58 protein-coding genes and 1 riboswitch (2 of these 59 running past the window's edge) are annotated in these 55,118 nt (G+C 62.3%); of the genes, 28 read left to right on the top strand and 30 right to left on the bottom strand.

Annotated elements, in window-relative coordinates; translation table 11 throughout:
• From AB5Y81_RS15150 to AB5Y81_RS15140, 3 genes are all read right to left on the bottom strand, one after another.
• Positions 1–252, bottom strand: partial view of an ABC transporter permease gene (locus tag AB5Y81_RS15150; RefSeq protein WP_010635297.1) — the start only. It extends 843 nt beyond the left edge of the window; the window shows 252 of its 1,095 coding nt (coding positions 1–252); its start codon is at positions 250–252; its stop codon lies off the left edge, out of view.
• A gap of 177 nt (positions 253–429) precedes the next feature.
• Complete coding sequence (locus AB5Y81_RS15145) at positions 430–1,359, bottom strand: ABC transporter ATP-binding protein (protein WP_279484952.1); 930 nt, start codon at positions 1,357–1,359, stop codon at positions 430–432.
• On the bottom strand, positions 1,352–2,326 hold the full coding sequence (locus AB5Y81_RS15140; protein WP_139726477.1) for an HlyD family secretion protein: 975 nt from the start codon (positions 2,324–2,326) through the stop codon (positions 1,352–1,354). The genes AB5Y81_RS15145 and AB5Y81_RS15140 overlap by 8 nt, the downstream gene beginning before the upstream one ends.
• 249 nt (positions 2,327–2,575) lie before the next feature.
• Here AB5Y81_RS15140 and AB5Y81_RS15135 point away from each other — a divergent pair, with 249 nt between their 5' ends.
• The 3 genes from AB5Y81_RS15135 (at position 2,576) to AB5Y81_RS15125 (ending at position 6,299) form a co-directional block, all read left to right on the top strand.
• Positions 2,576–4,246, top strand: a complete 1,671-nt coding sequence (locus AB5Y81_RS15135; RefSeq protein ID WP_337077308.1) for a FapA family protein — start codon at positions 2,576–2,578, stop codon at positions 4,244–4,246.
• A 111-nt stretch (positions 4,247–4,357) separates the two neighbouring features.
• Positions 4,358–5,167, top strand: a complete 810-nt coding sequence (yidA, locus tag AB5Y81_RS15130; protein ID WP_017779779.1) for a sugar-phosphatase — start codon at positions 4,358–4,360, stop codon at positions 5,165–5,167.
• 361 nt (positions 5,168–5,528) lie between these two features.
• The gene (locus AB5Y81_RS15125) at positions 5,529–6,299 is read left to right on the top strand and encodes a gamma-glutamyl-gamma-aminobutyrate hydrolase family protein (RefSeq protein ID WP_279484953.1); all 771 of its coding nucleotides are present in this window, start codon (positions 5,529–5,531) and stop codon (positions 6,297–6,299) included.
• 9 nt (positions 6,300–6,308) lie between these two features.
• On the opposite strand, the gene AB5Y81_RS15120 is transcribed toward AB5Y81_RS15125, so the two are convergent.
• On the bottom strand, positions 6,309–6,722 hold the full coding sequence (locus tag AB5Y81_RS15120) for a hypothetical protein (RefSeq protein WP_368146719.1): 414 nt from the start codon (positions 6,720–6,722) through the stop codon (positions 6,309–6,311).
• Between the two features lie 115 nt (positions 6,723–6,837).
• Between AB5Y81_RS15120 and AB5Y81_RS15115 the strand changes: the two genes are divergently transcribed.
• Positions 6,838–8,364, top strand: coding sequence for a mechanosensitive ion channel family protein (locus tag AB5Y81_RS15115; RefSeq protein ID WP_279484954.1), 1,527 nt, complete (start codon positions 6,838–6,840; stop codon positions 8,362–8,364).
• A gap of 41 nt (positions 8,365–8,405) precedes the next feature.
• On the top strand, positions 8,406–8,807 hold the full coding sequence (locus tag AB5Y81_RS15110) for an STY0301 family protein (RefSeq protein ID WP_279484955.1): 402 nt from the start codon (positions 8,406–8,408) through the stop codon (positions 8,805–8,807).
• Between the two features lie 98 nt (positions 8,808–8,905).
• On the opposite strand, the gene AB5Y81_RS15105 is transcribed toward AB5Y81_RS15110, so the two are convergent.
• The 6 genes from AB5Y81_RS15105 to AB5Y81_RS15080 form a co-directional block, all read right to left on the bottom strand.
• Entirely contained in the window at positions 8,906–9,616 is a 711-nt protein-coding gene (locus AB5Y81_RS15105; RefSeq protein WP_279484956.1) for an HAD-IA family hydrolase, read from the bottom strand.
• A gap of 38 nt (positions 9,617–9,654) precedes the next feature.
• Positions 9,655–10,632, bottom strand: coding sequence for a tyrosine recombinase XerC (xerC, locus tag AB5Y81_RS15100; protein WP_279484957.1), 978 nt, complete (start codon positions 10,630–10,632; stop codon positions 9,655–9,657).
• Complete coding sequence (locus AB5Y81_RS15095; protein WP_005308258.1) at positions 10,625–11,305, bottom strand: DUF484 family protein; 681 nt, start codon at positions 11,303–11,305, stop codon at positions 10,625–10,627. The genes xerC and AB5Y81_RS15095 overlap by 8 nt, the downstream gene beginning before the upstream one ends.
• A gap of 79 nt (positions 11,306–11,384) precedes the next feature.
• Positions 11,385–12,215, bottom strand: a complete 831-nt coding sequence (dapF, locus tag AB5Y81_RS15090; protein WP_042009001.1) for a diaminopimelate epimerase — start codon at positions 12,213–12,215, stop codon at positions 11,385–11,387.
• A 65-nt stretch (positions 12,216–12,280) separates the two neighbouring features.
• Positions 12,281–13,531, bottom strand: coding sequence for a diaminopimelate decarboxylase (gene lysA / locus AB5Y81_RS15085; protein WP_054543964.1), 1,251 nt, complete (start codon positions 13,529–13,531; stop codon positions 12,281–12,283).
• Between the two features lie 20 nt (positions 13,532–13,551).
• On the bottom strand, positions 13,552–13,728 hold the full coding sequence (locus tag AB5Y81_RS15080) for a lipoprotein (RefSeq protein ID WP_139431278.1): 177 nt from the start codon (positions 13,726–13,728) through the stop codon (positions 13,552–13,554).
• A 73-nt stretch (positions 13,729–13,801) separates the two neighbouring features.
• On the opposite strand from AB5Y81_RS15080, the gene cyaY reads away from it, so the two are divergent.
• Both cyaY and AB5Y81_RS15070 read left to right on the top strand, forming a co-directional pair.
• Positions 13,802–14,116: an iron donor protein CyaY gene (cyaY, locus tag AB5Y81_RS15075; protein WP_005308252.1), complete on the top strand. Its 315-nt coding sequence runs from the start codon at positions 13,802–13,804 to the stop codon at positions 14,114–14,116.
• Positions 14,113–14,766, top strand: a complete 654-nt coding sequence (locus AB5Y81_RS15070; RefSeq protein ID WP_123245765.1) for an alpha/beta hydrolase — start codon at positions 14,113–14,115, stop codon at positions 14,764–14,766. The genes cyaY and AB5Y81_RS15070 overlap by 4 nt, the downstream gene beginning before the upstream one ends.
• Before the next feature lie 123 nt (positions 14,767–14,889).
• On the opposite strand, the gene AB5Y81_RS15065 is transcribed toward AB5Y81_RS15070, so the two are convergent.
• Entirely contained in the window at positions 14,890–17,424 is a 2,535-nt protein-coding gene (locus AB5Y81_RS15065) for a class I adenylate cyclase (protein ID WP_279484958.1), read from the bottom strand.
• 322 nt (positions 17,425–17,746) lie between these two features.
• Here AB5Y81_RS15065 and hemC point away from each other — a divergent pair, with 322 nt between their 5' ends.
• The 4 genes from hemC to AB5Y81_RS15045 are packed head-to-tail and all read left to right on the top strand — an operon-like array spanning position 17,747 to position 21,704.
• Positions 17,747–18,676, top strand: a complete 930-nt coding sequence (gene hemC, locus AB5Y81_RS15060) for a hydroxymethylbilane synthase (protein ID WP_279484959.1) — start codon at positions 17,747–17,749, stop codon at positions 18,674–18,676.
• Positions 18,677–18,722: 46 nt separating this feature from the next.
• Positions 18,723–19,457: a uroporphyrinogen-III synthase gene (locus AB5Y81_RS15055; protein ID WP_279485514.1), complete on the top strand. Its 735-nt coding sequence runs from the start codon at positions 18,723–18,725 to the stop codon at positions 19,455–19,457.
• On the top strand, positions 19,454–20,530 hold the full coding sequence (locus tag AB5Y81_RS15050) for a uroporphyrinogen-III C-methyltransferase (protein ID WP_279484960.1): 1,077 nt from the start codon (positions 19,454–19,456) through the stop codon (positions 20,528–20,530). The genes AB5Y81_RS15055 and AB5Y81_RS15050 overlap by 4 nt, the downstream gene beginning before the upstream one ends.
• A gap of 10 nt (positions 20,531–20,540) precedes the next feature.
• Positions 20,541–21,704 carry a heme biosynthesis HemY N-terminal domain-containing protein gene (locus AB5Y81_RS15045; protein WP_215270187.1) on the top strand — a complete coding sequence of 388 codons (1,164 nt, stop codon included), beginning with the start codon at positions 20,541–20,543 and terminating at the stop codon, positions 21,702–21,704.
• Between the two features lie 155 nt (positions 21,705–21,859).
• On the opposite strand, the gene AB5Y81_RS15040 is transcribed toward AB5Y81_RS15045, so the two are convergent.
• Positions 21,860–22,111: a YkgJ family cysteine cluster protein gene (locus tag AB5Y81_RS15040; RefSeq protein WP_005308237.1), complete on the bottom strand. Its 252-nt coding sequence runs from the start codon at positions 22,109–22,111 to the stop codon at positions 21,860–21,862.
• A 155-nt stretch (positions 22,112–22,266) separates the two neighbouring features.
• Complete coding sequence (gene glpX / locus AB5Y81_RS15035; protein WP_005308234.1) at positions 22,267–23,277, bottom strand: class II fructose-bisphosphatase; 1,011 nt, start codon at positions 23,275–23,277, stop codon at positions 22,267–22,269.
• Positions 23,278–23,497: 220 nt separating this feature from the next.
• Between glpX and AB5Y81_RS15030 the strand changes: the two genes are divergently transcribed.
• The 7 genes from AB5Y81_RS15030 to AB5Y81_RS15000 all read left to right on the top strand — a co-directional run bounded on the left by AB5Y81_RS15030 (position 23,498) and on the right by AB5Y81_RS15000 (position 31,053).
• On the top strand, positions 23,498–24,562 hold the full coding sequence (locus AB5Y81_RS15030; RefSeq protein WP_010635316.1) for a porin: 1,065 nt from the start codon (positions 23,498–23,500) through the stop codon (positions 24,560–24,562).
• A 117-nt stretch (positions 24,563–24,679) separates the two neighbouring features.
• Complete coding sequence (locus AB5Y81_RS15025; RefSeq protein WP_005308231.1) at positions 24,680–25,591, top strand: ABC transporter substrate-binding protein; 912 nt, start codon at positions 24,680–24,682, stop codon at positions 25,589–25,591.
• 259 nt (positions 25,592–25,850) lie between these two features.
• Positions 25,851–27,893 carry a TonB-dependent siderophore receptor gene (locus tag AB5Y81_RS15020; protein ID WP_279484961.1) on the top strand — a complete coding sequence of 681 codons (2,043 nt, stop codon included), beginning with the start codon at positions 25,851–25,853 and terminating at the stop codon, positions 27,891–27,893.
• A gap of 65 nt (positions 27,894–27,958) precedes the next feature.
• Positions 27,959–28,579, top strand: coding sequence for a PepSY-associated TM helix domain-containing protein (locus AB5Y81_RS15015; RefSeq protein ID WP_279484962.1), 621 nt, complete (start codon positions 27,959–27,961; stop codon positions 28,577–28,579).
• A 176-nt stretch (positions 28,580–28,755) separates the two neighbouring features.
• On the top strand, positions 28,756–29,793 hold the full coding sequence (locus AB5Y81_RS15010) for an acyltransferase (protein ID WP_368146717.1): 1,038 nt from the start codon (positions 28,756–28,758) through the stop codon (positions 29,791–29,793).
• 127 nt (positions 29,794–29,920) lie between these two features.
• A complete protein-coding gene (locus AB5Y81_RS15005; RefSeq protein WP_005308223.1) occupies positions 29,921–30,493 on the top strand; it encodes a hypothetical protein in 573 nt (190 codons plus the stop codon).
• 125 nt (positions 30,494–30,618) lie between these two features.
• Positions 30,619–31,053 (top strand): N-acetyltransferase, encoded by a 435-nt coding sequence (locus AB5Y81_RS15000; protein WP_279484963.1) that lies wholly within the window; start codon positions 30,619–30,621, stop codon positions 31,051–31,053.
• Here AB5Y81_RS15000 and AB5Y81_RS14995 read toward each other — a convergent pair.
• Positions 31,050–31,415, bottom strand: coding sequence for a helix-turn-helix domain-containing protein (locus AB5Y81_RS14995; RefSeq protein ID WP_279484964.1), 366 nt, complete (start codon positions 31,413–31,415; stop codon positions 31,050–31,052). The genes AB5Y81_RS15000 and AB5Y81_RS14995 overlap by 4 nt on opposite strands.
• A 121-nt stretch (positions 31,416–31,536) precedes the next feature.
• Between AB5Y81_RS14995 and AB5Y81_RS14990 the strand changes: the two genes are divergently transcribed.
• The gene (locus AB5Y81_RS14990) at positions 31,537–31,842 is read left to right on the top strand and encodes a monooxygenase (RefSeq protein WP_005308216.1); all 306 of its coding nucleotides are present in this window, start codon (positions 31,537–31,539) and stop codon (positions 31,840–31,842) included.
• On the opposite strand, the gene AB5Y81_RS14985 is transcribed toward AB5Y81_RS14990, so the two are convergent.
• On the bottom strand, positions 31,823–32,368 hold the full coding sequence (locus AB5Y81_RS14985) for a GNAT family N-acetyltransferase (protein ID WP_279485515.1): 546 nt from the start codon (positions 32,366–32,368) through the stop codon (positions 31,823–31,825). The genes AB5Y81_RS14990 and AB5Y81_RS14985 overlap by 20 nt on opposite strands.
• A 5-nt stretch (positions 32,369–32,373) precedes the next feature.
• The gene (locus AB5Y81_RS14980; protein WP_279484965.1) at positions 32,374–32,994 is read right to left on the bottom strand and encodes an outer membrane beta-barrel protein; all 621 of its coding nucleotides are present in this window, start codon (positions 32,992–32,994) and stop codon (positions 32,374–32,376) included.
• Positions 32,995–33,207: 213 nt separating this feature from the next.
• Between AB5Y81_RS14980 and AB5Y81_RS14975 the strand changes: the two genes are divergently transcribed.
• Complete coding sequence (locus AB5Y81_RS14975) at positions 33,208–33,846, top strand: exopolysaccharide biosynthesis protein (protein ID WP_005308210.1); 639 nt, start codon at positions 33,208–33,210, stop codon at positions 33,844–33,846.
• 63 nt (positions 33,847–33,909) lie between these two features.
• On the opposite strand, the gene AB5Y81_RS14970 is transcribed toward AB5Y81_RS14975, so the two are convergent.
• Positions 33,910–35,184, bottom strand: coding sequence for an amino acid permease (locus AB5Y81_RS14970; protein ID WP_024942174.1), 1,275 nt, complete (start codon positions 35,182–35,184; stop codon positions 33,910–33,912).
• A 436-nt stretch (positions 35,185–35,620) separates the two neighbouring features.
• Complete coding sequence (locus AB5Y81_RS14965; RefSeq protein ID WP_124250496.1) at positions 35,621–36,550, bottom strand: sensor domain-containing diguanylate cyclase; 930 nt, start codon at positions 36,548–36,550, stop codon at positions 35,621–35,623.
• Positions 36,551–36,880: 330 nt separating this feature from the next.
• Between AB5Y81_RS14965 and AB5Y81_RS14960 the strand changes: the two genes are divergently transcribed.
• The 3 genes from AB5Y81_RS14960 (at position 36,881) to AB5Y81_RS14950 (ending at position 38,226) form a co-directional block, all read left to right on the top strand.
• Positions 36,881–37,198 (top strand): hypothetical protein, encoded by a 318-nt coding sequence (locus tag AB5Y81_RS14960; RefSeq protein WP_005308203.1) that lies wholly within the window; start codon positions 36,881–36,883, stop codon positions 37,196–37,198.
• 96 nt (positions 37,199–37,294) lie between these two features.
• The gene (locus AB5Y81_RS14955) at positions 37,295–37,708 is read left to right on the top strand and encodes an N-acetyltransferase (protein ID WP_095591893.1); all 414 of its coding nucleotides are present in this window, start codon (positions 37,295–37,297) and stop codon (positions 37,706–37,708) included.
• On the top strand, positions 37,705–38,226 hold the full coding sequence (locus AB5Y81_RS14950) for a hypothetical protein (RefSeq protein ID WP_124250494.1): 522 nt from the start codon (positions 37,705–37,707) through the stop codon (positions 38,224–38,226). The genes AB5Y81_RS14955 and AB5Y81_RS14950 overlap by 4 nt, the downstream gene beginning before the upstream one ends.
• A gap of 33 nt (positions 38,227–38,259) precedes the next feature.
• Here the strand turns inward: AB5Y81_RS14950 and AB5Y81_RS14945 are convergent, their stop codons facing one another.
• A complete protein-coding gene (locus tag AB5Y81_RS14945; RefSeq protein ID WP_258118037.1) occupies positions 38,260–38,841 on the bottom strand; it encodes a penicillin-binding protein activator LpoB in 582 nt (193 codons plus the stop codon).
• A gap of 337 nt (positions 38,842–39,178) precedes the next feature.
• Between AB5Y81_RS14945 and AB5Y81_RS14940 the strand changes: the two genes are divergently transcribed.
• Complete coding sequence (locus AB5Y81_RS14940) at positions 39,179–39,715, top strand: GNAT family N-acetyltransferase (protein WP_185450727.1); 537 nt, start codon at positions 39,179–39,181, stop codon at positions 39,713–39,715.
• A gap of 98 nt (positions 39,716–39,813) precedes the next feature.
• Here AB5Y81_RS14940 and AB5Y81_RS14935 read toward each other — a convergent pair whose 3' ends face one another.
• The gene (locus AB5Y81_RS14935) at positions 39,814–40,431 is read right to left on the bottom strand and encodes a LysE family transporter (protein WP_124250491.1); all 618 of its coding nucleotides are present in this window, start codon (positions 40,429–40,431) and stop codon (positions 39,814–39,816) included.
• Positions 40,432–40,507: 76 nt separating this feature from the next.
• Positions 40,508–41,410 (bottom strand): 2OG-Fe dioxygenase family protein, encoded by a 903-nt coding sequence (locus AB5Y81_RS14930; protein ID WP_124250490.1) that lies wholly within the window; start codon positions 41,408–41,410, stop codon positions 40,508–40,510.
• Positions 41,411–41,522: 112 nt separating this feature from the next.
• Here AB5Y81_RS14930 and AB5Y81_RS14925 point away from each other — a divergent pair, with 112 nt between their 5' ends.
• Positions 41,523–42,434 (top strand): LysR family transcriptional regulator, encoded by a 912-nt coding sequence (locus AB5Y81_RS14925; protein WP_185450725.1) that lies wholly within the window; start codon positions 41,523–41,525, stop codon positions 42,432–42,434.
• 149 nt (positions 42,435–42,583) lie between these two features.
• Here AB5Y81_RS14925 and thiH read toward each other — a convergent pair whose 3' ends face one another.
• The 6 genes from thiH to thiC all read right to left on the bottom strand — a co-directional run bounded on the left by thiH (position 42,584) and on the right by thiC (position 49,245).
• Positions 42,584–43,720 carry a 2-iminoacetate synthase ThiH gene (gene thiH, locus AB5Y81_RS14920; protein ID WP_258118035.1) on the bottom strand — a complete coding sequence of 379 codons (1,137 nt, stop codon included), beginning with the start codon at positions 43,718–43,720 and terminating at the stop codon, positions 42,584–42,586.
• A gap of 104 nt (positions 43,721–43,824) precedes the next feature.
• Complete coding sequence (locus AB5Y81_RS14915) at positions 43,825–44,592, bottom strand: thiazole synthase (RefSeq protein WP_258118034.1); 768 nt, start codon at positions 44,590–44,592, stop codon at positions 43,825–43,827.
• Between the two features lie 85 nt (positions 44,593–44,677).
• Positions 44,678–44,884: a sulfur carrier protein ThiS gene (thiS, locus tag AB5Y81_RS14910; protein WP_005357774.1), complete on the bottom strand. Its 207-nt coding sequence runs from the start codon at positions 44,882–44,884 to the stop codon at positions 44,678–44,680.
• Entirely contained in the window at positions 44,881–45,657 is a 777-nt protein-coding gene (locus AB5Y81_RS14905) for a HesA/MoeB/ThiF family protein (RefSeq protein WP_258118033.1), read from the bottom strand. Before AB5Y81_RS14905 ends, thiS begins: the two co-directional genes overlap by 4 nt.
• A complete protein-coding gene (gene thiE / locus AB5Y81_RS14900) occupies positions 45,647–47,257 on the bottom strand; it encodes a thiamine phosphate synthase (RefSeq protein ID WP_258118032.1) in 1,611 nt (536 codons plus the stop codon). The genes AB5Y81_RS14905 and thiE overlap by 11 nt, the downstream gene beginning before the upstream one ends.
• Entirely contained in the window at positions 47,254–49,245 is a 1,992-nt protein-coding gene (thiC, locus tag AB5Y81_RS14895; protein ID WP_279484969.1) for a phosphomethylpyrimidine synthase ThiC, read from the bottom strand. The genes thiE and thiC overlap by 4 nt, the downstream gene beginning before the upstream one ends.
• Positions 49,246–49,509: 264 nt before the next feature.
• Positions 49,510–49,623, bottom strand: a riboswitch (TPP riboswitch).
• A 93-nt stretch (positions 49,624–49,716) separates the two neighbouring features.
• On the opposite strand from thiC, the gene AB5Y81_RS14890 reads away from it, so the two are divergent.
• Positions 49,717–51,240 carry an aryl-sulfate sulfotransferase gene (locus tag AB5Y81_RS14890; RefSeq protein WP_185450723.1) on the top strand — a complete coding sequence of 508 codons (1,524 nt, stop codon included), beginning with the start codon at positions 49,717–49,719 and terminating at the stop codon, positions 51,238–51,240.
• A 258-nt stretch (positions 51,241–51,498) separates the two neighbouring features.
• Here AB5Y81_RS14890 and AB5Y81_RS14885 read toward each other — a convergent pair whose 3' ends face one another.
• The 3 genes from AB5Y81_RS14885 to AB5Y81_RS14875 all read right to left on the bottom strand — a co-directional run bounded on the left by AB5Y81_RS14885 (position 51,499) and on the right by AB5Y81_RS14875 (position 54,198).
• Positions 51,499–52,962, bottom strand: a complete 1,464-nt coding sequence (locus tag AB5Y81_RS14885) for an aerolysin family beta-barrel pore-forming toxin (RefSeq protein ID WP_185450731.1) — start codon at positions 52,960–52,962, stop codon at positions 51,499–51,501.
• Between the two features lie 260 nt (positions 52,963–53,222).
• Positions 53,223–53,696, bottom strand: coding sequence for a hypothetical protein (locus tag AB5Y81_RS14880; RefSeq protein WP_021463480.1), 474 nt, complete (start codon positions 53,694–53,696; stop codon positions 53,223–53,225).
• 85 nt (positions 53,697–53,781) lie between these two features.
• Entirely contained in the window at positions 53,782–54,198 is a 417-nt protein-coding gene (locus AB5Y81_RS14875; protein ID WP_044798981.1) for a hypothetical protein, read from the bottom strand.
• 90 nt (positions 54,199–54,288) lie between these two features.
• Between AB5Y81_RS14875 and AB5Y81_RS14870 the strand changes: the two genes are divergently transcribed.
• Positions 54,289–54,957 (top strand): response regulator transcription factor, encoded by a 669-nt coding sequence (locus tag AB5Y81_RS14870; RefSeq protein WP_010635346.1) that lies wholly within the window; start codon positions 54,289–54,291, stop codon positions 54,955–54,957.
• Between the two features lie 43 nt (positions 54,958–55,000).
• Positions 55,001–55,118 carry the 5' portion of a HAMP domain-containing sensor histidine kinase gene (locus tag AB5Y81_RS14865; RefSeq protein ID WP_124250484.1) on the top strand. 1,118 nt of this gene lie beyond the right edge of the window, so the window shows 118 of its 1,236 coding nt (coding positions 1–118); the start codon lies at positions 55,001–55,003; the stop codon falls past the right edge of the window.

Below are 55,118 nucleotides of genomic sequence, written 5' to 3'. Positions count from 1 at the left end.
CCCGACATATTGCTGCTTGATGTGCACCACCTGGCTCGCCTTCACCGCCTCCACCAACAGCCGGCCCGGCACACTCTGGCTCATGTCTACCAGTCCCACCGGGATCTGGCGTACGTCGGTGTTGATGGCGTAGCCGAACAGCAGCAGCTGGATCAACGGGATCATCACCACCATGCCAAAGGTCAGCCGGTCCCGTGCCAACTGCCTGAGTTCTTTCTGAGTGATAGCCCAGAGCCGTCGCAGACTGTTCATCGATTCCCCCCCACCGGGATCATCACCGCCACCGCACCAAAGGTCAGTCTGTCTCTGGCCAGCTGGCGCAGTTCTTTCTGGGTAATGGCCCAGAGCCGTCGCAGACTGTTCATCGATTCGCTCCTGCAAGCTGGCGAAGTACTTGCCGGGTCATGGCCCAGAGCCCTTGCCAGCCGTTCATGCCCTCGGCTCCTGACCGGTGCAGCTGACGAACACATCCTCGAGGCTCGGCCTGACCAGCGCCAGGCTGGCGCCAGCCAGCGCCGGACAGGCCTGCTGCAGCCAGGCCACCGGCTCCGCCAGCTCCTTGTCCACCAGCACCCGCAGGCGCTGGCCGAGCTGGGCGGCGGAGCGCACCGGCGCCAGTTGCACCAGTTGCTGCTTGAGCAGCCGCAGATCGGCAGCCTGCACCTCCACCACCCGGGTGCTCATGGCATCCATCAGCGTCTGTGGCGCCCCCTGGGCCCGCACCCGGCCCGCCTCCATGATGGCCAGCTGGTGGCAGCGCTCCGCCTCGTCCATGTAGTGGGTGGTGACCAGAATGGTGGTTCCCCCTTCGCTCAAGTCGAACAGCTTCTCCCAGAAATCGCGCCGGTTCTGCGGGTCCACCGCCGAGGTGGGCTCATCGAGCAGCAGCAGCGCCGGCTGGTGGATCACCGCCGCCGCCAGCGCCAGCCGCTGCTTCTGGCCGCCGCTCATGGCACCGGCCCGCTGCCGTGCCAGCGGCGCCAGCTCATAGGTGGCGAGCAGCTCGTGCAGGCGGGCGGCCAGCCCGGCGCCGCCCATGCCGTGGATCCGCCCCATGAACTCCAGGTTCTCCCAGGCGGTCAGCTCGTCATAGAGGGAGAACTTCTGGGTCATGTAGCCGATCCGCCGGCGCAGGGTCTCGGCCTCGCGGGGGATGCTCAGCCCCAGCACTTCCACCTCCCCCGCCGAGGGGGTGAGCAGGCCGGTCAGCATGCGCAGGGTGGTGGACTTGCCGCAGCCGTTGGGGCCGAGAAAGCCGTGGATCTGCCCCTTGGGCACGCAGAGATCCAGCCCGTCCACCGCCAGAAAATTACCGAAGCGGCGGCTCACCCCCAGCGCCCGGATCGCCAGCTCACTCATGACCCTCTCCCTGCGCGGCGGGTTCGGCCTGCAGCGGCAGACCGCTCGGCAGATCCTGCGCCGTCGCTGGCAGATCGATCTCCGCCAGGTAGACCAGCCGGGCCCGATCCCGCTCGTTGAGGGCGTAATAGGGGGTAAAGGCTGGCTCTTTCGAGATCCAGCGCAGCCGGCCGGTGAAGGGCTCGGCCACCCCGTCCACCTGCACCCGCACCGGCTGGCCGACGCCATAGCCGGCGAGGGAGGGCTCGGGCACATAGACCCGGGCATAAGGGGCCTGGTCCGCCTGGATCGCGGCCAGCACGGCACCGACCGCCACCCGCTCGCCGAGGTGATAGGGCAGGCTGTCGAGCCGGCCGCTGCGGGTGGCGACGATGGAGAGATCCGCCAGCTCCCGTTCGGCCAGCGCCACCTCGGCGGTGGCGGCCTGCAGCGCGGCGTGCGCCTCGTCGATATCTTCGCGCCGCACGCCCCGCGTCAGCTTGTCGAGCTGCTGGCGCGCGCCGTCCTGTTCGGCCAGGGCGCTGTCGCGCTGGGCACGGGCCTTGTCGAGATCCGCCGGGCTCACCAGCTTCTGGCGCACCAGCCGGTCGACCCGCTCGAAGTTGCGCTCGCTCTCCCTGACGGCGGCCTGCGCCTTGTCGAGGCTGGCCCTGGCGGCAGCGATGTCTTCCGGCCGCTCGCCATTGGTCAACCGGGCGAGAGCGGCCCGTGCCTGGGCCTCCCGCGCCCGCGCCTGGGCCAGCACCGCCTGCTGGCGCCGATCGTCGAGGCGGGCCAGCAGGGTACCCTCCTGCACCTGGCTGCCCTCCGCCACCGGCAGGGCGCGGATGATCTCGCCGGCGGTGGCGGTGAGCAGCACCCGATCCCGCTCCAGGGTGCCGAGGGCGGTGGCGGGGGCCTGCGGCTGGCAGGCACTGAGCAGGCCCGTCAGGGCCAGAGGCAGCAGACAATGACGCAAGGTTGACACTCCTTTCGCGGTGGGCGACGGCCAGTGGTGGCCTGCGGACGGACTCCCGGTGCCGTCAGCATACTCGCTGTTACTTTTCATTTCCTCGCTCCAGTTCACCCATTTGTGCTTAGCTCATTGACCAAAAAGGAGAAATGTCTGGATACTGCAGACCAGCACTATGTTGATGATTAGCATTTTTAACAAGATGCCGATTAACTGGAAACAGGCAGCCGTCCCGACAGGGATGCCAGCGAGGGAAGGGATCCGGTGTTAAGCACAGAGTGGTTACTGTTGTCAGCCGATATGGAATACGCCTGCCTGCGCATCGCGCCGGGGCTGACCAAACCCATCTCGGAAAACGATATCCAGGCCCTGCTGCTGGCCTCCAACTGCCGCCGCTATCAGCCGCTGGCGGAGGGGATCAAGCAGGCCATCAGCCTGCTCAACACCCTGTTCAATGATCCGGCCGCCCCCCTGCCCGGCAACCCGGTGCCCATCGCCCAGCGCCACGATGCCAGCGTCCTGCTGCTGGTGGAGAAGGACCGGATGAGCGCCACCGCCCAGATCACCGCCGACTGGGGCGGCAAATACCTCACCAGCGAACAGCTGGAGCAGGCGATCCAGGCCAGCGAGATCAAGCAGGGGGTGCAGCCCCAGCTCATCGCCGCCGCCGTGCTGGCGGCCAAGGAGGCGACGCCAGGCACCCTGCTCAGGTTGCCGGTGGCGCAGGGCAAGGCCGCCGTCAACGGTCAGGACACCCGCTTCGAGCGGCTGGTGGAGACCCCGGCCGAACGCATTCTCAAGCCTCAGGAACTGGATCACGGCCGGGTCGACATGCGCGACCTCGGCACCATGCTCACCGTCAAGGCCGGTGCCCAGCTGATGCGCCGCCACCCGGCCACCACCGGCGTGCCGGGCTTCACCGTCACCGGCCAGGAGCTGCCCGCCAAACATGGCAAGGAGAGCCCCATGGTGGCCGGCGAAGGCACCTTCATCTCGCCGGATGATCCCAATCTGCTGCTGGCCAGCCGCCCGGGCCTGCCCCGTCAGGAGAAGAACGGCATGAAGGTGGACGACGTGCTGAGCGTCAAGCAGGTGGATATCCGCCACGGCCACATCATCTTCGAGGGGGCGCTGATCGTGGCGGGGGACGTCACCCCCGGCATGAAGGTCAAGACCAGCGGCGACGTGGTGATCGGCGGCTTCGTGGAGGGGGGCTACATCGAATCGGGCGGCACCATCACGGTGCGCAACGGCGTCATCGGCCGCAAGCTGGAGCAGAGCAACGAGTACCTCTGCCACCTCAACGCCCAGGGGGAGATCCACGCCAGCTATGCCCAGTACGCCAAGCTGGAGGCCGGCGGCGACATCCACGTCCTGACCCAGCTCAGCCACAGCTACAGCCGCAGCGGCCAGGACCTCAAGGTGGGCGACAGCGCCATGCGCAAGGGCCACCTGCTGGGGGGCATCAGCATCGCCAATCGCCTCATCATGGCGCCGATCCTGGGGGCCTCGGCCCACAACCAGACCCGGTTGCAGATCCTCGGCGGCTACTTCACCCACAAGGAGCAGGAGCAGGCGCTGCGCCAGCGCAAGCAGGAGTGCCGGGAGCAGCTGGACAAGCTGCAGGATCTGCTGCTCAAGCTCTTGCAGCTGCCGAGCGACAAGCGCAATCCCCAGACCCTGCAGAAGATCAAACTGATCCGGGTCCAGCGCCTCGAGGAGAGCAAGCAGCTCGACGAGCAGCTGGAGGCGGCGCAGGAGGAGCTGCAGAAACTGATGGCGGAGATGGACATCATCGCCACCCAGCACGCCTTCCCCGGGGTCGAGGTGGAGATGGCCCACCACCACTACCGGGTCGACATAGAGCACGGCCCCATCCACTTCGCCATCCGCGAGGATCAGCTGCAGCTGACCCCTTACGAACCCCACAAGTGAGCGCCGCCGCCGTCGTACACCTCCGGCCGTGATCCGGACGGTGAATTTCGCTACACTCCCTCTCCCATTGGCCCCATAGTGCGGGCCAGCCAGACTGCAGGATAGTGAGAGATGTACAAGCTGATCGCATTGGATATGGATGGCACCCTGTTGAACTCCCAGGGCCAGATTTCCCCCCGCACCCATGCGGCCATCGCCGCCGCCCGCGCCAGGGGAGTCACGGTCGTGCTGGCCTCCGGCCGCCCGTTGGAGGGGATGAGCCGCTATCTGGCCGAGCTCGGCCTCACCGGCCAGGATGACTACGTCATCTGCTACAACGGCGCCCTGGTGCAGCAGGTGGCCGATCAGCGCATCATCCGCAGCCAGCTGCTCAGCGGCAGCGACGCCAGCGCCATCGCCGCCCTGGCCGACGAGCTGGGCGTCAACGTGCACGGCTTCTCGGTCAGCCAGGGGCTCATCAGCCCCAGGGTCAGCCCCTACACCGAGCACGAATCCCGCCTCATCGGCATGCCCATCAAACTGCTGGACTTTGCCACCCTGCCCGCCGACGAGCAGATCCTCAAGGTGATGATGATCGATCCCGAGCCGCTGCTCTCCCCGGCCATCGCCAAGCTGCCGGCCGAGCTTTACCAGCGCTATACCGTGGTGCGCAGCGCCCCCTACTTCCTCGAGTTCATGAACAAGCGGAGCAACAAGGGGACCGGCGTTGCCGCTCTGGCCGAGCACCTGGGGCTGGATGCCTCCCAGGTTATCGCGGTGGGGGATGCGGGCAACGATCACCACATGATCGAGTACGCCGGGCTGGGGGTAGCGATGGGCAATGCCACCGACGACATCAAGGCGCTGGCCCAGCACACCACGGGGCGCAACGATGAAGACGGGGTCGCCCAGGTGATCGAGCATTTCATCCTGAACGCCTGAGTCGACAAGGGGCCTGCGGGCCCCTTTTGCTGTCTGGGTCTGTCTGGCTACGGGGCCACATGTTTAATATATCCACCACGACAATACCCTTCCCTCGCTTCCCCTTCGCTACAGCCCCCTTTTAATGGGACTCAAGCCAGCCGAGCGCAGAATATATTTAACATTTTGGCATCATTTCGTTTGACATATTGAACGGCCTTGGCAGACTGGGATCAGGATCCAGGCTGTCGTTGCCCAGGCTGACCGACGATTCTGGTACTGCGGCACGACCCCGATCCCACGACCATGCCTTGAGGCATGCCCTTGCGCCGGCAAGGGTCTGCCCAAGGCGCAGGACCGCTAAGGACAGCCAAGGTGAATCATGACTCGCAGCACCCACACCCCGCGTAAACCCGTCGTACTGATGACCATGGGCGCCCAGCCCCGCAATGGGCACGCCTATCAGGTGATGACCCACAAATACATTCAGCCGCTGGTAGAGATCAGCGGCTGCGTCCCCCTGCTGGTGCCCACCTGCTGCGGCACCGAGGATCTGGCGCAATATCTGGATCTGGCGGATGGGGTCTATCTGAGCGGCGCCGGATCCAACATAGATCCAACCCTCTACGGCCAGGAGAACCTCACCCCGGAGAAGCAGCAAGACAGAGACAGGGATCTGTTCGACATGGCGCTGGTACGCGCCGCCCTCGACCGCGGCCTGCCGATCCTCGGCATCTGCCGCGGCATGCAGGAGATCAACGTGGCGCTGGGGGGAGACATCCACCAGAAGGTCTACAGCGAACCGGGCTATGACGATCATCGGGAGGATGCGGACGATCCGGTGGATGACCAGTATGGTGAGAGCCATCAGGTGACACTGGTGCCGGACAGCTGGCTGGCGGAGCTGATGGGACAGCCATCGATCCCGGTCAACTCGCTGCACGGGCAGGGGATCAAGACCCTGGCCAAGGGACTGGTGCCGCTGGCCCATGCCGAAGACGGGCTGATCGAGGCGATCCACGCCCCCGCACTCTCCCCCTTCCTGCTGGCGGTGCAGTGGCATCCGGAGTGGAAGGCGAGTCAGAACCCTCACTCCATCAAGATCTTCGAGGCCTTTGGCGACGCCTGCCGGACCCGTCTGACCGGCGTCTGACGACGCCGGCTAGTCGCCGAACCTGCGCGCCTTGAGCTTGGGCAGCGCACCGCGAGACGGGCGCAGGGTACGGCACACCTCCATCCCCTTGAGCCCGCGCTGGATGTGATCCGGCGTGTGGCCGAACACCATGCCGTTGCTGCGGTAAAGGGCGTTGTCGTCCAGCTCGAACAGCTCGCCGCCGATCAGCAGCTGTTCGCGGCCGTTGACCGTCTTGCCGCGCTTGAGCGGCAGCGTCATGTCGCTCAGCACCTCGCCGGTGGCGCACCCCTCGCGCCAGCGCGCCTCGTCTGAAAAGGGGGTGATGGCGATCTCGCGCCAGGATCCATCACGAAACTCGACCCGATACTTGTCGGCCAGCTGATCACAACCCACCAGCAGCCAGGCCCCGGCAATCCAGGCCACCTTGCTCCACTTGCGCACGCGCTCCACTCCCTTGTCAGACAGGTGCCCAGCATAAAGAAATTGCCTCGACCCCGCATCCATTTAGCGGATTGAAACCAACTATGCTGGAAATAACCAATGATAAGGGGCTGCTATGTTTGGCGATAACCTCGTTGCGCTACCTACCATGCTGTGGATTGGCGACCACCCGTTCTGGACCCTGCTGACCCTGTTCCTGCTCTTCACCCATTTCCTGCGCAGCCCGGGTCGCCGCCGTGAGCTGGTGAGCGAGCTCAGCTTCGTGATGATAAGCCTGGTGGTGATCCTGCTGATCCAGCTAGAAGGCGGCTGGTTTCGCCTGCCCCTGCCCCGTCACTGGCTGGTGGAGATCTCCAGCCTGCTGGCCGGGCTGGTGCTGGTGAAGATCTGGGGGATCCTGCTGTTCCAGTTTCTGCTGCCCCTGTGCCAGATCCGCATCCCGCGCATCATCGCCGACATCGTCATCACGGTCGGCTACATCGGCTGGTGCCTGTTCCGCCTCTACGCCTCCGGCATGGCCCTCGGCGAGATAGTCACCACCTCCGCCGTCATCACCGCCGTCATCGCCTTCTCCATGCAGGACACCCTGGGCAACCTGCTGGCCGGGGTCTCAATCCAGCTCGACAACTCCATCGCCATCGGCGACTGGCTGCAAGTGGAGACCACCCAGGGCCGGGTGGTGGAGATCAACTGGCGCGCCACCACCATAGAGACCCGCAACTGGGAGACTGTGGTGATCCCCAACAGCCACCTGCTCAAGCAACGTTTCACCGTGCTCGGGCGGCGCCGCGACGCCCCCCTGCAGTGGCGCCGCTGGGTCTGGTTCGACATCACCCTGGACACCCTGCCCACCCAGATCATCGCCCTGGTGGAACACTCACTGCGGGAGACCCGCATCCGCAACGTCTCCGCCAGCCCGCAACCGGACTGCCTGCTGATGAACGTGGAGAACGGCATCGCCCGCTACGCGGTGCGCTACTGGCTCACCGATCTGGCGGTGGACGACCCCACCGACTCGGCGGTGCGCACCCTGATCGATGCCGCCCTGCGCCGCAACGACCGGCGCCTCACCCCGCCCATCTTCAACGTCTTCATGACCTCGGATCAGGATCACAAGGATCAGCGCCACAAGCGCCATACCGCCGAGCGGACCGACACCCTGCGCCGCCTGCCGCTGTTCGCCATGCTGCAGGAGGAGGAGCTGTTGCGGCTGGCGGATCAGGTCAAGTTCGCCCCCTTCGTCAACGGCGATCGGATGCTGAGCCAGGGGGAGATCTCCGGCTGGTTGTTCGTGCTGGTGAAGGGGGATGCCCAGATGCTGGTGGAGGTGGAGGGGCGCGAGCTGCCGCTCGGCACCCTCAATGCCGGCGACTTTTTCGGCGAGTTGAGCCTGCTCACCGGCGAGCCCAGTCCGTTCACGGTGCGGGCCCAGGGGACCGTCGAAACCTATCGCATCAATCAGGCCATGTTCCAGGAGCTGGTGGCCCAGCGTGGCTCCCTGCTCGAGCCGCTCTACAAGGTGTTGAGTGCCCGTCAGCAGGAGCAGCAGGAGCTGCTGGCGCGGGAGGCGGAGGCCATGAAGCAGATCGCCCCGCCACGGGATCTGCTGGACAAACTGATGGCGCTGTTTGGCGGGCGATGACGTAGCATGGGAGTCCATACTTTCCATTCGAGACGTGTTTCATGCTGCTGACCGCGCTGGCCCTGAGCGCCACCCTGCAATTTGACTGCCCCGCCACCATCGAGACCCGCCAACAACTGCTTGGGACAACCCACGGGTGGCAGGCCGTTACCCGCAACGATCTGGGGGAGCAGCACCAGCCTCTTCGCCACCGGCTGGAGAACCTGTCCCTGTTCGACGGCGACCCCGACGAGCGCGCCCAGCTCAAGCCGGACAACGGCGACAGCCACGCCATCCACTACTGGAGCCTGGATCGCCACAATCCACGCCCCTTCTATCTGGTCTGCCACTACCGGGAGACCGCCATCACCCTGCAACAGGCGCTGCCCGCCGGGATTGGCTACTGCCGGGTCAACCAGCCCGCCCCTTACGATCTCCGTGGTCTGATTTGCCGCAGCGAGTGACTGCTTCGGCATGACCGTGTGACGGTTTCGACCAGCATTGAATGAGCGGCTGACATGGGATGCATGTCGGCTGTGAACTGGCGGCTGTTGAGGTCTGACTAGAGCAGCAGGTCGGCCAGCTCGCCCAGCGCGGCCAGCTCCACGTCCGGCAACAGTTGCAGCTGCTCTCCGGGTTGCTGATGCTCATTGAGCCAGGCGGCCTTGAAGCCGTGCAGCCGGGCCCCCAGCACGTCGGTCTGCGGGTGGTCCCCCACGTGTAAAATGCGGTCGGGGGCGAGCCCCAGAGCCTTTTGCACCTGCACGAACATGTCCGGCGCCGGCTTCATCCTGCTGCCAAGACCAGCCTTGCAGACCAGGGTGAAGTAATCCGCGAGGCCAGCCTGGGCCAGATCCAGGTTGCCGTTGGTGATCACCGCCAGCGGGTAGCGTGCCGCCAGCCGGGCCAGCAGGGCATGGGTCTGGTCGCTCACCTCTATCTTCGAGCGCTCGGCCAGAAAGCCGGCAAACACCGACTCAGCTTCCTGCGCGGCCCGGGTCTCGGCCATGCCTCCGGCCATCAGCGCGGCCTGGATGCCATGCCGGCGCGCCAGGCTGACGTCGTCGCGCAGCGCCGGTTGTTCCAGCAGCAGGTTGCGCTTGAGCTCCAGCCAGCGCGGCCTGTCCAGCATGGCGGTGGCCAGGTATTCGCTGCGCAGATGGGTCAGCATCCACTGCTCGGCTCGCTCGATGGCCGGGCCGTTGTCATAGAGGGTGTCGTCGAGGTCAAACGAGATGGCGGCCACCGGCTGCCAGCGGCGATAGAACTGCATGGTCTCTCCTCTTGTCGGGGCCGGCTACCCGGCCCCCGTCATTCGTCGTCCGGGGTAGCGGGATCCCGCTTCGCCCGTGGGTGGGCGCTGTCATACACCTTGGCCAGGTGCTGGAAGTCGAGGTGGGTGTAGATCTGGGTGGTAGAGAGATCGGCGTGCCCCAGCAGCTCCTGCACCGCCCGCAGATCGCCGGAGGACTCCAGCATGTGGGTGGCGAAGCTGTGGCGCAGCTTGTGGGGATGGACATGGGCGTTGAGCGCCTGTTTGTTGCCCCAGCCGTCGAGCCGCTCCTGCACCGAGCGGGCCGACAGGCGCTGCCGGCGTTTGGAGACGAACAGCGCCTCCTGCTCGTCGCCGGCCAGCAGCGGGCGCAGCTTGAGCCATTTTTGCAGCCACTCCACCGCCATCCGCCCCACCGGCAGCACCCGCTCCCGCGAGCCCTTGCCGGTCACCCTGAGCTGGCGCTCGTCGAGCTTCACGTCCGCCAGATTGAGCCCCACCAGCTCGGCGAGGCGCAGGCCGGAGGAGTACATCAGCTCCATGATGGCGCGATCCCGTACCGCCAGCGGATCCTGCTCGTCGGTGATGTTGAGCAGCTGGTACATCTCGTCCACGTCCAGGTTCTTGGGCAGCGGCCGCCCCTGCTTAGGGGTGACGATGCCGCGGGCCGGATTGGCGACCAGCCGCCCCTGGCGCACCTGCCAGTCGCAGAAGCTGCGCAGGGCGGAGACCTTGGTGGCGAGCGAGCGGGGCGCCAGCCCGGCCTTGTGCATCCGGGTCACCAGGCTGCGCACCTGACTCGCCTCGAGCCGGGCCCAATCATCGACCCCGAGCTTCACCAGCTCGGCGGCCATAGCCTCCAGATGGGCCTGGTAGTTGCTGCGGGTGTGGGGGCTGAGCTGGCGCTCGACCCGCAGGTATTCGATGAAGGCCGCGAGCTCCCCCGCCAGCGCGGCCGGCAGGGGCTCGGCGGCAGGCGCCGCCTTGGTGGAGGGGCTGGCCGGCGCCTTAGCCACGGGCCAGCTCGGGCAGCCGCAGCTGCAGCAGGCGGCCGAGCTGACCCAGCAGCAGGGTGTCGTTGTGGGGAGTGAAGTGACTCGGATCCGAGCTGGCGAAGGCCAGCACGCCGAGATCGCCGAGCCGCATCAGGGCCACCGAGTTGACCAGCACGTCGTGACCGAACAGCGCCTGCTTCTCGCTCTGGTTGAGCCGGCCGAAGTAATAATCCTGACCCGGCAGGCGCTGACCCAGCAGCTGTTCGAGCTGTTTGCCCTCCGCCATGAACTTCTGCTCGGGACCGCTTAGCTGGAATTTTTTCGGGCTGAGCCAGAGCCGCAGGCCGGTCAGTCGCAGCCGCTGCACGAACGCCTTGCCCATCACGGCGCTCACCTCGAACAGGCTCCGACAGCCGTACAACTCGCCGTAGAGATCGGCATAGACCCGGAAGATCCGCTCGTTCTCGCTGGCAATCCCCATCAGCTCGGTGATCTCCTGCTCCAGCTGCTCGATGCGCTCGCGCTGGCGATCCAGCTGGCGCTCCACCAGGGAGATGGCGCCCTTTTGTTCATGGGGAATGCGGATCCGGTCCAGCATGGCCGCGTGGCGCTGGAAAAACTCGGGATAACGGGCCAGGTACTCCAGCACTGTGGCTTCATCCACCAGTGGTTCCTGCCGTTTGAGTTCGCTCATAACTTGGTTGGTCCATCCGAAAAAGGGGCCAAGGGCCCCGACATTAGTGCTTGGCAGTGCGGGGGCTCCCCGCCCGTGCCTATAACTCTATCTGGCCGTCAAACACGTGCTCGGCCGGCCCAGTCATGTAGACCGGCTGACCCGGCCCCTTCCAGGCGATGGTCAGCTTGCCCCCCGGCAGGGTGACGGTGACCCGCTCCTTGAGCTTGCCTTGGCTGATGCCGATCACCACGGCCGCACAAGCGCCGGTGCCGCAGGCGAGCGTCTCGCCCACCCCGCGCTCGAACACCCGCAGCTTGATCTCACTGGCGTTGACCGTCTCCATGAAGCCGACGTTGACCCGCTCGGGAAAGCGTTCATGGCGCTCCATGATGGGACCCAGGACCTCCACCGGCGCATCGGCCACCGAGGGCACTTCGATGACGCAGTGGGGATTGCCCATGGAGACGGCCCCGCACATCACAGTATGCTCCTGGGCCCGCAGCAGGTAGGTTTTTTCCGCCTTCTGGGCCCGAAACGGGATCTTGCCCGGCTCGAACTGGGGCACCCCCATGTTGACCGTGACCTGGTTCTCCCCCTCCAACTGCAGCACGATGCGACCGCGCGCCGTGCTCACCGCGATGCGATCCCGGTTGATCAGCCCCTTGAGGCGGACGAAGCGGGCGAAACAGCGGGCACCGTTGCCGCACTGCTCCACCTCGCTGCCATCGGCATTGAAGATGCGGTAGTGAAAGTCGAGCTCGGGATCATAGGGCGGCTCCACCAGCAGCAGCTGGTCGAAGCCGATGCCGAAGTGGCGATCCGCCAGCTTCTTGATGACGTCATTGCTGAAAAACACCTTCTGGGTGACGCCATCCACCACCATGAAGTCGTTCCCGAGGCCGTGCATCTTGGAAAAATCTATCAACATCGTGCGTTCCTGTACCCTTGTTCACGCTCTCACCCGGAGGAACGCTTAGAGAAATCCATCAACCATCAGGGCAGCAAATGCTCACCGCGCCAGAGATCCGCCAACTGCTCGCGCTCTCTGATGAGGAACGACTGCGCCCCGTCCACCAGCACTTCGGCGGCGCGCGGACGGGTGTTGTAGTTGGAGGACATGGTAAAGCCGTAGGCACCGGCGGAACGCACCGCCAGCAAGGAGCCCTCGGCGATCGCCAGGGTGCGCTCCTTGCCGAGGAAGTCACCGGTCTCGCAGACCGGGCCGACCACGTCGTAAACCGCCTGCTCGTGGCTCGCGCGGCTGTCCACCTCGATGATGTTCATCCAGGCACCGTAGAGCGAGGGGCGCAGCAGATCGTTCATGCCGGCATCGATCAGGGCGAAGTTGCGGCTCTCGCCCGGCTTGAGGTACTCGACCCGGGTCAGCAGCACGCCGGCGTTGGCGACGATGGCACGACCCGGTTCGAACAGCAGGGTCAGATCCCGGCCCGCCAGCTTCTGCTTGAGCGCCTCGGCATATTCGCTGGGATGAGGTGGCTGCTCGGCGCCATAGTTGACCCCCAGTCCCCCGCCCACGTCCAGGTGGTGGATATGGATGCCTTCCGCCGCCAGGCCGTCGATCAGCCGCAGCAGCTTGTCGGCCGCCTCCATGAAGGGATTCAATTCAGTGAGTTGAGAGCCGATATGGCAATCCACCCCGACAATCTCGATATGTTCCATCGCCGCAGCCTTGCGGTAGATGGCGGGCGCCAGCTCGATGGGAATGCCGAACTTGTTCTGCTTGAGGCCGGTGGAGATATAGGGATGAGTACCGGCGTCGATGTCGGGGTTGACCCGCACCGACACCCGGGCCTTCTTGCCCATGCTGCCTGCCACCCGGTTCAGACGCTCCAGTTCGGCTTCCGACTCCAGGTTGAAGCAGAGGATCTCTTTATCCAGCGCGAGGCGCATCTCGGCCTCGCTCTTGGCGACGCCGGAGAAGACCACCTTGGCCGGATCGCCGCCCGCCGCCAGCACCCGCGACAGCTCGCCGCCGGAGACGATGTCAAAACCCGAACCCAGGCGGGCCAGAAGGTTGAGCAGCGCCAGGTTGGAGTTGGCCTTGACCGCGTAGCAGATCAGATGGGGGATGTCGCCCGCTGCCTTGTCGAAGGCGTGCCAGTGGCGTTCCAGAGTGGCGCGGGAGTAGACGTACAGCGGGGTGCCGTACTGCTCGGCAAGTTGTTGCAGCGAGGTGTGTTCGGCCTGAAGCTGGCCATCGGCGTCGTAGTTAAAGTGATCCAAGGGGGCGGTTCCTTCCTAAATTATTGCGGCGCGGCCTCTGGGGCTGCCTCGGCGGTCGCAGGCGTCTGTGCTTGCTGTGTGCTCTGGGTCTGGGGCTGCTCGGGGGGTGGCATGTAGAGCGGTCCCGTCAGGCCACACGCGGCCAAACCAAGAGACAGAAGAGTGGCAAGCAGACACTTGGTAAGCTGGGTAATCATAATGGTTCGCTGCGAAAAAATTTTTGGCCCTCTATAATCGCACTCACATTGTTAAAAGCAACAGGATAAACCGATGAAGGATCACGAGTATCACGCCCTGACCGACGCCTTTTTCCAGTATGTGGAAGACACCATCGACGAGGGGTATCCGGATATCGACTGCGAACGCGCTGGCGGGGTCTTGACCCTGAGCTTCGAGAACAAGACCAAGGTCATCATCAACAAGCAGGAGCCCCTGCACCAGATCTGGGTCGCCACCCGCGAGAACGGCTTCCACTTCGAGCTGCAAGGGGAAAGCTGGATCGACAACCGCTTCGGCCACGAGCTCAAGACCCTGCTGAGCCAGGCCTGTAGCTCCCAGGCGGGCGAGCCCGTCCAATTCCCATGATCGACCTGCACCCTGCCGATGCCCGTCATGCGGTGATCTGGCTGCACGGGCTGGGGGATTCCGGCGCCGGCCTGGCCCCCTTGGTGGATGCGCTGGCCCTGCCCGCCGACCTGCCGGTGCGTCACCTGCTGCCGGATGCGCCCGAGCGGCCCATCACCATCAACATGGGCTACAAGATGCGCGGCTGGTATGACATCAGAAGCTTCGAGGATCCGGCGGATCGCGCCGTGGAGTCCCATGTCAGGGAGTCTGCGGCCCGCATCGCCGCGCTGATCGAGCAACTGGTGGCCGAGGGCTTCGCCCCCGAGCGCATTGTGCTGGCCGGCTTCTCCCAGGGGGGCGTGATTGCCTCCTTCACCGCCCTGCGCCTGCCACAGCGCCTGGCGGGCCTGCTCTGCATGTCCACCTACCTGGCGGCGCCCGACGCCCTGCTTGGCGAGATGAGCGAGGCCGCTCGCGACCTGCCTATCTGCTACATGCATGGCATCTATGACGACGTGGTGAGTCTCTCCATGGGCTGGGACGCCAAGAACCGGCTGGAAGCGGCCGGGCTCTCCCCCGAGTGGCACGAGTACCCCATGCGCCACGAGATCTGCCGCCCGCAGCTCGACGACATCCGCCAGTGGCTGCTGGCCCGCCTCGCGGGCTGAGTCAACTTCGGATAGTCAAACGGCCTGCAGATGCAGGCCGTTTTCATTCGATATGGGCGATGATCCTGTGCAGCAGGGGGCCGAGACCAGGGCGCTTGCGCGCACGCCGGACCGGCCCATGCCCTACCCCGCGCCGGCGGCGGAACCGAGCTCACGCCCCTGACCGCCATCGCGCAGCTGACCCTGGCTGCGGTAGGGGATCACCTCCAGCTCGCCATTGATCTGCACTATCTCGTAGTACTGGGGCAGGTTGAAGTTGCTGAACTGGCCCGCGTCGCTGAAGCGCTCGTGGCTGGAGGTGTAGAAGCGGTTCACCCCCTGCACCAGCTCATCCTTGTTGCCGGCGAAATGCTGGTAGATCTCCACCCGGTTTGCCTCGTCCAGGATATAGATGTTGGTGCCCGCGTCCCGGGTATCGAAGAAGAACTGCACCAGCCCCTCGCTGGCGTAGGCGTCGACGATGCCAGGCAGGTGCTGGCTGTGGGTCTTGTCGAGCCGCAGCGGCAGGTGATCCAGCTTGTTGTGGGAGATGTGGCGGTAGAAGTCGACCGCGTTCTCCAGCTTCTTGACCGACACCCCGCGCCGCTCGAAGAAGATGCCGTACTTCTCCTTGCCGAGCGCCAGCGTCTTGACCAGCTGCTGCTTGTCGCGGGCCAGACGCAGTTCGATGCACTCGGCCACCAGCTGCTGGAAGCGGCTGCGCACCAGGGAACGGAAGTGCTGGCTGTAGCAGAACACCTCGATCATCTCGGGGGCGGCGGCATCCTGATGCATCTTGCCGAGGATGGTGGTGAGGGCGTCCACCACGGCTTCGTCCCCCTGGAAGTGGAGGGTACGGATCTCGCTCCAGGAGTTGCGATAGACCAGGTCCACCGAGCCCACCAGGCACTCCAGGTTGCGGCCGAACGAGAAGACGTCGGCGGCGTTGGCGTCGAATTCGATCACCTGACCCACCCAGTGGCTGGTCGGGTCCGTCTCCAGGTTGAGGAAGATGGAGAGCTGGCGAATTTCGCACGGCCGGCTCAGGGCCAGGTTGGTGGCACGGGGATACTTGACCGGGAAGGTGCCGGAGAGATCGCGACAGAACTGGTGCAGGTTGTCGATGTGCAGATCCGAGCCCTGGTTGAACAGGTGCACCCGGGACTGGGGCGTCAGCAGGCCGTTGAAGTAGGCCCAGGAGACCAGCTTGCTGATGTAGCCGTTATATTCGAGCGGCGCCCGGCCGATGATGTCCACCGGCTCCAGCGAATGCTTGTAGAGATACCAGCCGGCGCGGTTCAGGCGGCCGTGCGGCACCTGCACGAAGCTGAGATCCGGCTCGCTCAAGTCCGGCGCTATCTTGAGGTTGATGCGCTGCACCTTGCCTGGCAGGCTCTCGAACGCGGCATAGAGCTTGCGCGACAGTATGCCGATGTCTTCCGGGTTGATGGACTCGCTGATGTTGTTGCGCCGGGCAAACTGGATGAGGTTGCGGTAGCTCTGCATCAGGGCTTCCAGCAGCTCGGCGTAGGCCACCTTGACGTCCTCCACCTTCCACTCCTGGCGGTGATCCAGATGCTGCAGCCGCTCCCGGCCCCAGCCCCAGTAGTCCACCAGCTGGGTCATCAGCTCGCGGCGCCAGGCCGGGGAGTGATCCTCCTTCGGATGGCTCAGGCCGTCGCACACCTTCAGATAGAAACAGCGGCGCACCAGATCGAGCCGCTGCATGTCACCGATGGATTTGAGGTAGTTGGTCACCTTGTCCAGCATCAGGCAGTAATTGTCGAGCCGGTAGTGCATCCCCTCGTTGTGCTGGAACCAGTCGCGGCTGGTCACCGACAGCAGGCGGGTGTTGGGGTACTCGTGGGAGTAGGCCTCCATCAGCACCGACTTGAGCACCGCCTTGTAGGGGGAGTCGATGCCCTTGTAGAGCTGCCAGAGGGCGGAGCCGAAGTACTCCTCGGCCGGAATGCGGTTGAAGCCCCCCAGATCGAGCCAGTCATCCTGGCTCAGCTTGCCGTGGGCAAACAGGCCGTTGACGTAGTCGTCGTAGTGATCGTCATACTCGGCAGGCACCAGATACCAGAGCAGCCGCTTGCCTGCGATGTGCATGGCGCTGCGGTAGAACTCGTCGAGCAGCAGCAGGTGCTGGGCGCTGCCGCAGCTCTCACCCTGCATCTGGGCGTCGTTGCGCTGGCGGAACTTGTCCTCGGGGATCAGGAAGAAGTTGAGATCGACCCCCCGCTGTTCGGCCCACTTGGAGAGTTGCTGACACTTGAGATCCAGCAGCGCGAGCCGCTCCTGCGACAGACCGGCCACGTGGCAGACCCAGATGTCGAGATCCGAGTGGCAGCACTGACCGATGGACGAGGTGCTGCCCATGGAGTAGAGCCCCTGGATCGACTTGTCATGGGTGGTGAGGCCGTTCTGGCAGTTGGCGTTCTGGCAGAGATCCTCGATGAAGGCCTGCTGGGCATCGTTGGCGGTAAAACTCCAGATGCCGTGCGGCACATCCCCCGCCACATAACCGGGCAGCAGGGGGTGATTGAAGTGCAGCATGACGGGTAACAGCTGGAAGACCTGCTGCCCGTAGCGACTCATGAGACCTAACGCCCGCTGCGTCTTGAGACGATTGATGTCGTCGTAGCGCGCCACCAGCGTGTCGAGTTTTACCAGCAATGCCCTGCCTATACGAGGTGATAAATGACGCACCAAAACGGGGAGACGTCAAAAAAGTGTGATCATGTTAACAATGCAAACAGCGGTGGTAAACAAGCCCGCACACAATCGCCGGATTATTTATGACAAGTCACTAAACAGTATCACTGGAAAGCAATAATTTTTTTAAATTTCAATCAATTAACCTTGCATTTTAGTTTAATGAAAATCATTTTCAGCGGCCGTTTTTGAGCTTGGCCCCGCTTTTGCCGGCTGTGCCATGAAAGCCCCTGCAAAGGGTGGTAAGATCGTTTTCCTTCTAAAGATGAAACAACTGATTGATATGGCAGCCCGAACCCTGAAAATTGCCACTCGCAAGAGCCCCCTGGCCATGTGGCAGGCCAACTTCGTCAAAGACCGGCTGGAAGCCCTGTACCCCGAGTTGCAGGTCGAGCTGGTCCCCATGAGCACTCAGGGTGACAAGATCCTGGATACCCCGCTCGCCAAGGTCGGCGGCAAGGGGTTGTTCGTCAAGGAGCTGGAAACGGCCATGCTGGAGGGACGAGCCGACATCGCCGTGCACTCCATGAAAGACGTACCGGTGGAGTTCCCCGAGGGGCTCGGCCTGCACACCATCTGCGAGCGCGAAGATCCGCGCGATGCCTTCGTCTCCAACCGCTTCACCGCCATTGACGAGCTGCCGCAAGGCGCCGTGGTCGGCACCTCCAGTCTGCGTCGCCAGTGCCAGCTGCGTGCGGCACGCCCGGATCTGGTGATCCGCGACCTGCGCGGCAACGTCAACACCCGTCTCGCCAAGCTGGACGCCGGTGAATACGACGCCATCATCCTGGCCGCCGCCGGCTTGAAACGGCTGGAGATGGCGCACCGCATCACCGCCTTCATCGAGCCGGAACAGAGCCTGCCCGCCAATGGCCAGGGTGCGGTCGGCATCGAATGCCGCCTCGACGATCACGAGCTGCACACCCTGCTGGCACCGCTCGAGCACCCCGAGACCCGCATCCGGGTGCTGACCGAGCGCGCCATGAACCGTGCCCTGCAGGGGGGCTGTCAGGTCCCCATCGGGGCCTACGCCCTGGTAGAGGGAGAAGAAGTGTGGCTACGCGGCCTGGTGGGCAGCCCGGATGGCAGCCGCGTCATCCGCGACGAGATCCGCGGCCCGCTGGCCGACGGCGAGGCCCTCGGTCACACCCTGGCCCAGCGCCTGCTGGCCGATGGTGCCGATGCCATCCTGGCCGAGGTCTACCGGGCATGAGTGCGGGCCGGTTCGAAGCATGGCGGCCATGCCGGAGCCAGCCCTGATGGTCCCGCTGGTGGTGCGCCCGGCCGCCCAGGCCGCCGAACTGGTGGCACTGCTGCGCCAGCACGGCCACGCACCGCTCTGCTGCCCGCTGCTGGAAACCGTGGCGGGCGGCGAGCTGCAGCGCCTGCCCGAACTGCTGCCCCAAGCCGACATCGTCATCGCCATCAGCATGCATGCAGTTAATTTCACTCATCATTTTCTGTTGCAAACTGGTCAGACCTGGCCAAATATTGACTACTTTGCAGTCGGCCAGGCCAGCGCGGACGCCTTTTCTGCCGTCGGCATCACGGCAGCCTGCCCGGAGGATCCGCGCAGCGAAGGGCTGCTGGCCCTGCCCGGTCTGCAACAGGTGAACGGCAAGCGTGTGCTGATCCTGCGCGGCAATGGCGGCCGGGATCTCATCGCCCGGACGCTGGCCTCACGCGGCGCACTGGTGCACTATTGTGCGGCCTATGAGCGCCACTACCCCGCCCTGGACGGGGACGCATTGACACGCCACTGGCAGGCGGCCGGACTCGACAGCCTGCTCGTTACCAGTGGCGAACTGCTGCAACGGCTGCTGGAACTGGTCCCGGACCAACAGCAGCCCTGGCTGCACGACCGCCTGCTGGTGGTCCCCAGCCCGCGGGTGGCCGAGCTGGCCGCGGCGGCGGGCTTTACCCATATCACGATTGCCCAGGGTGCATCCAACCAGGCCCTGACGGCCGCTCTGGAACTGAGGAAGATGGAATGACTGAACAGCAAGAAGTCCAGCCGAGTGCCGCGGCCTCCGTGGCCGACAACAAGCAACCCGGCCAGCAGGTCACCAACAACAAGAAGGGCGGCTCGGGTGCAGTGCTCGGCGGTATCGCCATCCTGCTGGCTCTCGGCCTGACCGGCGGACTCTATCTGCACGGCCACCAGAACGCGGTAGCCCAGCAGGCCGAACTTGGCGCCCTCAAGCAGCAGCTGGCTGACGCCATGGCCAAACTGGATCAGAGCAACAGCAAGGATGGCGAACAGCTGGCCGCCCTCGGCAAGCAGCAGCAACAGCTGCAGGACGAGCTCAAGGGTCTGCAGACCCGGGTGCTGGATCTCAACGACAAGCGCCCCAACGACTGGATGCTGGCCGAATCCGAGTACCTGGTGCGGATGGCCGGTCGCAAGCTGTGGCTGGAACACGACCTCGTCTCCGCCATCACATTGCTCGGCAATGCCGACGAGCGCATCAAGGCCCTCAACGATCCCAGCCTGATGCCCATCCGCAAGGCATTGGCCGAAGACATCGCCCAGCTCAAGGGGATGCCGCGCATCGACCGCGAGGGGCTGACCCTGAAGCTGGCCGCCCTCTCCGATCAGATCGAGCTGCTGCCGCTCTCTACCGTCAGCATGCCGGAAGCCAAGGCAGAGCCGGATCAGGCCGTCAGCACCAACCCGGACGAGTGGGAGAGCAATCTCAAGAAGAACTGGGTCAAGTTCACCGAAAACTTCATCACCATCCGTCGTCGCGACGGCGCGGTGGAGGCCCTGCTCTCCCCGCAGCAGGAGATCTTCCTGCGCGAAAACCTCAAGACCAAGCTGCTGCAAGCCCAGCTCGCCGTCTACCGCGAGCAGCAGGCCCTCTATGACGACAGCTTGGACAAGGCCCAGCGCTGGCTGACCCAGTATTTCGACACCGACAACAGCGCCACCCACTACATGCAGTCCGAGCTGGACAAGCTCAAGGGGGAGCAGATCCAGTTCAACTACCCGGATCGCTTCAAGACCCAGGCCATGCTGGAAGAGGTGCTGACCGAGCGCCTGCAGCGCATTCTGGCCAGCAACTGAGGAGGGCACCATGATTCGTCTGATTGTACTGGTGGCCGTGATGGTGGCCGGCCTCATCTTCGGCCCGCAGGCCTCCGGCAACAAGGGTTATGTGCTGATCTCGCTGGGCAACTACACGGTGGAGTCCTCGGTTACCAGCGCGGTGATCCTGGCGGTGCTGTTTTACGGTCTGCTGCTCATTGTCGAGTGGGTGCTGGGCCGGGTATTCGGCCTGCGCCGCAAGACGCTGGGCTGGTATGGCTCGCGCCGGCGTCGCAAGGCCAACCAGCAGACCGTGGCCGCCACCCTGGCCATGGCCGAGGGGCACTACAGCCAGGCCGAGAAGCTGATGCTCAAGGGCGCCAGCAACAGCGACACCCCGCTGCTCAACTACCTGAGCGCCGCCAAGGCGGCCCAGGCCCGTGGCGATGACGTGCGCCGGGATCAATACCTGCAAAAGGCGCAGGAGGAGAACCCCAAGGCCGAGCTGGCGCTGACCCTGACCCAGACCCAGCTGCAGATCGAGCAGGGCCAGTACGACACCGCGCTGGCCATGCTGGAATCCGTCTACGCCCTCAACCCGCGCCATCCCATGGTGCTGGACCAGCTGCGCCAGGTGCACCTGGCCCGCGAGGACTGGACCGCCCTCATCGACCTCATTCCGGCGCTGCACAAGGTGGGCAAGCTCACCCCCAAACAGGAAGAGGATCTGCTGCAACAGGCCTGGCGCGGCCGACTCAGCGCCGCCAGCGGCGCCCTCGATACCCTGCGCCCGGTGTGGCAGGCGCTGCCGCGCAAGCTGCGCCAGGATCCCGAACTGCTGGCCGCCTATGGTGATCGCCTGCGCCAGCTGGGGGCCGACAATGAAGCGGCCGAGCTGTGGCTGGATGCGCTGCGCAAGCAGGTCTCGCCCCAGCTGCTGGCCCGCCTGCCCAAGCTTAAGCTCGACAGCTACCAGCCCCTGCTGACCCTGCTGCAGAAGATCCAGGATCAGCCGGGCGTCGACGCGGCGCTGGCCCAGGTCTACCTGCTGGCCGGTCAGCTGGACGAGGCCCAGCGTCTGCTGGAGCAGGAGGTGGCAAAGGCGCCGAATGCCGCCGTCTACCACGCCCTCGGCCAGGTGATGGACAAGCGCCGCCTGACCAACAAGGCCAACGAGTACTACCGCCAGGCATTGCAGCTGGCCGACGTCTGACACCCGTTCGTCGCGAAACAAAAAGAGGCCGCAGTTGCGGCCTCTTTTTGTTGGGATTACTTCGGATGGCTGCTCTCCCTGCTCCCCTCGCGGGAGAAGGGTCGGGGATGAGGGGAAACCAGCAACCACCCTCTCCCTGAGGAAGAGGGTGAGACTCAGGCCGTCATTCGCTCCAGCTCACCGATAAGCCAGATGGCCTCTTCCCGGTGGTAGCCGCACACGTCCTGCATGGGACGAAAACCGCTGCACACCGCCGGCCGCTCGGGCTGGCCGAAGATCTTGCAACCCAGCCGCGCATCGAGCTGCACACAGGGCACGCCGGCCGGTTTGCCGTCGGGCATGCCGGGAATGGCGCTGCTGATACTGGGGGCGATGCAGCAGGCACCGCAACCTTGACGACATTCCATGTAATGCTTTCCTCGGCAGGGTGTGCCAGTGTAGCAAAGGGCGGGGATTTTCCTCACTGTTATCCCGGCCACACCATGAAATAGCCCTTGCCGACCGGCAACAAAAAGCCCGACAGTGTCGGGCTTTGGTCGTTCAGCAACAGCCATCTTCCAGCTTACAGGATGATATCGCGCACCACGCTATCTTTGCGGTCCAGAAAATGGATCGACTTGATGCGACGGATGGTCCGTGATTTGCCACGGATCAGCAGGGTCTCGGTGGTCGCCATGACGCCATCGCTGGTGATGCCGTCCAGCAGATCACCCTTGGTGATGCCGGTGGCCGAGAAGATGACGTTGTCATTCTTGGCCAGGTCTTCCAGCTTGAGCACCTTGCTCACGTCGATGCCGAGCGCCTCGCAGCGGGCAATTTCCTGCTCGCCCAGCGCACGCACTTCCGGGCTGTCGCCCTTGACCTGATGACGGGGCACCAGGCGGGCCTGCATGTCACCGTCCAGCGCACGGATCACCGCCGCCGAGATCACCCCTTCCGGTGCGCCACCGATGCCGTACAGCATGTCCACTTCGCTGTCCGGCAGGCAGGTGAGGATGGAAGCGGCCACGTCGCCGTCGGGAATGGCAAACACCCGCACACCCAGCCCCTGCATCTCCTTGATCGCCTTGTCGTGACGCGGCTTGGCCAAGGTGATCACGGTCAGGCGAGAGAGCGGCTTGCCGAGCGCCTTGGCCACGGCCTTGAGGTTCAGCTCGAGGGCCTGATCGAGGTCGATGGCACCCTTGGCCTTGGGACCCACGATCAGCTTCTCCATGTACATGTCGGGGGCCTTGAGGAAGGAGCCCTTGTCGCCGACGGCCAGCACGGCCAGGGCGTTGGCCTGACCCATGGCAGTCATGCGGGTACCCTCGATGGGATCGACCGCGATGTCCACCGCGTCGCCCATGCCGGTCCCCACCTTCTCGCCGATGTAGAGCATGGGGGCTTCGTCAATTTCACCCTCGCCGATCACAATCTCACCATCGATCTGGATCTGATTGAGGATATGGCGCATGGCCGCAACGGCCGCCCCATCGGCGATATTCTTGTCACCACGTCCGAGCCACTTGTAGCCAGCCAGTGCAGCCGCTTCCGTCACTCGGGAAAACTCGATTGCCAGTTCACGTCTCATCGCATATCCAACCTTTGGAGCTCGAAAACGGGCGGCATTCTACCACAAGGGCAAACCTTTGCGCGCAAAAGTGGCGGTTCGTCACACAAAACACGGCCCTTTCACCAATTTGACATCAAACCGCCACCGACACTTCACGAGAGTGTCACCCCGCTGTCATCCCCCCTGCCTAGCATGGCCCCCGTCTTTTACAACAAAGCTTGCAACACAAGGGATTAAGATGAAAAAGCTGACTGTAGTGGCACTGGCTCTCACCGCGGCCTTCCAGGCTCAAGCCGTTGAAGTTTACAAGAATGACACCACCACCCTGGATCTGTACGGCCGCATCTACGCCGGCCAGTTCTTCGGTGACAAGAAGGAAGGGGTCGACAGCACCCATCCGAACGGAACCCAGGAGTACAGCGACAAGCAGGGCGCCAACCAGTTCGTCCGCTTCGGCGCCAAGGTCGACAGCCAGATCAACAGCCAACTGAAGGCGCTGGCCCAGTACGAAGTGCAGATGTACATCAACGACAGCGAGAAGACCATCAGCGAGAACTCCGACAACCTGCGCACCCGTCTGGCGTTCGCCGGTGTCGGCGCCGACTGGGGCAACATCACCTTCGGTCGCCAGAAGGGGGCTCCGGGCTTCCTGGCCGACTGGACTGACGTCTCCCTCTCCGACGGCTACGGCAACGAGGCCCTCGGCGCCAAGACCGACACCTTCGCCACCAACCGCGCCGGTTCCGTGCTGAAGTACTCAGGTCTGTTCAACGGCTTCCAGATCGATACCAGCTACAAGTTCGATGGCGGTGACACCGAAGAGACCACCAGCAAGGACAGCGATGCCGCCTACGGCGCCGCCGTGGCCTACACCTTCCCGTTCAACCTAGCGCTGGGTACCGCCTACAACGTGGGTATCCGCGACAAGAACGGGGAAGAGGATGCCAAGCTGTGGCTGCTCTCCGCCAAGTACGACAACAAGGCCGTCTACGCCGCCCTGAGCTATGCGGACGGCAGCGACTTCCTGGCCACCGGCAAGGATCACACCGGCTGGGAAGGGGCGCTCGGCTACAACTTCGAGAACGGCTTCGGCCTGATGGCGCTGTGGAACAAGCAGAAGGTGGAGCAGTCCGGCAAGGCCGACTACGACTCCATCGACTACTACACCCTGGGCGCCCAGTACAAGTTCAACAAGAACCTGCGCGTCATCGGCGAGTACCGCATCAACAACCTCGACAGCAAAGAGAGCGGCAAGCTCAACGTCAAGGATGACTTCCAGCTGGCGGCCCGCTACGACTTCTAAGTCGGGCCCCTCTGCTCTGCGCGCGCCGGCTGATGCCGGCGCGCTCTTTTTTGTCCGCCCCGACGCGCCCGGCCCTCCATGATCTAGGCTCAACAGAGCCAAGACGAGGAGATCAACATGCCGCTACGCCTGCTCATCTGCTGCTGCCTGCTCTGCGCCCTGCCCGTTCAGGCGCTGACCATCGCCATGGTGCTGTGGCGCGGCGAAACGGACGCCGAGCGCGGCTTTCGCGACGAGCTCAACCGGCTCGGTCATCACCCCACCTTCGTCACCTTCAACGCCAATCAGGACAGAACCGCGCTGGCCACCCTGCTGCGCCAGCAGCTGCTGCCCTCCCTCGCCGACTACGACTACATCTACTGCTTCGGCACCACCGCCACGGCCATGGTCAAGAGCCTGGTGGGCAACCGCAAGCCGCTGATTTTCAGCATAGTGTCCGACCCCGTCGGGGCCGGCTTCCTGTCCGACGACAAGACGGAAAACCGGATGGTGGCCGGCACCAGCAACATGGTGCCGATGGCGCTGCAGCTCGCCAACGCCCGCCGCTATCTGCCCGCCAGCAAGGGGCTGCTGCTGCCGTTCAACCCGCGCGAGCAGAACACCCTGCTGACCGGCGAGATGCTGCTGCGCGAGGCCCGGCGCTACCAGTGGGAACTCACCACCTGGCGCATCGCACCGGACAAGCGGCGACTGGCCAACGAGCTCAAGCGGCTGCAGCGCGACGCCAAAGAGAGCATCGTGTTTCTCGCCGCCGACAGCTACCTGCTCTCCATCGCCCCCGAGCTACTGGCCGCCCTCAACGAGGCAGGCATCCCCACCATCTGCAGCGCCGAGCTCTATGTGGAGCACGGCTGCACCATCGGCACCATCAGCAGCTATCAGGCCCTCGGCCGGATGGCGGCCAACATCATCCACCGCAACCTGCAGGGCACCCCGCTGCAGGATATCCCGCTGCAGACAGACCCGGCGCCGCGGCTGGTGCTGGGCAAACAACTGGCCGGGATCGCCCCCGCCGCCGCCGACCACTGAGCCCCTCATCCCCCTTCTTCTCTCCTCCCGTCACCTTGCCGACAGGGCCCCCTGCCGACAGGGCCCCCTGCCGGCAGGGCCCCCTGCCGGCAGGGCGAGCCATCCGATACCCAGCCCCATCATCAAAACATGTTTCTATTGCACAGCTAATGAAAATCAATATCATTAGCATCCTCTCAAATGTGAGAGAACAAAATAATTACAAATAAATCAACAAGTTCAGACCATCAGGTCGCTTCTTCAAGAGTCAACACGCAACATGCACACACCTCACCACCCGCGCACTCTGCTGAGTGTCGCCCTGCTGGCCTGCTGTGCCGGCGCACACGCCGAAGACGAGACCATGACAGTGGTCGGCAAACGCAGCCAACATGAAGAGGTCGCCACCGCGACTCGTACCAACACCCCAGCCAAGCTGGTGCCGCAGGCCATCGACAGCGTCAAGGCGAGCGAGCTGACCGCCTTCGGCCAGCCCACCCTGAGCGAGGCCCTGACCGGCATCCCCGGCGTCAACGCCAGCGGTGACACCCGCTTCGACGGCGTCAACATCCGCGGCTTCAGCGCCAGCAACGACTTCTATCTGGACGGTTTTCGCGACGACATGCAGTACACCCGCGACCTTGGCAACACCGAGCGGGTCGAAGTGCTCAAGGGGCCGGCGGCGGTGCTCTACGGCCGTGGCAGCACAGGCGGCATCGTCAACCGGGTCAGCAAGAAACCGCAGAAGGGGCTGGAGTCCAGCGTCAGCGCCCAGGTCGGCAGCTTCGACAGCCGTCGGCTGGCCGCCGATCTCAACGGTGAAGCGGGTGAGCAGGTGCAGGTGCGCCTCAACCTGGCCCAGGAAGACAAGGAGAGCTTTCGCAACGGCGTGACCAGCAAACGCACCCTGCTGGCCCCCTCCGTCAACTGGGAGATCAACGACAAGCTGAACTGGCTGCTGCAGTACGAGCGCAACGAGCACGACCGTACCCCGGATCGCGGCATCCCCGGCGTCAACGGCCGCCCGGCCGACGTGCCGAAGGAGTATGTGTACAGCGATACCCGCCGCGACTTCATCGACGATGTGGCCCAGTCCACCCGTTCGCGCCTCAGCTGGGACATCAACGATCAGTGGCAACTGCGCCAGCAGCTGGGCTACACCAGCCTCGACAGCCAGTTCGACAACACCTATGTCACCAGCGTCAAGGGTGACAAGGTGACCCGCGCCCGCTGGCAGCAGGATCTCAAGGCCAACAGCCTGATCAGCAACACCGAGGTCGAAGGCCAGCTGCAGACCGGCCCCGTCGAGCACCGTCTGCTGGTGGGCTTCGAGCAGAACTGGCAGGAGCGCACCCCCAAGCTCTACCAGAACGCCACCGCGATCCCGGCCGGCAACCTCTATGATCCGGGCTCCCTGCCCACCTACGACGGCGCCATGAAGCTCTCCAGCGACGCCAACCACAAGGTGCGCGGCTATGGCCTCTATGTGCAGGATCAGCTCAGCCTGGGCGACTGGCACCTGCTGGCGGGTCTGCGCCGCGACGACTTCACCGTCACCAGCCGCCGCAACGACCTCAACAAGGAGGAGACCGTCTCGGTCACCAGCCTGAGCCCGCGCCTGGGCCTGGTGTGGAACCCGATCGAGGAGCACGCCTTCTACGCCTCCTACAGCAAGACCTTCACCCCGGTGGGCGGGGAGCTTATCGGCATCACCCCGGGCGACAAGAACAACAACCTGGATCCCCAGCACACCCGGCTGTACGAGGGCGGCGTGAAGAGCGACTGGCTGGATGGCCGGCTGGCGACCACCCTCTCCCTCTACCGGCTGGAGATGTACAACAAGCGCAGCAAGGATCCGCTGGATCCCACCAAGGTGATCCTCACCGGTCTGCAGCGCACCGAGGGGATCGAGCTGAGCGCCCGCGCCCAGCTGACCGACGAGCTCTACCTGCGCGGCGGCATCGCCATCCAGGATGCCGAACAGGTCAAGGCGGATGCCGATCTGCAGGGCAAGCGGCCGATGAACGTCTCCCGCCAGAACGGCGAGCTGTTCGCCGGCTATCAGAGCGGCAAGCAGGGCTGGTTCGGCGAGACCGGGGTGACCGCGGTGGGCGATCGCTTCGCCGACAACGCCAACACCACCACCCTGCCCGGTTACGCCCGCTTCGACGCCCGGGCCGGCTACCGCTGGCAGCAGTGGGAAGCCCAGCTGAGCGTGGAGAACCTGACCGATCACGACTACTTCGTCAGCGCCACCAGCGCCTCCCAGATCATGCCGGGCACACCCCGTCAGCTGCATCTGAGCGCCGCCTACCGCTTCTGATCCCTCCCTTTTCCCGATCTCTCTGGCCAGCTCCTGCTGGCCAGATTTTTATGAAGCACCGAGCAATGAGACGCAGAAAACTCCCCCTGCACAACAACAAGTGGGTGCGCCGCATCCACGCCTGGGCCGGCTTTGCCACCCTCACCCTGATGCTGCTCTACGGCCTCACCGGCCTCTGGCTGCAACACAGGGCCGTGCTGCCGCTGCCCGGCCCCCACACCGACAAATCCAGTGAAGAGATAGTGCTGAGCACGCCGCTGACCAACCCGGATGAGCTGAAAAGCCTGCTGCAACAACGCTATGCAGCAGGGTTCGAGGAGGGGCGCGTCCAGCTCACCCCGCCCCAGACCCTGCCCACCCCCGACGGCCCGCTCACCCTGCCTGCCCGCTGGGAGATGCGCGGCGTCACCCTCAGCCAGAGCGTGGCCGCCAGCTATGTGGAAGGCACATTGCTGGTGCGCACCGAACTGCAGCAGGCCAACTTCGCCGCCAGCCTCAACCGGCTGCACCGTGGCATGGGCACCGGCCTGCCCTGGCAGCTGGTGGGGGATCTGGCGGCGCTGGCCATGCTGCTGCTGGCCCTCACCAGCCTGCTGATGTGGAACAAGCTGCACGGCCCGGCCGCGCGCGGCATCTCCCTGCTGCTGCTGGGCGCCCTGGTCACCGTGCTGGTGGCCCTGCTCTAGCGCATTTACCGACGGCAAAACGGGATCGGCCTCTCGGCGGCGGTAACCTTGCCTGCACCTCGGGTAACAAAGGGTAACCGGCCGCCGATGGGGCTCACAGTTGCCGGCCTGGCGGCTGGATAGGGAGCACCTGCGGCTGATAGGGTGCGCCCTCAATCCCAGCGGCAAGAGGCAGCATGCGCATCTCCAGCATCGAATGCGGACGGGTGGTGGCCATCCTGGCGGTGATGACCATTCACCTCTCCCCCTTCAGCAACCCCTTCGATCCCACCCTGTGGGACGGCACGCCCTACCCTCTGGTCGGGGCCATCATCAACCAGCTCTGTCGCTTCGCGGTGCCGCTCTTCTTCCTGTGCGCCGGCTACTTTCTGCAACCCGCCCTGGTCGCGGGCCACCCCCTGACGGTGGCGCTGCGTTACTGCCGCCCCCTGCTGGGACTCTGGCTGGCGTGGAGCCTGCTCTACGTGCTGGTGCCCTTCAATCCGCTCGCGGCGTTGAGCGAGGGCTACCTGCCCGCCATGGCGAGCCAGTGGCAGATGCAGCTAGGGGATCACCTCAACGTCTGGTGGGTCGGCGGCATGATCCACCTCTGGTTCCTGCCCGCCCTGATGCTGGCGGTGCTGATCCTGGCGCTCTGCCAGCGCGCCGGGCTGCCGAGGCTCGCCCTGGTGCTCGGCGCCCTGCTCTACGGGCTGGCCCTGCTCGGCGGCTCCTATGGCCCGCTGCTGCTGGGGGGGGAGTGGGCTCTGCTGACCCGCAACGGCCCCTTCTTCTCGCTGCTGTTCGTGGCCCTTGGCGCCGAGCTGCGCCTGCGCGCCTGGCAGCCGGATGCCAGGCGCTGCGCCCTGCTGATGGCGGCCGGGATGGGGCTCTACGCCCTGGAGGCCGCAGGCCTGCTGCACTTTGCCGCCGTCCCCCTCAACCGCCACGACTTCCTGCTGGGTTCGCTTCCCTGGGCGCTGGGGCTGTTCGGCCTGTTGCTGGCCAACCCGGGCTGGGGCAAGGGCAGCTGGCTCGAACGCCAGGCCCCCAAGGTGCTGGGCCTCTACTGCCTGCACATGATGCTGGTGGTGTGGCTGATGATCTTCGGCCCGCAGGGCAAGCTGGTGTGGTGGGAGCTGCTGAAGGTGCCGGCGCTGCTGGCGCTCACCCTGCTCGGCTATCGGCTGTTGGCGGCGATCCCGGCCAGTCGCTGGCTGCTGCGGGCCCGCTGAGGGGGATGAGGATGGGAGGGAGGCAGATCCCTCCCCACTCGAGGCTGAATGATGGGTTCAATTTTTATTCATCGCGGATAGATAAACTCCGGGACTCCTTAAACGCGAACCCAGGAGTCATCATCCCATGACGTTGTTCACCAAGACCCTGTTTACCAAGCAAGCCGGCCTTGTCCTCGTTCTGCTCGCCGCCAGCGGCTCCCTCAGCGCCGCCGAAATCGCCAACAACAACATCACCGAAGCCGAGATCAAGGCCGCCCAGGATGCCTGGGGCAAGGCCCTGATCCAGATCAGCGACGACTACCGCAGCGGCGGCATCGACAAGGCCAGAGCCACCGCCGGCGCCGTGCTCGACAGCGCCTACGGCTACGCTCAGGGGCCGGTACTGTTCAAGCCGACCCTGGCCGGCGGCGAGCAGACCTTTCGCATCAACCGGGAGGGGGCGCTGGCCTACTTCGTCGGCAACAACAAGGCCTATCCCGCCGACAGCGGCTTCGCCCTCAAGAACTGGCAGAGCTACGACTACAGCAATGCCGCCGTCTACATCAACGGCGACATGGCCCTCACCATGGGCAAGGTGCACCTGACCGACCGGGACAACAAGCAGACCACGGTAGACAAGACCTGGGGCTTCAAGAAGGGGGACGACGGCAAGGTGCGCATCGTGCTGCACCACTCCTCCCTCCCCTACGCCGGCTAACGGCAACAGGCGACCTGCGGGTCGCCTTTTTTGTTACGAGGGCTCCACTTTTGCCCGCTGGCGGGTGACGGCAGAGCCAGTGCTGCTACCATGCCCCTCTTTTGACGAATCCAGACGAGACTCTCATGCAGATACGCCCCTTCACCCCGGCCGACACCGAGGCCGTCCTCGCCATCTGGCTGGAGGCCTCCCTGCAGGCCCACCACTTCATCGAGCCCGCTTACTGGCACGCCAACCTGGCGCCGATGCGGGAGATCTATCTGCCCGCCGCCGACAGCCAGGTGCTCTGCCTGGGTGACCAGCTGCTTGGCTTCTACTCCCTGCACGAGGGCTCCCTGGCCGCCCTCTTCGTGGCCCCCGCGCAGCAGGGGAAAGGGCTGGGCAAGGCCCTGCTCGAGCACGCCAAGGGGCAGTTGCCGGCCCTGCGGCTGCAGGTCTATCAGCAGAACCGGACCGCGTGTGACTTCTATCGCGCGCAAGGATTTCAGGTGGCGACCGACGCCGTGGATCCCCACACCGGCTGCGCCGAGTGGGTAATGGTCTGGCCGACGCGAGCTTAACAGCGCTCGGCGGGATGGGGCTCCTCGCGGGCCGCCTCCGCTTTACTCAGCGCCAGCAGATCGCCGTGGCTCAGCGCGAAGTCGTGCATCTGCTGGAGCAGGGGGATCAGGGCGATGCCGAGCGGGCTCAGGCTGTACTCCACCCGAGGCGGCACGTCCGGGTAGAGGGTGCGGATGATGACGCCGTCGCTCTCCAGCTCCTTGAGCTGGGCGGTCAGCACCTTCTGGCTCACCGCGGGCAGGTTGCGGCGCAGGTCGCCAAAGCGCAGGGTCTGGGCGCGCAGATGAAACAGGATGGCCGGTTTCCATTTGCCGGCCAGCAGGCGCAGCACCCGGTAGGCGGGACAGGGCAGTGAGGACAAGGGATGGCTCGCGAGTGGTTACTTTGCGGTAACTATGCCACGAAAATGTGCCTTCTTGCAGTCAAGTTGCCGGCTTCCTATGATGCGGACTCCGTCAATCAACGCCCAACAGAGGTGCACCATGCCCAGCCTGCTGCAGATCCATTTCAACTTCCCCGCCGAGCTGATGGGGCCGGCCCTCACGAGCGCGGCCATGCCGCTGGCCGAGTCCATCACCCGGGAGCCGGGCTTCATCTCCAAGATCTGGACCGAAAACCCGCGCACCGGCGAGGCGGGTGGCATCTATCTGTTCGAGGATGAGGCGAGCGCCCTCGCCTACGCCACCATGCACGAGCAACGGGTGCTCGCCATGGGCGCCAGCGCGGTGCAGTTCAAGCTGTTCGACGTCAACGAGCCCCTCAGCCGTCTCACCCGCGGTCTGGTGTGATCCCCTCGCCCAGCGCCAGGCGGTAGCAGCCATCCTGCTGCCAGACAAAGCCCAGCCGCTCAAACAGCCGCTGGCTGGGCAGATTGTCCGGCTCGATATCCGCCAGCAGCGTGGCAAGGCCGAGCTGGCGGGCATAGGCGATCAGGGCCGTCAGCGCCTCTGCCATCCATCCCTCTCCCCAATGTCGGCGAGCCAGCATGCAGCCCACCTCTGCCTGGCGCAGACCGGCCTCGTTTGCAAAGCTGTGCAGGCCGCAGGTGCCGATAAGGCGCTCGCTGTCGCGCGCCACCAGCCCCCACTCCAGCGACTCGCCGGCGGCCAGCAACCGCTCCACGCTTGCCAACATCTGCGCCACGGTGGCGAGGGAGGGAAACGGCGGCTCGCCGACGAAGCGCATCACCAGGGGATCCCCGTAGATGGCGAACAGATCGGCACTGTCTTTGGCATCAAACGCCCGCAGCAGCAAGCGCGGGGTCGACAGCGAGGGCAGTGCACGAGGCAGGGGCGGCACGACGCCGCGGTGCACTAGGCTCAAAAGCGCAGGGTCAGGCCGATATTGGCCTGCCACTGGGTCACCAGCTCGCCGCGCACCTTGAACACGCACTGATCCGGGTTGCAGAGAAACTGGCTGTTGTCGTTGACCAGGGCGCCATAACCGCGCACCTCGGCCCGCAGCGCCAGATGCTCGGTCAGGCGCGGCTGCACCCCGAGCGCCAGCGACATGGAGGGAGCGACGTCGCTGTCGTAGGCGGCGAAGCGGGTCGCGCCGATCCCGGCGCCGATATAGGGGGCCATCAGGTTGTCCGACAGGGTGAGCGCCCCGGCGAAGTGGAGGGTGTCTACCGTCAACCGCTCCGGCTGATCGGGGGAGAGGTGGGTGGACTGGTGGCTGTAGAGCAGCTCTATCATGCCGGGGTCATCCACCTCCCTGCTGATGAACAGGCCCCAGCTGCCGGAGCGCTCCCCCTGCAAGGACTCCAGCCGGGAAGCGACGGGCGTCGGTTGGGGGTCGTCGTTGGCCTCGAAGTCGATGGCCGAGCTGTAACCGAAGAACGGCGTCACCTGCCAGCCGGGGGCGGCCTCCCCCTCTGCGCTCCAGGCCTGCCCCAGCGGCAACAACAGCCCCATCATCATGATCCCTGCTCGTTTCATCACGGCTCCTCCGTGCGCTGCACCAGTGCCCGTCAAGCATATCAGAGCCCCCTGGCCCCTATCCTAAACCCAGCCTGTATCGCGTCGTTTTCGCCGCAAGGATCACACTCGGCCGTCCCGCCCGTTATTCATCCCCGATTAACCTCTGCCCCGTATGCTGGCCGGCAACCGGCTCATGGTGGGCCGGTGCCACTCACCAGAAGGACACAGGGAATGGTTGCCGCGCAACTCAACGACCCTCAGAACAAGCTCTCCGACACCCTGCGGGCCACCGCCCACGCCATCGAGGATAGCCATATCAGCCTGCGCCAGATGCTGGCTCTGGTCGGCGAACAGGGCATGCTGCTGTTTTGCGTGCTGCTCACAGTCCCCTTCCTGCTGCCGGTCTCCATCCCCGGCGTCAGCACCCCCTTTGGCCTGCTGATCCTGTTCATCGGCATCGGCATCACCCTCAACCGGGTGCCCTGGCTGCCCGCCATCCTGATGGAGCGCCGCTTCGCCGCAGATCAGCTCAAGCCGACCCTGCACAAGGGGGCGGATCTGCTGGCCCGCATCGACCGCTTCATCCGCCCGCGTCTGCTGTTGCTGACCGGCAGCAGCACCATCAACCGCTGCAACGGCCTGCTGATCATGCTGGCGGCTCTGCTGCTGATGCTGCCGCTCGGGGCCATCCCCTTCACCAACGCCATGCCGGCCTGGGCCATCCTGCTGCTGGCCATCGGCATGCTGCAGCGCGACGGCCTGTTCGTCGCCAGCGGCTACCTGCTGGTGAGCGCCACCCTGGTCTGGTTCAGCGCCCTGGCCATCGGCCTGCTGATGGCCGGCCAGAGCGTCTCCACCCTGTTCGGCTAACGGCAACACCAAGAAAAAGGGCGACCAGATGGTCGCCCTTTTTGACTTGTGCGGGATCCGCCGTTACAGCAGATCGTAGATAAGGGCCGAGATGGCCAGCAGCCCGATCACCAGCACGAAGAGGGTGCTCGCCCCGCGATAACGCTGGAGGGCAGGCAGACGATAGATGGAGCAGGCCGGCAGCAGGAACAGGATCACCGCGATGAGCGGCCCGCTCACCTTCTCGATGATCTCCAGCACGTTCGGGTTCAAGTAGGTGATGACCCCGGTCACCACGAACAGGATGACCGACGAGACCCGCGCTATGGTCGCTTCACGCAGCGACAGCCCCAGCCCCTGACAGGCACCGTTCACCATGCTCACCGTCCCCTCGCTCACCCCCATGGAGGTGCCGAGGAAGGATTTGGACATGGCCAGAATGGCGATGAGCGGCCCCACGTAGGCGATCAGCGGATTGGAGAACTTGTTCGCCAGCGCCGACAGCACCGAAATATTGTCGATGCGGGCCTGCGCCATCTCGGCCTGACTCAGGCTCATCACGCAGCTCACCACGAAGAACAGCACGCTGCCGCAAATCAGCAGGCTGCTGCACTTGATGATCCGTTTGGCGCGCTGGTCGGCGCTCGCCTGACAGCGCTTCTTCTGCGCCGCGCTGAAGGAGGAGATGATGGGCGCATGGCTGAAGGAGAACACCATCACCGGCACGATCAGCCAGAGGGATTTCCAGAACGCCGGGTCACGCCAGTCCACCCCCTGACTCTCGCTGAAATAGGAGAGGCTCCACTGGGGCAGCAGATAGATGGAGAGGCCGATGAGGAAGGCAACCATGGGCAGGGCCAGCACGCTGATGGCTGACACCACGATCTGCTTGCCCGCCAGCAGCACCAGGTGCAGCCCCAACATCACCCCCAGCACCAGCAGGCCGCGCGGGATCTCGGCATTGCCCAGCTGGTGCACCACAAAGCTCTGGATCGCGTTGGTGATGGAGATGCTGTAGACCAGAATGATGGGGTAGAAGGCCATCAGATAGACCAGCATCAGCAGCTTGCCTGCCCGCGCCCCGAAGTGCTCTTCCACCACGTGGGTAATATCCCCTTCCCGGTGGGAGCTGGATAATACAAAACGACTCAATGCCCGATGGGAATAATAAGAAAGCGGAAATGCCATTAATAATATAAACAGCAAAATAACCGGCGAATTACTGCCAACGGTAATTGGGAGAAACAGTGTACCGGCACCGACTGCAGTGGCATATAAGCCCATGGTCCATACCGAATCACTTTTCTCCCATTTCAACTTTGATGCGGAATTACTCTTCTCAGCAATAGCAACACTCATTGCGATATACACCTTATTAATCTGTCATCTTATATTTTATTGGCCCGTGTAATTAGGCGTGGCGACATGCCGTGGCATATCGACCGGATCGTAGAAAAAACAAGCCCGCCTGCGATCAACATGATCACCAAGAGGAAACGGGGATGCCACGCTACCATCGTTGAAATCGCCATAAAGGTCAAGGTTAATAATTCATGACTGTTTGAATCAGCTTGTTTCAAAAGGAAATAAGATGTGTCATTTTGGCCTCAAGATAATCAATTCAGCTCCGTCTGATAACATAACGACAAAACCTCGATGAGTTGCTCAACAACTTGAATAAGGCCAGAGAGTGGCCCGTTAATATTAACAGCATCAGCCCGACAATATCAGCCAATTATGCAATGAATGACCCCGACCGCCGCCAATATATTGGTGCCGGTCCTGCCGCCATATATCAGGGGGTTGGCTTCCCCTGTTTTGCCCCCTTGCGCTGGCCGCCCGCAGGGCAGTGAGCGACCCGGTTGCGACCCGCCCGCTTGGCCCGATAGAGCCACTCGTCGGCGCGGGCCAGCGCCTGGTTGATCTCCTCCCCCGGCTGCACCAGGGTGGTGCCCAGACTGACGGTAAAGGCCACCGGATCCGCCGGCAACGCCGCCACGGCGGCCCGGATCCGCTCCGCCAGCGCCTGCAGATCCGGCTCGCTCATGCCGGGCAGCAGGATCAGAAACTCCTCGCCGCCGCTGCGCACGAACAGATCGTCCGCCCGCAGCTGGGCGGCCACGCAGTCGCAGAAGCGCTGCAGCGCCCGGTCGCCCTGCTGATGGCCGAAGCGATCGTTGATCTGCTTGAAGTGGTCTATGTCCAGCATCACCAGGCTGCAGGGGGCCTCTCTCTCCCGCCGCTGCCGGCAGTGCTCGAAGAAATAGCGGCGGTTGTAGAGGCCGGTCAGCTGGTCGGTTTCGCTCTGCAGCTTGAGCCGCTGCTGCAGCTCGTGCTGGCCGGTAATGTTGCGGGTCACCCAGGCCACCGCCCGCTTGCCGTCGTAGCGGGAGGGCAGCGGCGCAATCTTGCCCTCGAAGCGCTGCATCCCCTGCGGCCCGACCGAGGCGTCGATCCCCTCCACCTCCACCGCCGCCAGCTCGTACTCCACCACCTGCACCTGGCCCGAATCCAGCGCCAGGGTCACCTGATCCATCACCCAGCGGGTCATGTCGGCGGGCAGCACATCGGCCAGTCGCTTGCCCGCCAGCGGGTTGCCATCCTGATAGGATTGCTGCTCCACCCCGCCGATGTATTCGATGTAGTAGCCGTCTTCGCTCAGGATGAAGACGGGATCGGGCAGCTGGGCCATCACTTCATATAATTGCTCGACCGAAAGTGCCATGCGGTTTCCTTGGATCCGGGGGACGAGAGGCGCACGCCGGGCTGGCCGCCTGCCCCAATTATCATGCCGGGTGCGGCGCCAAACCAGCAGCGAATCCGGCCATTCATGGATGTGCATCAAGCAATGCGGGAAAATAGCGCTTGCCCCGCCACCCGCTGATCAAAAGAGCAGCAATCATGGATCTTCAAGCCACCTCACAAGCCGCCTCGATGCCCGTTGTCTGCGGTGCCCGCATCCATTAGGCTGACCTTCCTGAGTCTGCCCTCCCGGCCGACTCACCCCCCATCAGCCCGGCCAGGCAGACGCCGGCCCCGGAAAAGGATCGTCCAGATGAAGAGAGCCATAGTGAAAGCGCGCTTCGATGCCATCAGCATCGAGGGAGAACAGCTGACCGTGAAGATTGCCATCGGAGCCCCCGAGCCGGATCCCAAGTCCGCCGGCGGTGACTGGCGCTGCAAGGTGAAGCTGGACGGCCTTGGCAACAAGACCTTCATCTATGGCGTCGATGCCCTGCAGGCCCTCAGCCTCGCCCTCAAGTTCGTGGAGAGCGAGCTGCGCGCCTTCACCGATGCGGGCTGGCACTTCTACCTGCCCGGCAGCCCCGATCACCCGGTCGACATGGCCGCCTGCTACTTCCCGCAGCTGTGACGCCGGGCCGGCGGCAGCCGGGAAGGGGTAATAGCTTGACCAGATTGAGTCTGAACGGTTATTGATAGAGGCCCTTTACCCGGCTCTGGAGAGACCATGTACCTGACCCAACCCCAACCCCCTGCCGAGCAGGATGTCGACGCGCTGCGCATCGGCCTGTCGGGCTACAACATCAGCCAGGCCGGCACCCACCTGCGCGAGCACATCGCCAGTTTTATCAAGGATGAAGCGGGCAAGGTGCACGGCGGCATCACCGCCGATCTCAAGTGGGGTTGGCTGCACGTGGACTGGCTCTGGATTGATGAGCGCATCCGCCAGGATGGCTGGGGCGGCCGCCTGCTCGCCACCATGGAGCAGTACGCCCGAAGCAAGGGCATCAGCAACTTTCATCTGGAAACCACCAGCTTCCAGGCGCTGCCCTTCTATCAGAAGCAGGGTTATCAGGTCTTTGGCGAGCTGCCGGACATGCCACCCGGGCATACCACCTATTTTCTGAAAAAGCAGGTATGAGACCGCTGTCGCCACTCACCACCGAGCGCAAGGGCAAGGGCAAGGCCAAACCCACGCTCCTCAGCCCGGCCTTGGGTGCACTGTGTCTGTTGCTGACCACAAGCCAGAACGCCATGGCCCTGTCGTTGCACGATCTGGATCCGGCGTTTGCGCGTTGTGAGGCAAGCAAGGCCCGCCACAAACCCGCGTTGCCTCCCAAAGAGGATCGCTTCTGGTCGCTGGAAAGAGAGCAGCAGGTGACGGTGCTTGTCTACCTGCATGAGAAGAGCATGGAACGCTGCACCGCCGCAGAGGTAGAGGCCCTGGCGATCAAGGCGTTCCATCAGGCAGTCGCCGGAGACCGCGCCTTGCTCGATGCCCTGATCAAGGCAAGGTCTACGACGCTCACGCCGGCTCAGCAGGCACAGTTACAGCAAGTTGGACAGACAGAGCTGGACAGGCTGGCCAAGCTGACGGGCTTTGCGCACCCTTTCTCGCTGCTCGATTACCTCAACCTGCTGGCCCCGCCCAAAGCGTGAAGGGCTGACAAACCTGTCAGCCCTTCGGCATCCTCAGTGGCTGGCAGAGCGACTGCCGCTCCAGAGCAGCTCGCCGCTGCGCAGCTCCATCAGGGTCATCGACAGCCGATAGCGGCTGCCCTCGGCCACCAGATCCCCGTACAGCATGTAGCCGGCGCCGGTTTGACGACCGAGCCGCACCAGAGAGGCCGGGTTCATCCTGCCCTGCTGATACTCAAGCTGGCCGGTGATGGTGGCCACCTGACCCGGGTCGACAAAGCGAAAACCGCTCTTGCTCTGGATGCGCTTGCTCATGGCCGCTGCCATGGCGCGGGTGTCCACCGGCTCGCCGGTGCCGTTCTGGGGCGGGGTGAGCAGCAGTACCGGCTGACCGGTTTGCGCCAGCGCCCGCACCTCGGAGGCCTGCACAAAGGCATCGGCCATGGCCAGCGCCAACCCGGTCGGCGCCACCGGCTTGGGCAGCGGCGCCCCGGTATCCGGCTTGGTCACCGGCTTGTCCGGCTGGCTCACTGGCTGGTCCGGTTCACTGACAGGGGCCTGAGTGCCACCGTAGGGATTGACCGCACAACCGCCCAGCAGCAGGGCCCCCACCATCAACAAGGAACGCAGCTTCATCTTTTCTCTCCGCCAGAAGTCCGTATACGGGCATCAACCACCGCCCGCATGGCGGAGCCCCTGCCCCGCATCCTCCTTATGCTAGAGACAAACCCCGGCGGGGTCGATGCACCCACCACCACCGGGCGACAGAGACTGGCGAACCTGGGCCCACAAAAAGCTGGCACGGCTCCACCCGATTCCGTTAGGGTAGGTTTACTCAAGCTTCAACAGGATCGTGTTGTCCCCCAGCTCCCAAGGTGGCCGGCTGCTTTTCTCAGGACGACACCCGGTTTGGCCAGCGACCAAACCGCCCCTCTGGAGGGCGCAGTTACTCTCTGACAACGCAGGACAGCCAATGACATTCCAGCCCCTTGCCAACGCCAGTCTCATCATCCGCCCCTTCGAAGCGAGCGATGCCGATGAATTTGTCCGTGCGGCCCACGAATCCATCGAGACGGTCGGCAGCTGGATGAGCTGGTGCACTCCCTCGTTCAACCGGGAGCAGGTGCTGGCCTGGTTTGCCAGCTGCGATCAGGATTGTGCGGCGGGACGCGCCTTTGATATGGGCATCTTCTGCGCCACCACCGGCCAGTTCTTGGGTGGCGCCGGAATCAACCAGCTGTCGCCCCATCATCGCTACGGCAATATCGGTTATTGGGTGCGCCAGTCCCGCCAAGGCTGCGGCATCGCCCGGCAAGCGGTCGCCCTGCTCCGTGACTTTGGCTTTCAGCAGTTGGGGCTATTTCGGCTGGAGATCGTGATGGGAGTCGGTAACACCGGCAGCGAAGCCGTTGCCATCGCTGCCGGCGCTACCTTTGAGTGTCGGGCAAGGAATCGCATATTCCTCCATGGTCAGCCCCAGGATGCACATATTTACACTCTTATGCCCTAAGGTTGAACTCCGCTATATCTCAAAGAAAAATATTGATTTACCACCACTAGCTACCACATCACGTTCGAAGAGATGAATCCTTCATATCCGCCATTAACTCAATGTCTGCCAGACATTAACAACATCACTGCTAGTATTATAAATACTGCGCCAAATATTAAATTTAGACGTTTTAAATGCAATGGATCAGATAGATATCGCAATAAGACATTCGCCAGAGATGCATATGAAAACATCGCAATGCAGTCCACTATAATAATGAACAGACCCAGCTTAAAGTATTGATAGCTACTACCTGAACTATCAACAAATTGCGGAAGAAATGCGACTAAAAAAACAATGGATTTTGGATTTGTTATATTAACAACAAAGCCGTCTGCCAAGCTCTTTAACTTTCCGCTTTGCATCTCAGCATTACGTAGAACACTATTCCCCGAGTTCTTTATTTTCATTACCCCCAAGTAGATAAGGTAGCTTCCACCTATATACTTTATACCATCGAATGCCATTTCTGATGACGCGATAAAAGCTCCCAACCCAACACTGACAATGATGAGATGAACCAATAGTGCCAGCTGTAAACCAATAATATTATACCTAGCCTGAACTATTCCATCTTCTATCGATCTTGACATGGTTGCAATTGCCCCTGCCCCAGGAGAAAAACTAAAGGCAACACAGCTAAAAAAAAATACCAGCATGATACTTAATGTCATATTACTTCCTTTGAAGGGCTATCCATCGACTAACACTTCGACAAATAGCACCTCGCTAAAACCATGAAATAAAAATTTAGATTGTCAGCATATCTGCAGAGCCGAATCCAAAGCGTCGATTGACGGAGCCAGGCCTCAATAAATTAGTAAAGGATATATGGAGAATATCTCTCACGCCATGATCCTCGAGAGGTTCAAGACTGGTCACACCATGCATCATTGATGCATCGTCTAACATAATAACATCCCCCGGATACTCCAATGTGACTTCTCTTTTTAAATTTAGATCATTGTCATATAAAGAACTTACCCCACCACTGATCCCTTCTCGAGTTACCAACATCAGCGAAAAATAATTTGTACCATCACTATGTATACCTTCTGGTGTAGGCTTTCCTATCTGTTTCTTATCAGCAGTAATCCGATACTGGTCTACTTCAATAAACCATTTCTGCTTTGTTCTTCCCCGTTGATTCTCACAGGCGATGAAAACTCGCAGCGATTCATTTAAAAGACGTAAAAAATACGGATTATAAAACAATGATGATTCAGTCTCTTGAAACTCCCTAAAAATATCTCCTGCAAAAGAATTATAACTGCTGGACTTAAAAAGTGGCATATATGGCATTTTTAAAATTGCCATTCTATGTGATTCAAAAAAGAGTGTGGAGTATCGTCTCAAACGATAAGTCCCTCCATCAGCCATGTATTTATCAACAGCTAGACGATCCCAATGTGCCTTAAATGAATGCCAGTCAATATCATCATCCATGTCTACCGGTGAGCATAACTCCCTCTCATAAAAATATCCGTTTTCAATTATTTCATCAGAATAACTAATAGTATCATTGAGCTGTGGAGTTATTGGAAATGATATTATGCGACCATTTTCAGCTTTCATTCCATTAGCAAGCCACCCTAACGGTTTCAGCTTATCGTATTCTGTACAGGTAGATTGATTGTTGACTGTAACATCCATGAATATATTAACCTCTTAGTGTAGTGCGCTTGCGTTGCGGTAGGAACATAGCATGTGATAACATCTCTCTCACATTTAGAATTCTGTTAATCCTCACTTAATGGCAATGTTAATGCTGACTGTAAATGATATAAAATTTTTCATTACCATTGCAGCGTGCAAAAATTTCTCCACCGCAGCAAAACAACTGCATGTTTCAGCGCCTTATGTTACGCAGAAACTCAGATCCCTCGAGGAAAAACTTGGTCTTATCCTAATTGAGCGACAAGGTCGCCAACTAAAAGTCACTGAGCACGGTCAAATATTGATCGATATGGGACCAGAGGCCATCAGGTATATAGCCTCGATTGAGGAGCGACTAAGATCAGCCAAAGATGACCTTTGCGGCCATATAAATATACTTGCACCCATTGGTTTCGGTGAGAAAAAACTCTCTCCTATTATTGGTCAATTCAAGCAAAAACATCCTGCAGTATCTATTGATCTTACCCTATCTGATAGACCTTCCTGGACAGACGCACCTCTCCAACCAGACATCATGTTTTATATTGGTGAGTTAACCCAAGCACATCTTTATAGAATGGTTATCTCACCTACTCGTCGTATCCTCTGCGCATCGCCAGACTATATTGCCGCCATGCCAGCCTTGACAACGCCAGAACAATTAATTACTGCGCGACATAACTGTATTGTATTGAGAGAAAATAATGAAGATGTTTCACTCTGGCGTTTCCAGAATATCGAATCAGGCAAAGAATATCGCATTAGAGTCACGCCTTCACTTACCAGCAATATTGCTGACGTAGTGAAACAGTGGGCTCTAGATGGATTGGGTATAATCAATCGTTCGGAATGGGATCTAATTGCCGAGCTCAATGCTGGCACTTTGGTTGAGTTACTCCAAGAATATTCCTTGCCACAAGTAGACATTGTCGCACTTATGGCAACAGGTGAGAGCTCTCGCGCTCGAAAAATAAGCAAGTTTTTGGAATTTGCTAAAGAAAAACTTAAAGAGACGCTTTAACAGCCCTCTCAACAATGAGTAACAGAATCAACTATTTAAGGATCCTGAAAGATAGCGAATAATATCAGGATGCATGAATGAAATTCTCTGCATCCTATTATAACCAGCCCGCAACTTATATGCGCTTATGGTCAAACCAGCCGGCTTGATTATCTCCCCAAAAACGCCTCCCAATCCTTGAACACCGGCTGCAATCCCGCCTGCCGCACGGCGGCGGCCACTTCCCCCACTGGGCGGTCGTCGTGGATGGCGAACTGCTCCAGCTCCTCTTTATCCCCCTCGGCATAGCCACCCGGCTGGGTGCGCGACTCGGCCGACATCTGGGTGATGCCGAGGCGCACCGCGCCGTTGCGAAAGGTGGCCGACTCGCGGGTCGAGAGGGACAAGTCCAGCGTCGGCGAGAAGAGGCGCCAGGCGCAGATCAGCTGCGCCAGCTGGCGATCCGACATCACAACCTCCGGCTCCAGCCCCCCGGTGCAGGGGCGCAGGCGCGGGAAGGAGAGCGAGTAGCGGCTCTGCCAGTGATGGCGCTCAAGCCAGGCGAGGTGCTCGGCGACGAAGTAGCTGTCGGCGCGCCAATCCGCAGAGAGGCCGATCAGCGCCCCCAACCCTATCTTGTCGATCCCGGCGCGGCCCAGCCGATCCGGCGTGGCGAGACGCCATGCGATGTCCTGCTTGTTGCCGCGCAGGTGGTGGCGAGCGTAGGTGGGGGCGTGGTAGGTCTCCTGATAGACCATGACCGAGTCGAGGCCGAGGGTCTTGAGCTCGGCGTATTCGTCTTGCGAGAGGGGCTGCACCTCCATCGCCACCGTGCTGAAGTGGCGGCGGATGATGGGCATCACCTGCCGAAAATAGGCGAGCCCCACCTTGTGCTCATGCTCGCCGGTCACCAGCAGCACGCTGTCGAAACCGCGCGCCTTGATGGCGAGACACTCGCGCTCTATCTCCTCTGTGTTCAAGGTCTTGCGCTTGAGGCGATTGCTCATGGAGAAGCCGCAGTAGGTGCAGTCGTTGGCGCAGAGATTCGACAGATAGAGCGGCACATAGAAGCCGATGGTGTTGCCAAAGCGCTGGCGGGTCAGCCGCTCGGCCTCGGCGGCCATCTGCGGCAAATAGGCTTCGGCAGCTGGCGAGATCAGCGCCATAAAGTCCGCCAGGGTGCGGCGCGGGGCACTCAGGGCGCGTGCCACATCGGCGGCGGTCTTGGCGCGGATCTGCATGCCGATATCGTCCCACTCCAGCTCCTGCCAGCGGTCGAGAAAGGAGGGGGCGGTCTCTGACTCCATTGTCCCCTGAGCCCTCACCCCCAGCCCCTCTCCCAGAGGGAGAGGGGGGAAAATAGCTTCCCCTGACAAAGGGAGAGTCGGGGTGGAATCATTGGCTTGCTGACTCATAACGCCCCCAGAAAATCGGTCAGCGGGCTGGAGGCCTGGGCCTGCACGCCGCGCGCCCCCAGGCCCGCCTTATAGGCGCTACGTCCTGCCTCACAGGCCAAAGCAAAGGCGCGGCCCATGGCGACCGGGTCGCCACTCACCGCGATGGCGGTGTTGACCAGCACGGCATCGGCGCCGAGCTCAAAGGCGGCGGCGGCGTGGCTCGGCGCACCGATCCCCGCATCCACCACCACGGGCACATTGGCCTGCTCGACGATGATGGACAAAAACTCCCGGGTCACCAGCCCCTGATTCGAACCGATGGGCGCCCCGAGCGGCATCACTGCGGCGCAGCCCACCTCTTCCAGCCGTTTGCACAGCACAGGGTCGGGGCCGCAGTAGGGCAACACCACAAACCCCTCTTTCACCAGCTGCTCGGCGGCTTTCAGCGTCTCGATGGGATCGGGCAAGAGATAGCGCGGGTCGGGGTGGATCTCCAGCTTCAACCAGTTCGTCCCCAGCGCCTCGCGGGCGAGGTGGGCGGCAAACACCGCCTCGGCGGCGGTCTTGGCGCCGGAGGTGTTGGGCAAGAGCTTGACCCCGAGTTGCAGCAAGGGGCTCAGGATATCGTCGTGGGCCTTGCCCGGTTCGAGCCGCTTGATGGCCATGGTGACCAGCTGGGAGCCACTCGCCTCGATGGCGGCAGCCATCAGATCCGGGCGGGCAAACTTGCCGGTGCCGGTAAAGAGGCGCGAGGAGAAGGTGTGATCGGCAATCTTGAGCATGTCAGCCTCCGGCCACTGCGATAAGAAGAGATGAGGCCCCGCCGCAAGGCAGAGCGCTCGAAGATGGGACTGCGAGCATCATGGGTCAGCCTCCCGCAATGGCGGTAAAGAGGTGAAGTTCGTCCCCGTCATTGAGACGGGTCTCGGCCCAGCGGCCACGGGGCAGCACGGCGCCGTTAAGGGCCACCGCCACCCCCTGTGGATTAACGTCTTGCGCCGCCAGCAGGTCGGCCACGCTCTGCCCTGCCGCCAGCGGCTGGGCTTTATCGTTGAGTCGAATGGTCAAGGTCATGGGGTGATCTCCTTGTGCTGCCCGCAAACCGGGCAATCAGGATCGGGGGCCAGAGTGAGGGTCTGCCACTGATGGGCCAGCGCATCGAAACGGCGCAGGGTGCCGGCGACCGGGCTCGGCAAGCCGAGCAGCAGTTTCAGCGCCTCCAGCGCCTGCAAAGAGCCCATCACCCCGACCAGCGGGCCGGTGACGCCGCTGGTCTCGCAGCTCTGGCTCACCTTGGTATCCTGCGGATAGAGGCAGGCGTAGCAGGCGTGATCTGCATGGCTTCGCGCCATCAACTGTCCCTGCCAGCCCACCGCGGCGGCGGAGATCCAGGGTTTTCCCTGAGCCACGCAGGCGGCGTTGATGGCCTGGCGGGTGGCCAGGTTGTCGCAGCAGTCGACAACCAGATCCACCTCGGCCACAAACTCCGGCAAGCTGGCAGCATCGAGGCGCTGGTTGATGGCAATCAGCTCCACCAGCGGGTTGTGGGCAGCCAAGCGCTCGCGAGCCAGCTCCGCCTTGGAGTGGTTGACCGCATCGACATCGAACAGGATCTGGCGCGGCAGATTGCTGGAATCCACCGTATCGCCATCGGCGAGCCAGAGGGTGCCCACACCGGCACCGGCGAGATAGAGGGCCAGCGGAGAGCCGAGCCCGCCGAGACCCACGATCAACACGGATTTATCTTTCAGCCGCGCCTGACCGTCTTCCCCGATCTCCCCCAGCATCAGCTGGCGGCCGTATCGCAAATACTCTTCGTCACTGAGAGACGCGGCATCAGAGCGCATGTTCCACCTCTCTTATGTCAGTGGCCGAGCGTGGCTCGTCCCCCGCGCCTACGGCAGCGAGCAGTCGTTCCGTCGCCCCCTGCCAGTCGTCGCTCGCCGTGATGGCCGAGACCAGCGCAATGCTGCCGACCCCGCTCCCCTTGACCGCCGCGACCCGCTCCTCGCTGATGCCGCCGATGGCGACCGTCGGCCAGTCGCACATCAGGGCGCGGTAACGGTGCAGCCGCTCCAGCCCCTGGGGGCGCGAAGGCATCGCCTTGGTGTTGGTCGGGAAGATATGGCCCAGCGCGATATAGGAGGGGGCCAGCTCGCGGGCCCGCATCAGCTCGAAGTAACCGTGAGTGGAGATGCCAAGGCGCAGCCCCGCCGCCTGAATGGCGGCGAGATCGGCGGTCTCCATATCCTCCTGCCCCAGGTGCACACCCCAGGCGCCCGCCTCAATGGCCTGCTGCCAGTAGTCGTTGATAAAGAGCCGCGCCCCATGGCGGCGACCGAGCGCGACCGCCTCAGCAATGGCCGGCGCCACCTGGGCGGCGGGCAGATCCTTGATCCGCAGCTGGATCGTCTTGATCCCGGCCCCCAACAGACGACGCAGCCACTTGACCGAATCCACCACCGGATAGAGGCCAAGGCTGTGTTCGGTCGGCGCGAAGGGGCCCTGCGGCAGGCGGGCGCTGCTTGTCTCATACAATCCGAAACGACGGTCGAGCGTTGAGCCCGCCAGCACGGCACGGGGGAAGTTGGCGAGATTGTCTGGCCAACCCAGGTGGGCGATGGGCCCCGGGCCAGCCCCCACCCCCTGCGCCGCCGCCAAGCCTTGTTGCAGGTAGGCGCGCGCCAGGGTGATGGCGTCCTCCACCGGATAATCCTGCGCCACTACCGCCGCGATGGCGCTGGCGTAGCAGCAGCCGGTGCCGTGGCCGTGGCGGGTATCGAGGCGCGGCGCAGCCAACCAGAATTCGCGGGTCTCGTCCTGGTAGTAGTCGAGGCAGAGATCCCCGCCCCATTCCAGGTGGCCCCCCTTGACCAGCACGGCGCGGGCGCCGAGTTCGCGCAGCCGCCGCGCGGCGAGGCGCACCAGCTCAGGGCTGGTGGCGGGCAGGCCGGTCAGGGCTTCCAGCTCGGGGCCGTTGGGGGTAATCAAGGAGAGGCGCGGCAGCAGGTGCTCGCGCACCGCCGCCAGCATGCCGGGCTCCGCCATGGGGGTGCCAGTGCTGGCGATGGCCACCGGATCGTAGACCACGAAGGAAGCCTCGACGGTCGACAACCTGCGGGCCAGCACCTCCACATGCAGCCGAGTCGGCAGCAGGCCTATCTTGATGGCGGCCGGCGGCAGATCCAGCCCCAGGGCGTCGATCTGGGCGGTGAAAGTCTGCATCAACACGGGGTCGACCATCTTCACCACCACCGAGTTCTGGGCCGTGATGGCGGAGATGACGGAGCAGCCGTGCACACCGAGGTCGTGCATGGTGTGCAAGTCGGCCTGAATGCCGGCCCCGCCACCGGAGTCGGATCCGGCTATGGTCCAGACCACGGGGCGCGGAACCGCCGTCACCGCTGTCAGGTCGGCGGGGCTAAAAGCCCCGCGCTCCCTGTTCACGCCTCCTCCCCTGCGGCCTGCTTCAGGGTCGCCGCCTGGTGGTAGATCTCACCGCCGGTCTCCTTGAAGGTCTCCGCCATCCGCGCCATGCCGCTCTCAACGTCGGCCACGACCCGCTCCTGCTGGCCGTCCATGCCGACCAGCTTGATCTCTACGGCTTCCAGCTTGGCGGCGTAGTCGCGCACGTCCTGGGTGATCTTCATGGAACAGAACTTGGGCCCGCACATGGAGCAGAAGTGGGCCACCTTGCCGGACTCCTGGGGCAGGGTCTCGTCGTGGTAGGCGCGGGCGGTGTCGGGATCCAGCGCCAGATTGAACTGATCCTCCCAGCGGAACTCGAAGCGCGCCTTGGACATGGCGTTGTCTCGGATCTGGGCGCCCGGGTGGCCCTTGGCCAGATCCGCGGCGTGGGCGGCGATCTTGTAGGTGATGAGGCCCTGCTTCACGTCCTCCTTGTTCGGCAGGCCCAGGTGCTCCTTGGGGGTCACGTAGCAGAGCATGGCGCAGCCATACCAGCCGATCAGCGCGGCACCGATGCCGGAGGTGAAGTGATCGTAACCCGGGGCGATGTCGGTGGTGAGCGGGCCCAGGGTATAGAAGGGCGCTTCGTGGCAGTGCTCCAGCTGCTCGGTCATGTTGCGCTCGATCATGTGCATGGGCACGTGGCCGGGGCCCTCGATCATCACCTGCACGTCGTATTCCCAGGCAATTTTGGTGAGCTCGCCCAGGGTGCGCAGCTCGGCGAACTGGGCCTCGTCGTTGGCGTCATAGACAGAGCCCGGACGCAGGCCGTCACCCAGCGACAGGCTGACGTCGTAGGCGGCGCAGATCTCGCAGATCTCGCGGAAGTGTTCGTAGAGGAAGTTCTCCTTGTGATGGGAGAGGCACCACTTGGCCATGATGCTGCCGCCGCGGGAGACGATGCCGGTGAGGCGCTTGGCGGTCATGGGCACGAAGCGCAGCAGCACGCCGGCGTGGATGGTGAAGTAGTCCACCCCCTGCTCGGCCTGCTCCAGCAGGGTGTCGCGGAACAGCTCCCAGGTGAGATCCTCGGCGATACCATTGGTCTTCTCCAGCGCCTGGTAAATGGGCACGGTACCGATGGGCACCGGGCTGTTGCGCAGGATCCACTCGCGGGTCTCGTGGATGTAGCGGCCGGTGGAGAGATCCATCACGGTGTCGGCGCCCCAGCGGGTGGACCAGACCAGCTTCTCCACTTCCTCTTCGATGCTGGAGGTGACCGCCGAGTTGCCGATGTTGGCGTTGATCTTCACCAGGAAGTTGCGGCCGATGATCATGGGCTCCGCTTCCGGGTGGTTGATGTTGCTGGGGATGATGGCGCGCCCGGCGGCCACTTCATCGCGCACAAACTCAGGGGTGATGTTCTGGGGCAGTCTGGCGCCAAAGCCCTGACCCGGATGCTGGGTGCGCAAGAGCTCTGAGCGAACCCGCTCGCGGCCCATGTTCTCGCGCAGGGCGATAAATTCCATCTCGGGGGTCACGATGCCGGCGCGGGCGTAGTGCAGTTGGGTGACCCGGCGACCCGGCTTGGCGCGGCGAGCGCTCGGCAGGTGTTCGAAGCGCAGGTGATCCAGCCCCTCGTCGGCCAGGCGCTCCTGGGTGAAGGTGGAGCTCAGCCCTTCCAGCGCTTCGGTGTCAGCGCGCTCCAGCACCCACTCCTCGCGCAGGCGCGGCAGGCCGCGGCGCACGTCGATGGGGGCGGCGTCTTCCCCATAGGGACCCGAGGTGTCGTAGACCGGCACCGGCTCGTTGGGCTCGAACTGGGGGGCTTCCTTGGTGCCGCCGACGAAGGTGTCGGCCAGCTGGATCTCCCGCAGGGGCACCCGGATATCGGGGCGAGAACCCTGGATAAAGATGCGGCGGGAGTTGGGGTGAGCCATCCCCTTGAGGTTGTCGATAAAGGTCTGGGCGCTGGAGCGCTGCTCGCGGCGGCTGGATTTATTGGTATCAGAAACATTGGTAGACATAGCAAAACTCACATTAACTGGTTGAAGTTATGGGTGTTTGCTTGTCTGGAGTTCGAGGAGAAGATGAACTTGCGGCGGGATGTGTTCGGGGGGAGTGAGTCGGGCATGGCTCTTCCCAGCTCAACCATCCCGGTGTTTCCCTAGTCTGGAAACCCGGCGCCCTATGGACAACCGGATGGGACAGCCTCCCCCTGTGCGCCTGTACCAGTCAGATGCGGTCTGCCTCTGGCTGGCGGGAAGGTGCTCCTTCCCCGGCGCGGTAACCCGCAAGTTACCCTTGTTTCCCTTCGCAGGTCTTAACCTGATCAGGTTCCACGGATCCCGAATTAACGGTCTCAGCTTAGCGTCGTTCGACGGTCAGCACTCCGACAAGATGGCGCCAGTATATATGGCTTATTTTTTTACTCAACCATGATTTTTTCGCTACACTGGGGACAGTTCATTAACACAGGGATGGTGTTTGCTATGTACATGAAAAAGTCATTTTTGTTCAGCCTCGTATGTTTCGGACTATATGGTTGTAACGGAGGAAGTGACAACAGTAAAACACTGGCGGAACAATTCAAGTATGATCCTGCAACCCAAGTTGTTGAAAACGACATTCATGACTCCGTTTTTATTTCGGCACTGGACTTGTCAGGGTTGGATAACAGTAAAATTAAAAGCATCTCTTTCACCATCAATCAAAAAATAGGCAGCTATGCCAAACCGATAACAGCCACTTATGATTGGCAATATATTTTAACCAATGGGCTGTATGATGCATCCAGCAACAGAGTTCAGCTTCCCATCTTTGGTTTATACAGCGCCTATACCAATGAAGTGACTGTCAACATTCAGTTTGTTGATGCCAGTAACTATGCATTTCAAAAGACAATTGCCACCGACACCTATGTCGACAGCGCAGGAGTCTATGACAATGTAGGCATCAGTATCAAACCCTCTGCCACACCGACATATAGCTACTTTTACTTAAAAAGTCGCCTTAAAAACCCCATTATCATGGATATTGATGGTAATGTTCGCTGGGATGCCGATGTAAAAGATGACTCTATGTCAACTATTTTCAAAGAAGGTAAGTTTATTACAGGGCATGTAAAAAACATAAGTATAAATTCGTTATCACTTTATGGGAAAGCATCTCCGATATCAATTAACGGAACACTGATGGGAAGTGATGCTTATTTCCATCATAATATTGATCAGGGCAAGCATGGAATATTGATTGAACTGGATGGAACCACTGATGGTGCATTGAAATTAGAATCTTTCCTCAGTGAAATAGATACTGACGGCAAGGTCATCAAGGAGTGGGATCTCGGCAAGATATTTTCTGAATACATGTTGCAAGAGGGGGACGACCCCAGCAATTTTGTCAGAAACGGTGCTGACTGGTTCCACATGAACGCAGCTACCTATGACCCGTCCGATGACACTTTGGTAGTCTCCAGCCGGGAAAATTTTGTCGTCAAATTGGACTACAACACCGGCAAGCTGATCTGGTTGCTTGGTGATGAAACCAAACACTGGTACTCCTATCCTTCCCTGCAGAAGCTGGCGTTGTCGCTCTCCTCCGGACAGACACCGGTAGGACAGCATGCCATCTCCATGACCAAGGATGGCAAACTGATGTTGTTCAACAACGGGCGAAGGAGTTTCAACAACCCTATCGGCACCCCGAGCGGCATAGATCTGGCCACCAGCCAGACCGCCATCTTTGCTATCGACAGCCAGAGCAAGACGGCTCAAGTGGTCTGGAGTTTTGACGATGGCATCTATTCCGATATCTGTTCCAGCATCTATGAAGACAAGCTGGCAGCTCAAGGGGATTATCTCATCAACTATGCAGCAGCCGACAACCGGACCAGGGTTATCATTCAAGGCATAAACAAGGAGAAGCAGAAACTCTTCGAGTTTACCTATCCGAGTGCAATCCCCTGTGCCACCTCCTGGAACGCCATCCAGATCCCTCTCGAAAACATGCACTTTCAGTGACAGGAAAAGCAGCGCCACTCAGTGGCGCTGCTTTAGCTATGCATCTCCACCCGGTCAGACGACACTATTCGCTACCACTCTGTCCCCGTTTTCAGTCCGGCTGAAGCTCAACCCGCAATCATTCCGTCAGCAAGTCGCATCATCGAGAGCCAAGAGAACCGGGCGACATAGATAGCAAGAGCCCAGGTCTCCCCAATGGAAAAATGGTTCACCGCAAGCGTCAGCAGCAGACCCCATGAAGGGGCCTGCTAAAGAGGATTATTGAGCTGGAGTAATGGTCAAGGTCACATTGCCAAAGCCTTCGCTGGCGAGCGTGCCCTGATCTAGTTCCAGGGCGGTGAGAGCCACCCCTTCGGCAGAAGCGCTTCGTTGCTGAACAGCCGCTGCGGCGCGAGTCTGGGGCTGCCCAATCTCGATATCGCCGGCAAACTGGCTTTCGGCATAGAAGTCGCCGGTCACGGCCGAACGGGTCGGACGCGACACGCGGCCAAGGTTGCTCTGCATGGTCGACAGGCCATACTCGCCGATGGTCCAGTTCCAGTCCCACCACTTCACTTCACCCGGGATGTAGCGTTTGTCCCACTGATAACGGATGCTGCTGGCCTTGTCGCGGAACGGGCCAACGGCAAAGGTATGCTCCCAGGTCGGACGATTGGTCGGATGGGTGTACCAGGCATTGCCTCCCCAGCGCAGGAACCCCTTCATGGTCAGGTCATAATTCACCTCGGCCTTGAACTCATAGGGGTAGGAGATGTTGGACTTGTAGAGAGCGACGCGCACCGGCACGCTGGAGTGGGGTGGCACAGTGGGGCGAGCCTCGACCGACACGGTCTCGGTGGTCGCTCCCCCCTTCTGTTCGGCCCAGCTCTGGGTTGAAGAAATCTCGACCGAGTATTCAGTGCTGGAAACCTGCGGGATCTGGAACGTCTTCTTGATGCCGACCTTCTCGCTGAGACTGTAGGTATCCGTCTTGGACCAGTTGGTGGCCTTGTCATACTTAAGGGTAACCACCACCTGCTGAGGCAGATCCGTGTAGTTGGTCGCATTGGCGGTGATGGTCTTGATCAGCTGTTTGCCACTCTCGGTAACCTGGCCATGACTGAAGGAATCCGGCTCCAGCGTGTACGAGAAGTTGCTCACCTTGATGGAACTTTTCTCCCCACAACGGTATCCAGAGCAACCACCATCATTATTTCCCTTTATCAACCAGCCATCGCTGAGCCTGGTCACATCCATATCTTCCCCGACATAGGGGCTATGATTCCCGCCCACCCAGGCGTATCCCAAATAGTGGGCAAGATAGCTCACAGGTTTGATGAAATAATCTTTGTCATGCACCATTCGCCATTGCACATCGACTTCATCACCTGCCGGAATATTCCATGCGGAGAGGGAAGGAATTTCTCCAGAGATAGGGGCGTTGGGGTAACACCATGTTTCACCCGCCGTTCCCTGTTTTATTTCTCCATTATATCCAGGTCCCATGATCACCCAGCGATTGGCCAGCCCGGTAATCTGCCACTGTCCCATACGGCTGACCAGATTGCCCTTGATGCTCATGGCTTCATCACGGGTAAGGGGGCGATAGCTGCTGGCACAGACTCCCTCCCCCAGACCGAACCATTTGACCTGGTCAGGATAGACTGGCTCAGCCGCCTGGGCCTGGACGAGCATCAATGAAGATGCCAACAGCACCAGATTGACTGTTATTATTTTATTCATCATTTATTCCTCTTTCAGACAGACGATATTTTTTATTATGCAGAAATAACACCTTTCATTTTGACAGGCATGAACTCCAATGAGCCCCGCCACAGACAAAATAAACCACCAAAATTCATCCATGACAAACAAAATATATACAAGGCGGGAAAATAATTAGAGCGGCAACTTTATTGAGGGATTAATCATAATTATTCTGGCGGGATAATTTAATATCAATCCAGGACATGACGGCGTTTATTAAATAAGAAGTTCCTGAATTACTCTTCCGGATTAATTATGGTTATCTCACGTAAAATTCCATCTGCAGAACGCAGCAGCACCAGCGCACTACCCTCGTGCAAGTCGGTAGCCGAACCGTTGACCCAACGCACATTTCGGTCGAGCGACAAGGTGCCGAGTGTAGCCAGCACCAGGTGCCGACCATCGAAGGATCGCAAACGATCCTCTGCCCGCTGCCAACGGCCTGATATCGCCGGAGATCCGGCCGCCAACAGCTCAATCCGGGTAGCCACCCCATCAGTCACCTGCAGGGCCAGGTGATCACCCGGCCGCAAGGGGTGCTGCCACGGCTCACCAAGCCGCCAGACCGGGGCGCTCCCAAGCTCCACCTCAGCCCCCTGAAACTGCAGGCGCAGGCCATCGTTGTGTTCCAGCTCCACTAGCCAGAGTTCGCCATCGGCGGCCAGAGCGCAGAGCGGCAGTGCCAGCAGCAGGAGGGAGGTGCGTGTCATAGCAGAAGGCCCGTAGTGAAACCGTGCGAGGTTTAACTATGGGCCCGCTGAGTGGTTTTTTCCGCCCGGTTCGTCTTGTCGTGCGTCAATCATCCTCGCGGCAGCGGCTCAGGCGCATGCCGTCAAACTTGCACTCCAGCTCCAGCCAGCGTCCTTCGAACGGGGCCAGGCTGTCGTCCGAGGTGACATAACCCCAGATCCGCCCCTGCTCCACCGGCCCTTCCAGATCCATCTCGTCATCCTCCTCCAGCTTCTCGACCTCCCGGATCAGCCGCAGTTCGCCCTCGACCACCCCTTCCAGGTCGACCCAGGTACCGCCGAGATCGTCCTCTCTCAGCCCGTCCTTGAAACGGGTCTGTTCGTCGAGCACAAAGGGAATGCCGTTGACCATCAGCTGGCCCAGCTGCCAGGTGGTGCGGCCGGTCAATTTGAACTCCGCCGACTGCGCAGCGCCGAGTGGCAACAAGATCAGCAGCAGGAGAGTGCAGAGAGACTTCTTCATCGGGGATCCTCGGGGTTACACTGCCACACAGGATGCCTCATCCGGTGTGAGATGACCGTGAAATGGCGGTCAAGACCAGGAGATCAAAGCATGAAAATACTGGTGGTGGAAGACAATCCCCAGGTCGCGGAAACCATCATGGATTATCTGGAGCTGGCGGGTCACCGGCTGGACTGCGCCTATCACGGCCAGGCGGCCCTGCAGCTGCTGGCCGAGCAGCGCTTCGACGTCATCATCATGGACGTCATGATGCCGCGCCTCGACGGCCTCAGCACGGTGGCCCGCCTGCGGGAGCAGGGGATCCCGACCCCAGTGCTGTTTCTCACCGCCCGCGACAGCCTGGATGACAAGCTGGCGGGCTTCAAGGCCGGCGGCGACGACTACCTGGTCAAGCCGTTCGCCATGGAGGAGCTGGAAGTGCGGCTGCAGGCGCTGGCCCTGCGCGGCCCCCGCAGCGACATGGGGGCCCTGTGCGTGGGCGAGCTGACCCTGGATCCCGCCAGCGGCCGCGCCACCCGGGCCGGGGTGGAGCTCAAGCTCGGCAAGATCCCGTTCCAGATCCTCACCCTGCTGGCCCGCCGGGCCCCCGCTCTGGTCACCCGCCAGGAGGTGCTCGACACCGTCTGGGGCGACGAGGAGCCGGACTCCGACGCCCTGCGCAGCCACATCTATGCCCTGCGCAACGCCCTCGACAAGCCCTTCCCTGCCCCCATGCTGGAAACCCTGCACGGCCAGGGCTATCGACTGGTGACCCCATGATGGGCCGCCAGCGCTGCCTGAACCTGCCCACAGGGAGGCCGTCATGAGCCTGCCCAGCCTGCGCCGTCGCCTGATCCTCACCCTGAGCGGTGCCGGCCTGCTGCTGCTGATCATCATCAGCCTGCTGATGGTGGTGGCCGAGGACAAGATGGAGGAACTCA

It is taken from the genome of Aeromonas sp. s2 (genome assembly GCF_040907935.1).
Taxonomy (GTDB): domain Bacteria; phylum Pseudomonadota; class Gammaproteobacteria; order Enterobacterales; family Aeromonadaceae; genus Aeromonas; species Aeromonas dhakensis.
This window is presented reverse-complemented; position numbering and strand designations above follow the sequence as displayed.

Excerpts from the sequence above, each read along its gene's own strand:
- AB5Y81_RS15145 (WP_279484952.1), bottom strand. The coding sequence starts at position 1,359 with ATGAGTGAGCTGGCGATCCGGGCGCTGGGGGTGAGCCGCCGCTTCGGT.
- yidA (WP_017779779.1), top strand. The coding sequence starts at position 4,358 with ATGTACAAGCTGATCGCATTGGATATGGATGGCACCCTGTTGAACTCC.
- AB5Y81_RS15125 (WP_279484953.1), top strand. The coding sequence starts at position 5,529 with ATGACTCGCAGCACCCACACCCCGCGTAAACCCGTCGTACTGATGACC.
- AB5Y81_RS15115 (WP_279484954.1), top strand. The coding sequence starts at position 6,838 with ATGTTTGGCGATAACCTCGTTGCGCTACCTACCATGCTGTGGATTGGC.
- AB5Y81_RS15110 (WP_279484955.1), top strand. The coding sequence starts at position 8,406 with ATGCTGCTGACCGCGCTGGCCCTGAGCGCCACCCTGCAATTTGACTGC.
- AB5Y81_RS15105 (WP_279484956.1), bottom strand. The coding sequence starts at position 9,616 with ATGCAGTTCTATCGCCGCTGGCAGCCGGTGGCCGCCATCTCGTTTGAC.
- AB5Y81_RS15095 (WP_005308258.1), bottom strand. The coding sequence starts at position 11,305 with ATGAGCGAACTCAAACGGCAGGAACCACTGGTGGATGAAGCCACAGTG.
- dapF (WP_042009001.1), bottom strand. The coding sequence starts at position 12,215 with ATGTTGATAGATTTTTCCAAGATGCACGGCCTCGGGAACGACTTCATG.
- AB5Y81_RS15080 (WP_139431278.1), bottom strand. The coding sequence starts at position 13,728 with ATGATTACCCAGCTTACCAAGTGTCTGCTTGCCACTCTTCTGTCTCTT.
- cyaY (WP_005308252.1), top strand. The coding sequence starts at position 13,802 with ATGAAGGATCACGAGTATCACGCCCTGACCGACGCCTTTTTCCAGTAT.
- AB5Y81_RS15070 (WP_123245765.1), top strand. The coding sequence starts at position 14,113 with ATGATCGACCTGCACCCTGCCGATGCCCGTCATGCGGTGATCTGGCTG.
- hemC (WP_279484959.1), top strand. The coding sequence starts at position 17,747 with ATGGCAGCCCGAACCCTGAAAATTGCCACTCGCAAGAGCCCCCTGGCC.
- AB5Y81_RS15055 (WP_279485514.1), top strand. The coding sequence starts at position 18,723 with ATGGTCCCGCTGGTGGTGCGCCCGGCCGCCCAGGCCGCCGAACTGGTG.
- AB5Y81_RS15050 (WP_279484960.1), top strand. The coding sequence starts at position 19,454 with ATGACTGAACAGCAAGAAGTCCAGCCGAGTGCCGCGGCCTCCGTGGCC.
- AB5Y81_RS15045 (WP_215270187.1), top strand. The coding sequence starts at position 20,541 with ATGATTCGTCTGATTGTACTGGTGGCCGTGATGGTGGCCGGCCTCATC.
- AB5Y81_RS15040 (WP_005308237.1), bottom strand. The coding sequence starts at position 22,111 with ATGGAATGTCGTCAAGGTTGCGGTGCCTGCTGCATCGCCCCCAGTATC.
- glpX (WP_005308234.1), bottom strand. The coding sequence starts at position 23,277 with ATGAGACGTGAACTGGCAATCGAGTTTTCCCGAGTGACGGAAGCGGCT.
- AB5Y81_RS15030 (WP_010635316.1), top strand. The coding sequence starts at position 23,498 with ATGAAAAAGCTGACTGTAGTGGCACTGGCTCTCACCGCGGCCTTCCAG.
- AB5Y81_RS15025 (WP_005308231.1), top strand. The coding sequence starts at position 24,680 with ATGCCGCTACGCCTGCTCATCTGCTGCTGCCTGCTCTGCGCCCTGCCC.
- AB5Y81_RS15020 (WP_279484961.1), top strand. The coding sequence starts at position 25,851 with ATGCACACACCTCACCACCCGCGCACTCTGCTGAGTGTCGCCCTGCTG.
- AB5Y81_RS15015 (WP_279484962.1), top strand. The coding sequence starts at position 27,959 with ATGAGACGCAGAAAACTCCCCCTGCACAACAACAAGTGGGTGCGCCGC.
- AB5Y81_RS15010 (WP_368146717.1), top strand. The coding sequence starts at position 28,756 with ATGCGCATCTCCAGCATCGAATGCGGACGGGTGGTGGCCATCCTGGCG.
- AB5Y81_RS15005 (WP_005308223.1), top strand. The coding sequence starts at position 29,921 with ATGACGTTGTTCACCAAGACCCTGTTTACCAAGCAAGCCGGCCTTGTC.
- AB5Y81_RS15000 (WP_279484963.1), top strand. The coding sequence starts at position 30,619 with ATGCAGATACGCCCCTTCACCCCGGCCGACACCGAGGCCGTCCTCGCC.
- AB5Y81_RS14990 (WP_005308216.1), top strand. The coding sequence starts at position 31,537 with ATGCCCAGCCTGCTGCAGATCCATTTCAACTTCCCCGCCGAGCTGATG.
- AB5Y81_RS14980 (WP_279484965.1), bottom strand. The coding sequence starts at position 32,994 with ATGAAACGAGCAGGGATCATGATGATGGGGCTGTTGTTGCCGCTGGGG.
- AB5Y81_RS14975 (WP_005308210.1), top strand. The coding sequence starts at position 33,208 with ATGGTTGCCGCGCAACTCAACGACCCTCAGAACAAGCTCTCCGACACC.
- AB5Y81_RS14970 (WP_024942174.1), bottom strand. The coding sequence starts at position 35,184 with ATGAGTGTTGCTATTGCTGAGAAGAGTAATTCCGCATCAAAGTTGAAA.
- AB5Y81_RS14965 (WP_124250496.1), bottom strand. The coding sequence starts at position 36,550 with ATGGCACTTTCGGTCGAGCAATTATATGAAGTGATGGCCCAGCTGCCC.
- AB5Y81_RS14960 (WP_005308203.1), top strand. The coding sequence starts at position 36,881 with ATGAAGAGAGCCATAGTGAAAGCGCGCTTCGATGCCATCAGCATCGAG.
- AB5Y81_RS14955 (WP_095591893.1), top strand. The coding sequence starts at position 37,295 with ATGTACCTGACCCAACCCCAACCCCCTGCCGAGCAGGATGTCGACGCG.
- AB5Y81_RS14950 (WP_124250494.1), top strand. The coding sequence starts at position 37,705 with ATGAGACCGCTGTCGCCACTCACCACCGAGCGCAAGGGCAAGGGCAAG.
- AB5Y81_RS14945 (WP_258118037.1), bottom strand. The coding sequence starts at position 38,841 with ATGAAGCTGCGTTCCTTGTTGATGGTGGGGGCCCTGCTGCTGGGCGGT.
- AB5Y81_RS14940 (WP_185450727.1), top strand. The coding sequence starts at position 39,179 with ATGACATTCCAGCCCCTTGCCAACGCCAGTCTCATCATCCGCCCCTTC.
- AB5Y81_RS14935 (WP_124250491.1), bottom strand. The coding sequence starts at position 40,431 with ATGACATTAAGTATCATGCTGGTATTTTTTTTTAGCTGTGTTGCCTTT.
- AB5Y81_RS14930 (WP_124250490.1), bottom strand. The coding sequence starts at position 41,410 with ATGGATGTTACAGTCAACAATCAATCTACCTGTACAGAATACGATAAG.
- AB5Y81_RS14925 (WP_185450725.1), top strand. The coding sequence starts at position 41,523 with ATGCTGACTGTAAATGATATAAAATTTTTCATTACCATTGCAGCGTGC.
- thiH (WP_258118035.1), bottom strand. The coding sequence starts at position 43,720 with ATGGAGTCAGAGACCGCCCCCTCCTTTCTCGACCGCTGGCAGGAGCTG.
- AB5Y81_RS14915 (WP_258118034.1), bottom strand. The coding sequence starts at position 44,592 with ATGCTCAAGATTGCCGATCACACCTTCTCCTCGCGCCTCTTTACCGGC.
- thiS (WP_005357774.1), bottom strand. The coding sequence starts at position 44,884 with ATGACCTTGACCATTCGACTCAACGATAAAGCCCAGCCGCTGGCGGCA.
- AB5Y81_RS14905 (WP_258118033.1), bottom strand. The coding sequence starts at position 45,657 with ATGCGCTCTGATGCCGCGTCTCTCAGTGACGAAGAGTATTTGCGATAC.
- thiC (WP_279484969.1), bottom strand. The coding sequence starts at position 49,245 with ATGTCTACCAATGTTTCTGATACCAATAAATCCAGCCGCCGCGAGCAG.
- AB5Y81_RS14890 (WP_185450723.1), top strand. The coding sequence starts at position 49,717 with ATGAAAAAGTCATTTTTGTTCAGCCTCGTATGTTTCGGACTATATGGT.
- AB5Y81_RS14885 (WP_185450731.1), bottom strand. The coding sequence starts at position 52,962 with ATGAATAAAATAATAACAGTCAATCTGGTGCTGTTGGCATCTTCATTG.
- AB5Y81_RS14880 (WP_021463480.1), bottom strand. The coding sequence starts at position 53,696 with ATGACACGCACCTCCCTCCTGCTGCTGGCACTGCCGCTCTGCGCTCTG.
- AB5Y81_RS14875 (WP_044798981.1), bottom strand. The coding sequence starts at position 54,198 with ATGAAGAAGTCTCTCTGCACTCTCCTGCTGCTGATCTTGTTGCCACTC.
- AB5Y81_RS14870 (WP_010635346.1), top strand. The coding sequence starts at position 54,289 with ATGAAAATACTGGTGGTGGAAGACAATCCCCAGGTCGCGGAAACCATC.